Origin of the sequence: Citricoccus sp. (assembly GCF_035445025.1) — a bacterium.
In the GTDB taxonomy this organism is placed as follows: domain Bacteria; phylum Actinomycetota; class Actinomycetes; order Actinomycetales; family Micrococcaceae; genus Citricoccus.
Genome location: NZ_DAOMPX010000015.1, coordinates 1 through 57177, shown reverse-complemented (window position 1 = coordinate 57177; position 57177 = coordinate 1). Strand labels below are relative to the sequence as shown.

The window sequence follows — 57177 nt, the reverse complement described above, 5'->3', positions numbered from 1 at the left end:
GTGTCCACGTCCCCGGCCCCCGGCCGGTCCGCGCCCCGCAGGTCGGCGACCGTCCAGGCCAGGCGCATGACCCGCGCGTGACCTCGTGCGGTGAGCTCGGCCCGGTCCACGGCGGCATCCGCGGCGGCGCGCGCTCGCGGGTCCACGGCCAGCGGGCCGTCCCTCAGCAGGGTGGCGGGAGCGTGCGCGTTGCGGGTCAGCCCCAGCGGGGCCAGCCTCTCGTGCTGCCGCCGCACGGCCGCCAGCACGCGCCCGCGCACGGTGGCCGAGTCCTCCCCGGCCGGACCCGAGGTCAGTGCCGAGGCATCCACGGCGGGCACGGTCACCTGGATGTCCACGCGGTCCAGCAACGGACCGGACAAGCGGCCGGAATACCGCCGGCGCTGGAGAGAGGTGCACCGGCACCGGCTCCCGCGGCCGGCTCCCCACCCGCACGGGCAGGGGTTGGCCGCCAGCACGAGCTGGAACCGGGCCGGGTAGCGCACCGTCCCGCCGGAACGGTGCAGGGTGACCGTCCCGGACTCCAGCGGCTGGCGCAGGGCGTCGAGGACACGCCGGTCGAACTCGGGGGCCTCGTCCAGGAACAGCACCCCGCCGTGGGCGAGGGATGCCGCCCCGGGCCGCGCCACCCCGGAGCCGCCCCCGACCAGCGAGGCCATGGAGGCCGAGTGGTGGGGAGACTGGAACGGCGGGTTGCGGACCAGGCCCGTCGCCTCCCGGGCTCCCCCGCCCAGGGACCGCACCGCGGTGGCCTCCAGTGCCGTGCGGTCGTCCAGGGGCGGCAGGATCCCGGGGAGCCGTTCGGCCAGCATCGTCTTGCCGGCACCCGGACTGCCCTCCAGGAACAGGTGGTGGGCCCCGGCCGCCGCCACCTCCAGGGCGAACCGTGCCTCGTACTGCCCCGAGACGTCGGCCAGGTCCGCGGCCGCACCGGCCCAGGTCCCAGCCCCGTCCGCGGCGTCCGCACCCGTGCCCGGTCGGTCCTCGACCGGGGCCGCCGGCCCCGGGGGCATCACGGCGGTGAGCGGGGGCGCCTCCGGGACGCCACCGAAGGCACGGATGACGTCATGGAGCGTCCTGTACCCCCGCACCCGTGCCCCGGGGACCAGGCTGGCCTCGTCCACGGACTCCTCGGCCACGACGACCTCCGGGTAACCGGCGTCCACGGCGGCCATCACGCTGGGCAGGATGCCCGGCGCGTGGCGGAGCCGGCCGTCCAGGCCCAGCTCGGCCAGGAACACGGCGCCGTCGACGTGGCGCACCTGGCCGTCCGCGGCATACGAGGCCATGACGATGGCCAGGTCGAAGCCCGGCCCGCGCTTGTGCAGCGCCGCGGGCACCAGGTTCACGGTGAGGTGCCGCCGGGTGAGGGGCAGTCCGGAGTTCCGGGAGGCGGCCTTGATGCGGTCCCGGCTCTCCTGCAGGGACTGGTCCGGCAGGCCCAGCAGGACGAACCCCGGCAGCGTCTGGCCGATGTCCGCCTCCACCTCCACCAGGTGGCCGTGCATGCCGGTCAGGGCCACGGCGAGGGTCCGGCCCATGACCGGTGTCCTGCTCATGGCCGGACGTCCCGGAGCACCTCGACGCTCAGTCCCCCGCCGGAGGGCAGCAGCACCGAGACGGCGTCCACCCGCCAGCCCGCCAGCCTCCCCGCCTCCGGATGGGCCGCACCCCACTGGTGCGCCAGCCGGTACAGGCGTCTGAGCTTGCGGGGACTGATCGCCTCGAACGGGTGGCCGAACCCCGTGCCTCGCCGGGTCTTGACCTCCACGGCCACCCACCAGCCCTGGTGGATCGCCACGAGGTCCAGTTCACCGCCCGTGCCGCGCCAATTGCGGTCGACCAGCTGGTAGCCCTGGTCCTCGAGCCACCGGGCGGCCACGTCCTCGCCGAACCGGCCGAGCGCCGTGTGGGCCGCCGATGCCCCGGATCCGGTGCGCGACATTGCAGAGTGTTCCATTGCTCCACCTCCACCACCCAGCCTGACGCGGGCGGGGGCGGTGTGGGCCCCGGGAGGGCCCGACTGGGGATGGAGACCCGCAGGGGGCGGGATGTGGAGGAGCGGGCGGAGCGGATCAGCCCAGTGCCGGACCGTCCTGCGGCAACTGGAGGTCGTCGCGCTGCGGCAGTTCCTCGACGTTGACGTCCTTGAAGCTGAGGACCCGCACGCGCTTGACGAACCGGGCGGTCCGGTAGATGTCCCAGACCCAGGCGTCCTCCAGGAGCACCTCGAAGAAGACCTCCCCGCCCTCGGACCGCGCCGTGAGCTCCACGGCATTGGCCAGGTAGAACCGACGCTCGGTCTCCACCACGTAGCGGAACAGGCTGACCACGTCCCGGTACTCCCGGTAGAGCTGGAGCTCCATCTCGGCTTCGTAGTTCTCGAGTTCGTCGCCGCTCATGCCGTCCATTCTCCCCCGGTCCCCTCACCGGGGACGTCCCATGACAGGACGGGCTGCTCGGCGGCCACCGGCTCCGGCACCAGCCGCCAGCTCAGCCGGTGGTGCGGGCTCGGACCGCGCTCGATGAGGGCCTGGCGGTGGCCGGCCGCGGCGTAGCCCTTGTTGCCCTCCCAGCCGTAGACGGGATGTTCCCGGGCCAGCCGGATCATCAGTCCGTCCCGCTCGACCTTGGCCAGGATGGAGGCGGCGGCCACGGTCGCACACGTCGCATCGGCCTTGACCTGCAGGTGCACCCGGCCCGGCCCGGCCGACAGGGCGCGGCACGCATCGAGCGGCGCCCTGGGCAGGAAGTCGTCCCGGCCGTCCAGCAGCACCACGTCCGGCGGTGCCCCCAGGTCCTGGACCACGCGGTGCCAGGCCCGGCGTCCGGCCAGGGCCAGGGCCGCGGTGATCCCGTACCGGTCGATCTCTGCCGGCTCGGCGTGCCCGACGGCGGCCGCGGCCGCCCAGGCGAGCACCTGCGGGACCAGCGCCTCACGGCGCGCGGGGCTCAGGACCTTGGAGTCGCGCACCCCGGGGACGGGGCCGGCGTCGGGAAGGCGCACGACCACCACGCCGACGCTCACCGGTCCGGCCAGGGCTCCCCGGCCGACCTCGTCCATGCCGGCGACCAGGGCCCCGGGGACGGTGTCCCCTGCCAGCCGGGTGGCGACGAGCGAGGACTCCACGTCCAGGCCGGGCATCGTCACGGTCCGGCGGCGTGCGGGCCGACGGGCGGTGCGGGTGGTTGGGGTCGTGCTCATTCCGTCCCGCCGCCGGCTCCGGTCAGCGCCGGGTCTGGCTCGGGGACGGAGTCGAAGGCGTCCCGGTCGCCACCGGCGTCCCCCCAGCGGCTGAGGGGCCAGGCGATCACCTCGGCGCGGCCGGTGACATCGTCCAGGCTGATGAAGCCGTTGCCGGGTCCCTGCTGGTGCAGGCGGGAATCGGCGGAGGCGTCCCGGTGGTCGCCCATGACCCAGACGTGCCCCTCCGGGACAGTGACGTCGAAGGGCATGTCCGAGGGCGCTGACCCCGGGTGCAGGTACGGCTCCTCGACGGGCTCTCCGTTCACCGTCAGCTGGCCGGTGTCCGAGCAGCATTCCACGCGGTCCCCCGGCATGCCGATGATGCGCTTGACCAGGTGCTGCTCCGAGGAGTCCGGCATCAGGCCGATGAATTCCAGGCCCTCGCGCACCGGGTTGGCGGGCTGCGGGACCGGCTCACCGAGCCAGCCCTTGGTGTCCTGGAAGACGATGACGTCCCCCCGGTCGACCTCGAAGGGACCGGGCACCAGGAGGTTGACGAAGATCCGGTCGTTGACCTGGAGGGTCTGTTCCATCGAACCGGAGGGGATGTAGTAGGCGCGGAACAGGAAGGTCTTGACCAGGAACGAGGCCAGGATGGTGATCAGGACGATCAGGACGATCTCGCGCACGGCCAGCCAGAGCCGACGACCGGAGGACGGCTGAGTGGCCGTTCCGTCGCTGCTGTCCTGGGCCATCTCGCTGTCCTCTCCGCTGGTCCGGCTGTCCACTCTACCGCCCGTCCCCCGCCGGAATGTCCTCCCGGCGGCCGGGGGGCGAGACGACGGCATCGACCCTGCCGAGGACCATCGACTCCCGGATCATCCCGCCGCCGGGGGCGCCGAGCAGGGACCGCGAGTCCTCGGAGGCGTGGCGGTTGTCCCCCAGCAGGAACAGCCGGCCCTCGGGGACCTCGGCGGTGAACTCGATCCGGGAGGCCGGGGGCGGTCCGGCCAGGTAGTACTCGGGGACCGGGCGGCCGTCGACCTCGAGCAGTCCGGCCGCCGTGCAGCAGCTCACCGTGTCCCCCCCGACGCCGGCCACCCGCTTGACGTAGGCGGTGGTGTCCGGGGCCAGCCCCAGCCACTGCAGGGCGTCGCCGCCCCATCGCACCGGGGCCGGACGGGAGTCGTAGGGGGCGAAGCTGCCCTCTCCGTCCACCACGACCACGTCGCCGCGCTCCACCGGCGCCGAGGCATAGGCCTCCCGGTCCACGCTGATGCGGTCCCCCTCGCGCAGCAGGGGCTCCATGGAACCGGAGGGAATCAGGTACAGCTCCGCGACGGTGCTGCGCAGCAGGGCCGAGGCCAGCACCGCCGCAAGGACCACCGCGGCCACGGGCAGGGCCCAGCGTGGGGCCCGACGACGGTCGGCGCTGGCCGGGGTACGCGAAGGGCGCCGGCCCCCCGACGGGGACCGGCGCCCGGTGCGCGGCGACTCAGGCACGTGGGGCCGATCAGGCCTTCTTGTTGCCCTTGGAGGTCGCGAAGTCGCGCTTCTCCTTGATCTTGGCGGCCTTGCCGTGGCGGTCGCGCATGTAGTACAGCTTGGCGCGGCGCACGTCACCGCGAGTGACGAGTTCGATCTTGTCGATGACCGGGGAGTTCACCGGGAAGGTGCGCTCCACGCCGACGCCGAAGGAGACCTTGCGGACGCGGAAGGTCTCGCGGACGCCGTGGCCCTGGCGGCCCATCACGAAGCCCTGGAACACCTGGACGCGGGCGGTCTTGCCCTCGACGATGTTCACGTGCACCTTGACGGTGTCACCGGGACGGAAGTCGGGGACGTCGTTGCGCAGCGAGGCGGCATCGAGGGAGTCGAGGATATGCATGCTGATACTCCTGGTGGACGCCACAGGTCATCCACGTGATCGGTGGCGCGCCGGCCGTGACCCCGGTGCGGGGTGACGGGATGGGCGTGCCCAGGCTGTCGACCGGTCTGCCCCTGCTGGGCGCCGGCTGGCCATACTGTCGGCATCCGCCCCCTGTGGCAGGTCGGATGTCCAGTTGACACAGCGGCCCATTATGCCAGATCCGCGGGCCGGCATCCAGCCGGCGTCAGCCGGCGGCCGGCGTCAGCCGGCGTCGGCCTCCGCGGCGGGCAAGAGGTCGGGGCGGCGGGCCCGGGTACGTTCGAGCTGCTGGGCGTGGCGCCACGCGGCCACCCGTCCGTGGTCTCCCGAGAGCAGCACCTCGGGCACCTCGTGTCCGCGCCAGGAGGCGGGCTTGGTGTAGACCGGGTACTCCAGCAGGCCGTCGCTGTGCGATTCCTCCACGAGGGACTCGGGGTTGCCGACCACTCCGGGCACCAGGCGACCGATGGCCTCGATCATGGCCAGCGCGGCGACCTCCCCGCCGTTGAGGACGTAGTCACCCAGGGACACCAGGCGCACGTCGAACAGCTCACGCGCCCAGTGGAAGACCCGCTCGTCGATCCCCTCGTACCGCCCGCAGGCCACCACCAGATGGCTCGCGCCGGACAGCTCCTGGGCCAGGGACTGACGGAACGGCCGGCCCGAGGGGGTCGGGACCAGCAGGACGGGACGGTCCAGGGAGGCCGCGCGGCCGGCCTCGGCGATGGACTCGAGCGCCAGCGCCCACGGTTCGGGCTTCATCACCATGCCGGCGCCTCCGCCGTACGGGGTGTCGTCCACGGTGCGGTGGCGGTCGACGGTGTGCTCGCGCAGGTCGTGGACGTGGATGTCCAGCAGTCCGTCGCGGCGGGCCTTGCCGATCAGCGAGACGTCCAGGGCCGAGAGGTATTCCGGGAAGATGGTGACGACGTCGATCCTCACGGCTGTCCGGGCTCCTGCTCGTTGAGGGTCAGCAGCCCGGGCGGCGGGTCCAGGGTGACGGTGCCGGCATCGAGGTCGACCTCCGGCACGATCTCCTCCACGAAGGGCACCAGGGCCTCGGCCCCGGAGTCCAGCGTCACCTGCAGCAGGTCCTGCACCTCCCCGGTGACCAGGCCGCTCACGGCACCGACGCGCGCACCGTCGACGACGACGGAGAGGCCGATCAGGTCCTCCTCGTACCAGCCCTCGTCCTCCCCCGGCTCGTCCGGGGCGGCGAACAGCTCGGTGCCGCGCAGCTCCTCGGCACCGTTGCGGTCGGTGACCTCGTCGAAGGCCAGCAGCAGGATGTCCTTGTTCCAGCGCGCCCGGACGACGGTCAGGTTCCCGTCCCGGCCGCCGGAGCCCCTCCGCCCCTCGAGCACGGCCCCGGGCACGAAGCGCGATTCCGGGTCGTCCGTGTAGAGCTGGACGGTGACGTCACCGCGGATGCCGTGCGGCCTCCCGATCCGTGCCACCCGGACGCTGTCCTGTGGGCTGGTGGTGCTCTCGGGCATGGCGCGGGTTCCTCTCACTGGTGGTGCGGGGGCGGCCGGACGGTCCGGCCCGGGGACGGCAATGGCCCGCGCCCGGACGGATCCGGACACGGGCCATCATGTCATGCAACCGGCAGGGGCCGGGGCGGGACCGACCGGTGGCTACCGGCGGCGGTCCGTGTCCACCACGTCCACGCGGACCGGGTGGCCGGCCAGGCCGTCCAGGACGGTGCGCAGTGCGGTGGCGGTACGGCCCTGGCGGCCGATGACGCGGCCGAGGTCCGCGGGGTCCACGCGGACCTCGAGGACCTCGCCGCGCCGGTTGGTGCGCAGGTCCACCTGGACGTCATCGGGCGAATCCACGATTCCCCGGACCAGGTGTTCCAGCGCCTCCTGCAGCATGGTCACTCAGACTTCTCTTCGGCCGGGGCCTCGGTGGTCTCCTCGGCCGGAGCCTCGGCGGACTCCTCGGCCGGGGCCTCAGCGGCGTCCTTCTTGGGCGTGATGGCCTCGGGGATGATGACCGAGCCCTTCTGCGGGGCCACGAAGGGCTCCTTGGCCTTGGGGGATTTCAGGGTGCCCTCGGCGCCCGGCAGACCCTTGAACTTCTGCCAGTCACCGGTGATCTTCAGCAGCGCCATGACCTGCTCGGTGGGCTGGGCGCCCACGGAGAGCCAGTACTGGGCGCGCTCGGAGTTGACCTCGATGAACGAGGGCTCCTCGGTGGGGTGGTACTTGCCGATCTCCTCGATCGCCCGGCCGTCCCGGCGGGTGCGGGAGTCGGCGACGACGATACGGTAGAACGGTGCGCGCATCTTGCCGAAGCGCTTCAAACGGATCTTAACGGCCACGGGTGTGGTAGCTCCTGGTTCTTAGTCTGGGCGCAGCGCGGAAGCCGGCCGTGGGGTTGGCACGGGTCCCTGCCCTGCTGACAGAACGACCGTCCGGTGGATAGAGGGTCGCCCGGACGGCGGTTCAGTACCCGTACATTCTGCCAGATTCGCGGCGGATTCTCCTATTCGGACGAGGGCGCGTCCGCGGAGCCGGACTCGGAGAGCACCAGCAGGGTGTTCCACGGGTCGCGAACCTCCAGGCCCCGGTCGGTGCGCCGCGTGGCGCGCCCGGCGGTCCTCAGCCGGTCCTCGGCGGCCTCCAGGCCGTCACCCCGCGGCAGGGTCAGCTCCACGCTGCCCAGGCCCAGGGTGTTGCGGCGCGGCCCGACGCCGGTGGAATTCCAGGTGTTCATGGCCATGTGGTGGTGGTACCCGCCGGCGGAGACGAACAGCGCCATCGAACCCAGCGTCGTCGTCCTCTCGAAGCCCAGCTCGTCGACGTAGAAGTCCTCGGCCTGGTGCACGTCGCCGACCTGCAGGTGGACGTGACCGACCGAGGCCGGCGTGGTGCGCAGGCCCGCCACGGCGTCCTCCGTGAGGTGGGTGTCGAGGAAGCCGTCCCACGGCAGGTAGACGGTCGCCATCTCCACCTGGCCGTCGGCGCGCCAGGTCCAGGACTCGCGCGGGCGGTCGATGTAGAGCTCGATGCCGTTGTTGTCCGGGTCCTGGAAGTAGAAGGCCTCGGAGACGTAGTGGTCCGAGCTGCCCACGAACCTCGTCGGGTCGTGGCGCAGGGCGGAGTACACGGTCGCGGCCAGGTCGGCGGCCTGCTCGAAGAGGATGGCCACGTGGTACAGCCCGGCCTCACCCTCGGCCGGAAGCTTCAGGCCCCGCGCCTCCTCGATGCCGACCAGGGGGACGCCGGCCCGGCCCAGGACCACGTTGGGGCCGTCCTCGGCCACCGGCACCAGGCCCAGGGCCTGCTCGTAGTAGGAACGCAGCCGCGGGACGTCGTCCGTCCTCAGGGTGACCATGCCCATGGCCAGGCCGGACGGCAGCAACTCGTCCACGGGCCGGCCGCTGATGGGCCGGTGGTTCCGTGAGGCGGTCGCGGGGTCAACGGTGAGGGACATGCTGGGCTCCTGGATCTGCTCGGCTGCGGGGGTCCGGCGCCGGCCCTCTCGGGAACCGCGCCATCCCCCCTCACAACGCAGTTGATGCTTCAACTATTCCGTCGTGACCCGGGTGTGACGACCCTCTCCCCGCGATCCCACCGTTGCCGCATTGTTGCTGGCCAACTCCGCGTTCTCGGGCTTCAATGGTGGCGAGACCGGTCCGCCGGATCCCGCCATCTGCGATGCAGGCCTCATCACCGAGGCACTGACACCCCTATCCCCAGGAGGACCATCGTGAGCGGCCTACCGCCTATCCCCATCCACGCCACCGTCATCGACCTGCGGTCCATCGCCGCGGCCCATGAGGTGCCCATCGTGTACGTGCTCGACGAGTACATGCGGCAGCACCCCCACCAGGAACCGGCAACCCGCGCCCAGGGCGTGCGCTGACCGTCCGTCCGCACCGGAACCGGCCCATCGGCCCGGCCCGCCCGGACCGGGCCACCGGGTCACTGCCCGGGGCCACCGCCGAGGTACTTCTCGAACCCCTTGGGCAGGTTCAGCGACGACGGGTCGAATCCCGCGCCGTCGGCACCCTGGCCGAAGGCCGACCCCGGCACCTGCGGGGCCGAGCGCTTCCGGCGCTCCTCCAGCTCGCGCATCTCCTGGGCGGCCTTGGCCGGGTTGCCCGAACGGGGCTTGGCTTTCTTGCCCTTGCCCTTCCCCTTGCGCGCGCCACCGGCACCACCGGGCATTCCCGGCATCCCGGGCATGCCCCCGCCGGCGGCCATCTTCTTCATCATCTTCTGGGCCTGGCCGAAACGCTCCAGCAGGCCGTTGACCTCTGAGACCTGGACCCCGGATCCCCGGGCGATGCGGGCCCGGCGTGAACCGTTGATGATCTTGGGGGCCACCCGCTCGTGCGGGGTCATCGAGCGGATGATGGCCTCGATCCGGTCGACCTGGCGGTCGTCGAACTGCTCCAGCTGCTGACGCATGCCCTGGGCCCCGGGCATCATCATCAGGAGCTTCTTCATCGAGCCCATCTTCTTGATCTGCTGCATCTGGTCCAGGAAGTCGTCGAGGGTGAAGTCCTCCTGGTCGACGAACTTCCGGGCCATCTTCTCGGCCTCGGCCTTGTCCCAGCTGCGCTCGGCCTGCTCGATCAGGCTCATCACGTCGCCCATGTCCAGGATGCGCGAGGCCATCCGGTCCGGGTGGAACACCTCGAAGTCGTCCAGGTTCTCACCCGTGGACGCGAACATGACCGGCTTGCCCGTCACCGAGCGCACCGAGAGCGCGGCACCGCCGCGCGCGTCGCCGTCGAGCTTGGACAGCACCACGCCCGTGAAGCCGACGCCCTCGTTGAAGGCCTGTGCGGTGGCCACCGCGTCCTGGCCGATCATGGCGTCGAGGACGAACAGGACCTCGTCCGGCTGGACGGCGGCACGGATGTCCGCGGCCTGGCGCATCAGTTCCTGGTCCACGCCGAGTCGGCCGGCCGTGTCGATGATCACGATGTCGTTGTAGCGGGCCCGGGCCTCGGCCACGCCGTCGCGGGCCACCTGCACCGGATCGCCCGTGGCGTCCTCGAACTCACTGGAGACGCCGGGGTGCGGGGCGAAGACGGGGACACCGGCGCGCTCACCGTTGATCTGCAGCTGGCGCACGGCGTTGGGCCGCTGCAGGTCGGCGGCGACCAGCATCGGGGTGTGCCCCTGCCCCTTGAGGTGCCGGGAGAGCTTGCCGGCCAGCGTGGTCTTGCCCGCGCCCTGCAGGCCCACCAGCATGATGACGGTCGGCGGGTTCTTGGCCAGGTGCAGCCGGCGGGTCTCGCCGCCGAGGATGTTCACCAGCTCGTCGTTGACGATCTTGACGACCTGCTGGCCCGGGTTCAGGGCCTGGCTGACCTCCTCGCCGAGGGAGCGCTCCTTGATGTGGCCGATGAATTCCCGCACCACCGGGACGGCGACGTCTGCGTCCAGCAGGGCCCGCCGGATCTCGCGGGCCGTGGCGTCGATGTCCGCCTCGGACAGTCGCCCCTTGCCCTTCAGGTTCTTGAAGGTGGCGGCCAGGCGGTCGGACAGGGAGTTGAACACGGCGGGGCACTTTCCTTCGGTGTGCGGTGCGGGCCCGGGAGGACCCGCGCTGGGAATCATGCTGCGGGCGGCGGCTCCCGGCGACGACGGCGGGGCGGGCCGCGACGTGCGGCCCGCCCCGTGAGCGGGTGCCTCAGCGCGGCCGTGACCGCCGTGGGCGGAAACTACCGGTTTCCAAGGGTATCAACCCTTTCCCGTGCCGCGGGCGGCACGGCGCCCGGCGCCGGGGCGGTGACCGGCTCGGCGGCCTCGGCCGGGGAGTTCGCCGCGTAGGCGGTACCCATGCCGCCACCGCCGAACTCGTAGGCGATCTCGGCGTGCTGGGCCTGGTCGATCCCCATCTCCTCGTCCTCCGGGGTGACGCGCCAGCCCATGACGGCCTTGAGCAGGGCGCCGATGACGAGGGTCACCACGCCGGCGTAGACGACGGCGACCAGCACGGCCACGACCTGTGCCAGCAGCAGCGAGGCATCGCCGCCGTAGAACAGCCCGGCCCGGCCGTCCTCCATGGGCAGGCCCAGCAACCCGATCAACACGGTGCCGAGGATGCCGGCCACCAGGTGCAGGCCGACGACGTCGAGGGAGTCGTCGAAGCCGAGCTTGTACTTCAGGCCCACGGCCAGGGCACAGGCCACGCCGGCGAGCAGCCCGATGATCACCGCGCCGACCGGGTCGACGTAGGCGCAGGCCGGGGTGATGGCCACCAGGCCGGCCACGATGCCCGAGGCGGTGCCGATCGAGGTCGCCCGGTGGCCGCGGAGGGTCTCGGTGACGGTCCAGCCGAGCATGGCCGCCGCGGGGGCCGCCAGGGTGTTGACCCAGATGAGGCCCGCCTGGGCGGCGTCGGAGGCGGCACCGCCGTTGAAGCCGAACCAGCCGAACCACAGCACGGCGGCGCCCAGCATCACGAAGGGGATGTTGTGGGGGCGGTGGCCGGGGTCGGTGCCGAAGCCCTGGCGCTTGCCCAGCAGCAGCGCCAGGACCAGGGCGGCCACGCCGGCGGAGATGTGCACCACGAGGCCGCCGGCGAAGTCGACGGCCTCGCCGATCGCACCGCCGATGGCACCCTCAGCCCCCAGCAGCCCGCCGCCCCACACCATGAAGGCCAGGGGGCAGTACACGAGGGTGACCCAGACGGGAACGAAGACGACCCAGGTGCTGAACTTGGCCCGGTCGGCGATCGCCCCGGAGATCAGGGCCACCGTGATGATGGCGAAGGTCGCGCCGAAGCCGATGCCGATCAGGTCCTCGGTGCCGACGGCACCGTAGAGCCCGACGTCGGTGAGGGGGTTGCCGAACATCTGGGCGATGCCCTCGCCCCCGCTCATGTTGTAGCCCCACAGCACCCAGACCACGGCGACGAGCCCGATCGAGATGAAGGACATCATCATCATGTTCAGCGAGGCCTTGGCGCGCGTCAGGCCGCCGTAGAAGAAGGCCAGTCCCGGAGTCATCAGCAGGACCAGTCCGGCGCACACCATCGTCCAGACATGGCCGGCTGTCAGTTCTATCGCTTCCACGGCACGTTCCTCTCTCACCTGTTCCGGGGCCGGGGGTGGCATCACCGGGCTTGGGTTAAAGAGTGCGGGCACCGTGTTTCACGGTGCCCGCAGCGGTGTTTCGGGTGTGTGACGAACCGGGGGATCGCGTTACCGGCTCGTTTCGGCTCAGTCCTCGAGGAGTGCGTCCACGAAGCCCTCGGCCTGGAACGGGGCGAGGTCGTCCGGGCCCTCGCCGAGGCCGATGAGCTTCACCGGCACGCCGAGCTGGCGCTGGATGGCCACCACGATGCCGCCCTTGGCGGTGCCGTCCAGCTTGGTCAGCACGATGCCGGTGACGTCGACGACCTCGGCGAACACCTTGGCCTGGCTCAGCCCGTTCTGGCCGGTGGTCGCGTCCAGCACGAGCAGGACCTCGTCCACGGTCGCCTGCTTCTCGATGACGCGCTTGATCTTGCCCAGCTCGTCCATCAGGTTGGCCTTGTTCTGCAACCGTCCCGCGGTGTCGACGATGACCACGTCGGCCTCCTGGTCGATGCCGGTCCTCACGGCGTCGAAGGCCACCGAGGCGGGATCCGCCCCGTCCTCCTCGGACCGGACGGTGTCCACGCCGACGCGGGCGCCCCAGGTGGCCAGCTGTTCGGCTGCCGCGGCGCGGAAGGTGTCGGCGGCGCCGAGCACCACCTGCCGGTCCTCGGCCACCAGCACGCGGGCGATCTTGCCGACGGTGGTGGTCTTGCCGACGCCGTTGACGCCGACGACCATCATCACGGCCGGGCGGCCGTCCTTGCGGGAGGCGTCGAGGCGGCGGTCCATGGTCGGGTCGACCATCCGCACCAGTTCCTCCCGCAGCATGCCCTTGACGTGCTGCGGGTCCCGGGAGCCCTCGACGGTGACGCGCTCGCGCAGCCTGTCCACCAGCTCCATGGTGGGCTCGGTGCCGAGGTCGGCCAGCAGCAGCGTCTCCTCGACCTCGTCCCAGACGTCGTCCGTGATGTTGTCCGTGGACAGCAGGGCGAGCAGCCCCTTGCCGAAGATGTTGTTGGACTTGGCCAGCCGGGCTCGGAGCCGCGCCAGGCGGCCGGCCGCGGGCGCGGGCCGCTCGAGTTCCGGCGCGGCGGGGGCCTCGGGCTCGGCGACGGCCGTGCCGGCGTCGACGCGGTCCTCGTCGATCAGCCCGGAGTCGGCCGCGGCCACGTCCCCGACGACGGTCTGGTCGGCCTCGGGCCGGTCCAGGACGGCCGTCGAGCCGCCCCCGGCCGGGTCATTGGGGTCACGGGTGGTGGGATAGGTGCCCGCCGGCAGCCTCGGCCGCCGGTCCAGGAACAGCAGCAGGCTGATGCCCACGATGAGGATGACAGCAACGGAGATCAGAATGATGGGGTCCACCGCTCCAGTCTGTCACAGCGAGGTGTCCCGGGTGCTCGTGGGAGGATGGTGGATATGGCACGCGCGAAGGGGGAACAGCTCCCCATCCCCCGGGAGATCAAGGTCCTCATCGCCGCGGCCTTCATCATCGCCATCGGATTCGGCATCATCGCCCCGGTGCTGCCCCAGTACGCCCAGTCCTTCAACGCCTCCGCGACCGCGGTGTCCGCGGTGGTGTCCGCCTTCGGGCTGACCCGGCTGCTGTTCGCCCCGTTCTCCGGCCGTGCCACCAACCGGTTCGGCGAGACCCCGATGTACATGACCGGGGTGCTCATCGTGGCGGCCTCGATGTTCCTCATCGCCTTCTCCCAGGAGTACTGGCAGCTGCTGGTGTTCCGGGCCCTCGGGGGGATCGGCTCGACCCTGTTCACGGTGTCCGCGATGGCCTTCCTGGCCCGCAAGTCACCGCCCACCATCCGCGGACGGGTGTCCGGGGCGTATGCCTCGGCCTTCCTCATCGGCAACATCGCCGGGCCGGTGGTCGGCTCACTGCTGGCCGTCTTCGGCTACCGGGTGCCGTTCCTGATCTACGGCACCTCCCTGGTGATCGCCGCCGGGCTGGTGTTCGTGCTGTTGCGGGACTCCCGCCTCGCGGACCGCGGCAAGCCGGACACCCGGCCGACGATGCAGGTCGCCCAGGCCTGGGAGAACCACTCCTACCGGGCCGCATTGACGTCCTTCTTCGCCAACGGCTGGGCCACCTTCGGCATCCGCAACTCCCTGACCCCCCTGCTGGCGGCCACCGCGTTCACGGGAGCCGGATTCTGGCTGGACGGCCCGCAGATCGCCGGCGCCGCACTGTCACTGTTCGCCGCCGGCAACATCGTGGCGGTGACCTTCTCCTCACGGCTCTCAGACGTGCACGGGCGCAAGCCCCTGATCATCATCGGACTGCTCGTGGCCGCCGTCGGCACCGCCTTCATCGGCTGGATGCAGGATCCGTGGCTGTTCCTGGCACTGTGCGTCGTCGCCGGGGCGGGCACCGGCCTGCTCAACGCACCCCAGCAGGCCTCCATCGCCGACCTCGTCGGACAGGACCGCAAGGCCGGCCCGGTGATGTCCACGGCCCAGATGGCGGCCGACCTCGGGGCGATCTCGGGCCCGCTGATCGCCGGGCTGGTCGTGGACGCGGCCGGTTTCGGCTGGGCGTTCGCCCTGACCGGCGGCATCCTGGCGGTGGGCGCGATCGCGTGGGCCTTCGCCCCGGAGACCAACCTGCCCATCGCCCCGGGCGGACCGCGCACCGGCGCGCTGCCGAAGGTCAGTCCCCCGGAGACGTCCGGGCAGCGTCCAGACGCTGGCTGATCACGGTGCTCACGCCGTCGCCCCGCATCGAGACGCCGTAGAGGGCGTCGGCGACCTCCATGGTCCGCTTCTGGTGGGTGATGATGATCAGCTGGCTGTCCTGCTGCAGCTCGCGGAAGATCTCCAGCAGTCGTCCGAGGTTGGTGTCGTCCAGGGCGGCCTCCACCTCGTCCATGACGTAGAACGGGCTGGGGCGGGCCTTGAAGATGGCCACCAGCATCGCCACCGCGGCCAGGGACCGCTCCCCGCCCGAGAGCAGGGAGAGCCGCTTGACCTTCTTGCCGGCCGGCCGGGCCTCGACCTCGACGCCGGACTCCAGCAGGTTCTCCGGGTCCGTGAGGAAGAGCCGTCCCTCGCCACCCGGGAACAGGGTGCCGAAGACGTGCTGGAACTGGGCGGCCGTGTCCTCGAAGGCCGAACGGAAGACGCGCAGCACCGTGTCGTCCACGTCCTGGATGATCTTCAGCAGGTCCCGGCGGCTGGCGTCGAGGTCCTGCAGCTGACCGGTCAGGAACCGGTGGCGTTCCTCCACGGCCGCGAATTCCTCCAGGGCCAGCGGGTTGACCCGGCCGAGGGCCGCCAGTTCCCGCTCGGCCCGGCGCAATCGCCTCTGCTGCTCCGCCCGGTCGTACGGGACGGTTCCCACCATCGCGGTCGTCTCCCCCGCCTCTCCCCCACCGGGGGCCTGCTCCGTCCGGGCCACGGAGGCCGGGTCCTGCCCGTCCTCGGTGGCCTCCGTCCCGGGATCGGCCCCGCGCGCACCGGCTGCGGTGGCGGGCGGCGCCAGCGGGACCGGCACGTGCGGCCCGTAGTGCTCGATGAGGAACTCCGGCGTCATCCCCAGGTCCTCCCGGGCGCGCTCGATGAGCTGGTCCAGGCGCAGCTGGTGCTCCTGGCGGTCCATCCGCGCCGCGTGCAGGCGGTCCTTGGCCCGGGCCACGGCGGAGCGGTGCTGTTCCGCGGCCCGCTGGAGGCGCTGGCGCTCGGCGGCGAGGTCCTCGCCCTGCCGGTCGAGGTCGGTCCGGTCCCGGTCGGCACGGGCGACGGCCGCCTCCAGCCGCTCCAGGCCCTGGGACAGCGCCGAGGACACCGCCGCGATGCGGGTCAGCCAGGCCAGCCGGGTCCGTTCGGCCCGTTCGCGTTCGCGGTGGGCCAGGGTGGAGGCCGAGACCTGCCGCCGGGCCTGCTCGGCCCGGGACGATGCCTGTGCGTGGAGCGTCTCGGCGGCACGCAGGGCCAGCCGGGCCTCCGTCTCACGGTGCCGGGACTGTCCGGCGCGGTGTTCCGCGGCGTCCCGGGCGGCCGGGTCGGGCTCGGCGGACGTCCGCTCGCGCGCCCCGGTCACCTCCACGCCGGGCAGGGACGGATCCGCTGACCCGTCGGCGCGGGTGTCGGTCCCGGTGTCCTCGGCCACGTCCCCGTCAACGCCCCCGGCCTGGGCCGCGACCGTCACCCGGGCCCGGTCCTCGGCCGCGGCGACGGCGGCCGTCGCCTCCGCCAGCCGGTCCTGCAGCCCGGCGAGCTCGGCACGCTGGCGGCGGGCGCCCTCGTGGGCACCGGCCAGCTGCTCGTTGAGCCGCGCCAGCTGTTCGGTGACGGCCGTGAAGCGGGCGTCCGAGGCGTTCAAGGCATCCAGCGCGGACCGCTCGGCGGCCTCGGCCTCCCGGACCTCCCGGTCCAGGCCCGCCCGGCGGAACCGCAGGCGCTCCACCTCGTGACCCGCCTCCGCGGCGGCCCGGGTGGCTTCGTCCGCGGCGGCCTGGCGCTCCAGGCGGCTGCCGGCACCGGAACCGCGCGCGTCGGTCCAGCCGGGTCCCACCACGTGCCCGTCCCGCGTGGCCAGGCGCAGCGGGGCACCGTGCAGCCGGCCGGGTAGGAGCCCGGAGTCCAGCCAGGCCACGGCGGCGTCCAGGTCCTCCACCAGCGCCGTGCCGGCGAGCAGGGTGCGCACGGTGCCGGCCAGTCCCGTCCCGGCACCCGGAGCGTCCATGGTCACCACGGCCAGGGCGTCCACGAGCCCCTCGGGCAGGGCCTGTGCTGTGCTCCCGGGGTCCTGGTGACCGCGGGGCTCACCCGAGTACAGCAACCTCGCGTCACCGGCCCCCTCCTCGCCCAGCCGGCCCGCGGCCTCGACGGCGTCGGCGGCCGAACCGTGACCGGGCAGGACCAGCTGGTCCGCCGGTCCGCCCAGGGCCGCCGCGACGGCCGCCTCCCACCCTCCGTCCACGTGCAGGACCTCGGCGAGCGCGACCGGTGCGAGGTCGGCGAGCGCCGTCACGGCTGCGCCCGCCTCGGGCTCGAGCGCCTCCACCAGGGCGTCCCGGCGGGCGATCGCCGCCCCCTGGGCGGACTCCGCCGCGGCCAGGGTCTCCTCGAGGCGGCGCAGGCGGTCGCGGAGCTCGTCGGCCGTGCCGGAGGCCTGCTCGTAGGCGGCGTCCAGTTCCTCCTCGGACTCGAGCGAGCCGGCCAGCCGGTCCTGCTGGTCGGTGAGTTCGGCACGCAGGGAGGCCGCCGCCGCCTCGGTCTCGGCCAGCCGCGTCCGGACCCGCTCGGCCTGTGCCCGCAGGGCCCGTTCGGTGGCCTGAGCGGCCTCGACGCGGCCGGCGGCGACGGCGGCCTCCCGGCGCCGGTCGGCGGCCTCCTGCACCAGCCGCGTGTAGGCGTCGGAGGCGCGACGGGCCTCCTGCTCGGCCTGGTCGCGGTCCCGGCTGGCCTCCTCCAGCTCCCGGCGCGCCTGGCCCACCCCGGCGGCGGCGGTCTTGGCCTCGACGGCGGCGCGGCGGGCCAGGTCCTCGGCCGTGTCCGGGTCAGGGCCCGCGGGGGCCGGCGCCGGGGTGCGGCGGGACCGTTCGCGCTCGGCGGCCACTGCGGCCAGGGAACGGTAGCGCTCGGCCAGGGTGGAGAGCTGGTACCAGTGCTCGCGGGCGGCCGTCGAGGCATGGGCCGCCGTGGCCTGGCGGGCGGCGACGGCTGCGGCGGCCTCCTCGGCGAGGGTCACCTCGGCCTCGGCCTGGGACACCGCCTCCTCGAGGTCCCGGTCGCCGGCGCCCAGTCGTTCCAGTTCGGCCTGCTGGCGGTGCACGTCGTCGGCCAGCAGCCGCGAGCGGGCGTCCCGGACGTCGAACTGGATGCGCTGGGCCTTCCGGGCGGTCGTGGCCTGCTTCGACAGCGGTCCGAGCTGGCGGCGGACCTCCTCGGACAGGTCCCGGACGCGGTCGAGGTTGCCGCGCATCGACTCGAGCTTGCGGACACTGCGTTCCTTGCGCCGCCGGTGCTTGAGGACACCGGAGGCCTCCTCGATGAAGCCGCGCCGCTCCTCCGGGCTGGCCTGCAGGATCCGGTCGAGCTGGCCCTGACCGACGATCACGTGCATCTCGCGGCCCAGGCCGGAGTCGGAGAGCAGTTCCTGGATGTCCAGCAGGCGGCAGGACGAGCCGTTGATGGCGTACTCGGAGCCCCCGTTGCGGAACAGGGTGCGCGAGATGGTGACCTCGGAGTACTCGATCGGCAGGGCGCCGTCGGAGTTGTCGATGGTCAGGGAGACCTGGGCGCGGCCCAGCGGGGACCGCCCCGAGGTGCCGGCGAAGATGACGTCCTCCATCTTCCCGCCGCGCAGGTTCTTCGCGCCCTGCTCCCCCATCACCCAGGCCAGGGCGTCCACCACGTTCGACTTGCCCGAGCCGTTGGGGCCCACCACGGCGGTCACGCCCGGTTCGAAGTGGAAGGTGGTGGCCGAGGCGAAGGACTTGAAGCCGCGGACGGTCAGGGTCTTGAGGTACATGGGTCCGGTTCGGGTCGTGGACGGGGCCGGTCGGCATCACCGGCCAGGTCAGCGGAAACGTGCGGGTCTCGTCTCAGACCCGGACGACCTCCACGGGTCGGTAGTCCCTGCGCAGGCCCATGATGAACTCCTCGGCCTCCTCGAGGCGCTGCTTGGCCAGCAGCCAGTTGTACTTGCGGTAGTGGTACATCGTCTCCTCGGTCTCGCCGTCCGCGATGACCCGGCCGGCGTCCAGCCAGAGGACCCGGGTGCAGGAACTCGTGATCTGCTTGGCGTTGTGGCTGACCAGGACCACGGCCCCGGCTTGCTCGCGCAGCTTCTCCATCCGCGCCTTGGAGCGGTCTCGGAACTGGGCGTCACCGGTGTTCAGCGCCTCGTCCAGGACCAGGATGTCCGGGTTCTTGCTGGTGGCGATCGCGAACCGCAACCGCCCCCCCATCCCGGACGAGTAGGTCTCCATCGGCAGGTGGATGGCATCGCCGAGACCGGCGGACTCCTCGATCTCGGGCAACCGGGCCATCACCTCGGACCGCGGCATGCCCATGGCCAGGCACCCCAGGATGATGTTCTGCCGCCCCGAGATGCTGGGCACCAGGGCAGGGGACACCCCGAGCATCTGCGGGGTGCTCCGGGCCCACACCTGTCCGGTGGTCGGGGTCAGCTTGCCGGCGATGATCCGGCTCAGGGTGGTCTTGCCCGAGCCGTTGCGGCCCACCACCCCGAGGGACTCCCCGGTGCCCACCACGAGCGAGAACTGCTCCAGGGCGTAGACCGAGACCCGCGGTTCCCGGCGCACGGCCCCGTACACGATCCGCTTGTGCCACGGCAGCCTGCCCTGCAGTTCCTTCTTGGTCGACGAGACCTTGAAGGTCATCGAGATGCCGTCCAGGACCAGGGCCGGATTCTCGCCGCGGTCGACGGCCGGAGGCACGGCGCGCTCGGCGGCCGCCGCGGTGTCCTGGTCGCCGGACGGGTCGAGCAGGTCGTCCTCGTCGTCGTCATCGTCGGCCTCGGGCATCTCGAGGCGCTTCTTCGGGGCCGAGGTCATCGGGTCTCCTCCTTGCCGTACTTCTCGTCGGCTCGCCAGAACACGAGGGTGCCGACGACCGCCAGTCCCAGCGCCCATCCTCCGAGGATCAGCCAGTTGTCCCACCCCGGCGTGGTGGAGTACAGCAACGACTCGCGCGTCATCGTCAGGACCTGGTGCATGGGGTTGAGCTCGAGGATCGCCAGGATGTCCGGGTCGCTCACGAACCGCTCCACCGAGTAGAACACTCCGGAGCCGTAGAGCCAGAGCCGGATCGCGAAGGTGATGAGCTGCGCCACGTCCCGCACCCGGGACACCCAGCGGGCCAGGATCAGGCCGATGCCCAGGCCCATCAGGACCTGCAGGAAGAGGATCGGCACCAGCAGCAGCCACCGCCAGGTGACCTCCTCCTGTTCCGGGAGGACCAGGATGAGCAGGAACATCATCACCAGCGCCGGCAGGAAGGCGAACAGTTCCTTGACCACCGCCGAGATGGGCATGGCGGCACGCGGGAAGTCGAACGCCTTGACCACGGCCCGGTTGGCCACCAGGCTGTTGGCGCCCTGGGTCACGCACCGCGAGGTGAACTGGAACATGAACACGCCGATGACGAGGAAGCCCAGGTAGTTCTCCACACCCCGGCTGGTCTGCAGGAGCACGCCGAAGACCAGGAAGTAGGTCAGCCCGTTGAGCAGGGGGGTGAGGACCAGCCAGACGTTGCCGAGCAGGTTGTTCCGGTTGCGGGTGCCCACGGAGGCGCGCGCCTCGAAGACGATGAAGTCCCGGTACCGCCACAACCGGGCGAGGTAGTGGTGCAGGGGCAACCGGGCCCCCACTCGCTCCAGGCCTGACATGCGCACCTGCACGTGTTCGGGTCCTGCCGCGACGGCCACCTTCGCATCGGCCCGTTCGGCGCTCTTCGGCACGTGCTCTCCGTTCATCTGAAGCAGGACGCCGCCGCCGGGGGCTGGGGACGGTCATCACTGCCGAACAGTATAGGGCGGTCACGGCCGTGGACCCGGGTCACCGCGGACCTGGCCGGACACCGCCGGCGGGGACCAGGGCGGGCCGATGGGAACTGCCGGCCCGGCGCCGTCCGGACGGCGTGCCGCCGTCCAACCCCGCGGTACACGGTTGCGGCGGTAGCATCGGACCGGACCGTATCCATCCTGAGCACCACCCAGCGAGGAAGCATTCGATGACGCGCAAGAAGATCATGCCGATCTACGGCACCCGCCCCGAGGCCATCAAGATGGCCCCCATCGTCCGGGCGCTGAACGCCGACGAGCGCTTCGACTGCTTCACCACCGTGACCGGCCAGCACCGCGAGATGCTCGACCAGGTCAACGACCTGTTCGGCATCACCCCCGATGCCGACCTGAACATCATGCTCCCGAACCAGACCCTCAACGGGATCATGGGTCGCACCCTGTCCGGTCTCGACAGCCTCATCCAGGAACAGCGGCCGGACGCCGTGGTGGTCCAGGGTGACACCACCACCTCGACCGCCGGTGCGATCGCCGCGTTCTACCTGGGGGTCCCCGTGGTGCACGCCGAGGCCGGGCTGCGCAGCGGCAACCTGTTCTCCCCGTTCCCGGAGGAGGCCAACCGCAAGATCACCTCCCAGATCGCCTCCCTGCACCTGGCCCCGACCTCCACGTCGAAGGCCAACCTGCTGCGGGAGGCCGTGACCGAGGAGGACGTCGTGGTGACGGGGAACACCGTCATCGACGCCCTGCTGACCACCGTCGAGAAGAAGGTCCCGTTCACCGACCCCGAGCTGGGCGCTCTCGCGGAGCGGGTGGCCTCCGGCACGGGACGCGTGCTGCTGGTCACGACGCACCGGCGCGAGAACCAGGGCGATGCGATGCGCGGGGTGGGCCGCGCCCTGGCCCGGCTGGCGGCCCGGTTCCAGGACGTGACCATCGTGCTGCCGGCCCACCGCAACCCCGTGGTGCGCGAGGCCGTCCTCCCCGCGCTCGAGGGCCTGGACAACGTCCTGGTGACCGAGCCCCTGGCCTACGGCGAGTTCACCCACCTCATGGACGTGTCCGAGGTCGTGCTGACCGACTCGGGCGGAGTCCAGGAGGAGGCCCCGTCCCTGGGCAAGCCGGTGCTGGTCATGCGCGAGAACACCGAGCGCCCCGAGGCGGTCACGGCCGGAACGGTCAAGCTCATCGGCACCGACGAGGAGCGGATCGTCTCGGAGGTCTCCGAGCTGCTGACCGACCGCGCGGCGTACGACACCATGGCCCAGGCCGTGAACCCCTACGGCGACGGACGGGCCGCCGAGCGGACCGCGGCCGCCATCGCCCAGCTGCTCGGGGTCGGAGAGCGCATCGACGAGTTCGGCGTCTGAGCGTACGGACCCGCCAGCGGCGGGGACAGGGGCCCGTCGGCCGGGTGGTGTGCAGCCGCGCCGCGGCAGCACACCACCCGTCGGCTCCCGTCCGGCGCCGCTAGCGCCTCCGGGCGCGCTCGTTCTCCCGGTCGATCCACGCCAGGCGCATGCGGCGGCGTGCCAGGCCGGTCGCGGCGGGCACCACCTCGTCCAGCGCGGGGAGCACCTCCGACCATGAGCGCGGCCACCAGGACCCCGGGTTCAGCTGGAGCCGCATCTGGCGCACCAGCGCGTCCAGTGCCGCCGTGCCATCCCGCTCCAGGCCCCGGATCACCCTCGTGTCCAGGGGTGCCTCCAGGCCCCCCAGCCGGGGGGCCAGGTCCAGTCCGGCGTCCAGGTCCCCGATCAGGTCCGGGCGGCCGATGGAGTTCAGCAGGGCGGAATTCTTCGTGTTCGGTGACAGGGCCAGCGAGGGGATGCCGTAGCGCAGGGCCACCAGCAGGCCGTGGAACTTCATGGTCGCGAAGGCCGTCAGGGCGCCGATCGCCGCGGAGATCTCGTCCGGGGTCCGCCCCGAGACCACCGAGTCCGGGGTGAACGGCAGTTGGGCCATGGCCGGGGCGTCCCGGTGCCGCTGCCTGCCGTTGCCCAGTTCCAGGACACTGATGGCGTAACCGTGGTCCCGGGCCGCCTCGACGAGCCGTGCGAGCCCGGAATAGTCATTGTCCTGGTCGAACTTGCCCTGCCGTACGCTGATGCCCAGCGTCGGCCGGCCCCCCGTGCCCAGCAGGCCGGCGTCCGGCTCGGGCAGCGGCAGGCCGAACACCAGGTCCGGGTGGACCTCGACCGGCACGCGCGGCCGCAGCTGGGCACGGATCCACGCGGCCGATTCCTCGTCCCGGGCGCTGATGTACTGCACGTTGGGATGGCCGAAGAACTCCGCCATCTCGTCGATGACGGGCTGGCGCCGGAGCCGGTCGTGCAGGGTCACGCCGACGCCGCACACGTACACCGGCCTCCGCAGCCATTCCCGGCGCCAGTACAGCTCGGAGACGCGATCGGTCAGCACCAGGTCACCGCCCCCGATGACGATCGCCTCGTAGGCGTCCACGACGGTGCCCGGGTCCCGGCTCAGGTAGGGCGGGACCAGGACGTCGTGCGCCACCGATACGTCGAAGTGGGGCGAGAGCACACGTCGCCAGAGCTGCAGGAACAGCTCATCGCCGTAGTTGCCCCAGCCGAAGAAGCCGACCAGCCCGACCGCCGGCCGGTTCCGGTAGGCGGCCACGAGGTCCCCGCGACGCCTCATCCCGCGATGCCGGGGCCGGCACCCCGCGCGGCCCCGGTGGCGGTGGTTCCGGCCTCGGGCGGTGCGGCGTCCAGGCCCAGACCCTCCCGGATGGCGAGGGCCAGCTGCGGGGAGACCACGCGCCAGTGGTGCCGTTCGGCGAAGGCCCGGGCCGCGGTCCGGGCAGCGGTGGTCGTCAGCCGCTCGGCCCGTTCCAGGGCGTCGGCGACGTCCCGGGCGGAGCCGCCGTCGAAGAACTCGGTGAACTCGCCGGAGAGCAGCGACGGCAGCACGCCGACCCGGGCGGCCACCAGTGGCAGGTCGAAGCTCGGCCCGAGCAGGGCGCCCCCGGAGTTCAGGGCCCGCTCGTGCGGCAGGACCATGACGTCGGCGGCGCGCAGCAACCGCTGCACGTGGTCTCCCGGGACGCGGCGGTCCTGGACCAGGACGTAGGGATGCATCCGCAGCTGGCTCACGAGTGCACGGGTCTGCCGGTCGGATCCCGCGCCGCCGGCGATGATGAGCCGGCGGGGCCGCGCGGACCGCTCCAGGAGCAGGTTGAAGGCCTCCACCAGCCGTTCGATCCCCTTGTAGGCCTTGATCGCCCCGACCACGGCGTAGACCATCTCGTCCGGCTCGATGCCGAGCATGATCCGGGCGTGGTCCCGCGGCAGGTAGTCCTCGTAGGAGCCCAGGTAGGAGGGGTGCGGCACGCAGACGATCCGGTCCGCGGGCAGGGACAGGACCTCCTGGACCAGTTGCGGGGTGTCCTCGCTCATGACGTGGATGAGGTCCGCGACGTCGGCGACGGCCTGCTGCAGGCGCAGTTCCTCCTCGAGGAAGGCCGCGTCGTGGTTGACGACGTTGTGCACGGTCCACACGAGCCGGCCGCCGGCCTCACGGAAGCGGTGCACCTCGGCCAGGAACCGGTCGATCCTCACGGCGGCGTCCTTCGCGCTGGTGGCGCCCTGGGTGACGAACGCGAGCCAGTGCAGGTGGTAGATGACGCCACGGCTCTGGCCCTGCAGCCGGGCGAGCGTGCCGAAGGACCAGGGATCGGTCACCGGGGTGACCGCCAGCCCGTGGTCGCCGAACGAGGCGTAGGACAGGGCCTGGTAGGGATTCATCCGGGCCACGGGTCCGTACCCGAACAACCAGGGTTCGGCGTTGTCCCGGATGGTGTAGTAGCGCGCGGCCGAGACGGCCTCGTGCACCGGCGAGCCCTCCTCGGGCACCATGCCCTTGAACTGCAGCTCCACGTCCTATGCTCCTTCGGTCGTTGCGGTGGCGCGACGTCGCGCCCGCGTGATGACGGACTCGAACACGGTGCGGTACCGCGGCCCGTTGTGCTTCCACTGCCGTTCGGCCTCGACCCAGTCCCGGCCCGCGCGGCCGAGCCGGGCGCGCTCGGCCGGGTCGGCCAGCAGTCCCTGCACGACGTCGGCCAGGGAGACGTGGTCCTCCGGCTCGAACAGCAGCCCGCGGTGCGGGGCGTCCACGATCTCGGCCAGGGCCGGCAGGTCCGAGACGACCACGGGCCGTTCCAGGACCATGGCCTCGAAGGGCTTGAGGGGCGTCACGTAGGTGGCCGCCCGCTCCCGGACCCGCGGGACGACGAAGACGTCGATGAGCCGGTAGTAGTCCGGAACCCTCTCGTGCGGGACGGGGCCGGTGAAGACCACCCGGTCGCTCACCTTCAGCGCGGCGGCCAGCCCCTTGAGCTCGGTGACGCGATCTCCCCCGCCCACCAGGACGCACTGGGCCCGGACGCCCCGTTCCTGCAGCAGGGCCGCTGCGCGGACCAGCAGCTCCTGGCCCTCCCGGTAGTGGTCCATGTTGGACACGTAACCGAAGGTCGGCATCGTGATCCCGTGCCGTGACGCCAGGTCCTCGTCCCTCTCGCCCGGGGAGAAGTTCTCGAGGTTCACCCCGTTGGGCACCAGGCTGATCCTCTCCGGCGGCACGCCGCGGGAGACCAGTTCGTCCCGCATGGCCGTGCCGAGGGTCAGCACGTGGTCGGCCTCGCGCATGCACACGTTCTCCACGGCCACGCGGCGCCGGAAGATCTCCGAGTCGTCCTCGACCTCCGTCTCCGAGGTCCAGTTGGACTCGAAGAAGGACCGCACCTCGTAGACCACGGGGATCCCGGTCTTGGCCTTGAGTGCCAGGGCCACCAGCGCCGTCTCGAAACCGCGGCGTCCGGAGGAGACGTGGATGACGGCCGGGCGGATCTCCCGGACCTTGCGATAGGCCAGCCAGGCGAAGTCCTCGAGCCAGCGGTCGCTGGGCACCGTGCCGTAGCCGATGCCGGTGTCCAGCCGGTGATGGACGATGCCCTCGAAGTCCTCGACCGGGGCGAAGGCGTCCCCCACCACGCTGCGGGGGAAGCCGGGTTCGGTCAGCACGACCGGTTCGAGGCCGGCGGCCTTCTCGGCCTTGAAGTTCTCGTGGCTGCGGGAGGTGAAGCCGTTGGAGAAGAACGGCCGGGATTCCTTGACCAGGTGCAGCACGATGTTGTCCGCGGCCGGCGTCACGGGGTCGACCGGGCCGGGGATCCTCGGGAACCAGCCGGACAGTTCGCGGGCCCGGCCGTTGACCTGGGCGAGGTTCTGCCGGAAGGCCGGGTCGGTGCCCGCCAACCGCGCGGTGGCATCGAGCTGTTCGGTGATCGCGCCCGCGCGGATCGCCAGTCTGCGCGAGGCGAGCTCGAAGGCGCGGTCCCCGCCGAGGTCCTCGCCGAGCACGTCCCGCCACAGCAGGCCCACCCCATAGCCCTCGGGCCCCTGGGGCGCCAGGGCCTGGTTGCCGGCCACCGACGGCCCGGCCGCGGCCAGGCGCCGGACCTGCCGGAGGTCACGGGCCCACTCGACGGGTTCGCGCAGGGTGTTGTAGTAACCGATCCGGGCGAGTGTCCGGCCGGCGGCGGGCAGCGAGAGCTCCCCAGCGCGCACGCTGCCGCGGAACCGGACCAGGTGTTCCCTCAGCTTCCGGGCCCGGCGCCGCAGCTCCCTCTTCGGGCGCAGGCTCTCCACCCCGAGCGGGTGCTTCCACAGGGCGGTCAGGGCGTTGCGCTCGGCGGTCACCTCGGTCAGCTCCGCGTGGGCCCGGCGCAGTTGTTCCCGCAGGAGCCGATTCTGCCGGGACTCCGACGGGCCGTGCTCGTCGGTGATGATGTGGTGCTCGATGGTGGTCTCCCGAGGTGGATGGTCTGGCTCGACGCGATTCTAGCGAGCGGGGTTCCCGGCGCCGAAAACCCCGGTCCCGGCGCCCAACCGGTCGCGGACCTGCCGCGCCAGGTCGGCGCTGACGCGTTCCGCGTGGTGCCGCGCGGCGAAGGCGCGGGCGGCCGCCCGCGCCTCGGGGACCAGCAGGCGGTCTGCGCGCTGCAGGCTGGCGGCCACGTCATCCGGCGCGGAACCGGTGAGGAACTCGGTGAAGGATCCATCGAGGGTGCCGGGCAGCACGCCCACCCGGTTGGCCACGAGGGGCAGGTCGAAGCTCGGTCCGAGCATGGCGGCACCGGAGTTGAGGGCCACCTGGTGCGGCAGCACCATGAGGTCGGCGGCTCGCAGCAGGTACTGGACCTGGTCGTTGGGCACCTTGACGTCGTGCAGCAGCACGTGCGGGTGCATGCGCAGCCGCCGCAGCAGCCGGCGCGTCCTGGCGTCCCGGTCAGGTCCGCCGGCGATCACCAGGCGGCGCGGGACGTCCGAGCCGGCCACCAGCCGGTCGAAGCCGGCCACCAGGGTCTCGATGCCCTTGTAGGCCTTGATGGCCCCGAAGACCACGTAGACGACCTCGTCCTCGTGCAGGCCGAGCATGGTCCGGGCCTGGTCGCGCGGGACGACGTCCGGGTAGGCGCCCAGGTAGCTGGGGTGGGCAGACACCACGGTCCGGGCCGGGTCGAGCACCAGGAAGTCGGCCACCAGCTCGGCGGTGTCCTCACTCATGACGTGGACGATGTCCGCCAGGTCGGCCACGGACTGCTGCAGGGCCCGCTCGACGTTGAGGTAGACGGCATCATGCGGGGCCAGGTTGTGGACGGTCCAGACGAGGCGACCGCCGGCGTCCCGGAACCGGCGCAGGCGCTCGAGGTACGTTCCCATCAGCGCCTCTGCCTGCTGCTCGGACTTCGCGCCGCGCAGCACCGTGTTCAGCCAGTGCAGGTGCAGCACGATGCCCCGGGTCTGGTCCATCAGGGGGATCAGTGCCTCGAAGGACTCGGGGTCCAGTACCGGGGACACGGCCAGTCCCTCGTCGCCGAAGTGGCGGTAGGTCAGGGCCTGGTAGGGGTTCATCCGGGCGACCGGGGTGTAGGCCACCAGCCACGGCCGTTCCCCGCCGGCCGCAACGGTGGCGTTGCGCACCGCGGCCAGTGCCTCGTGGACGGGGGACCCTGGCTCGGTGCGGAATCCCTGTAGCTGCAATTGCACGGCCGTGCTCCTTAGTCGGTTCCCTGGTGGTCGGCCGGCTGGTCGGCGGGGACGCGGTCCACGCTGGGCCCGGCGACCCGCTCGAAGACCTCCGCGTAGCGGGGGCCGTTGTGCTTCCACTGGCGCTCGGACTCGATCCAGGCCCGTCCGGCCCGGCCCAGCCGTTCGCGCTCGGCGGGGTCGTCCAGCAGCTCGGCCACGGCCCGGGCCAGCGACGGCACGTCCTCGGCGACGAACGTGCGCCCGCGCTCCGGGGCCGCCACGATCTCCGTGAGGGCCGGGAGGTCGGAGACCAGGACGGGCCGTTGCATGGCCATGGCCTCGAAGGGCTTGAGCGGGGTGACGTAGACGGCGGCGCGTTCCCGGATGCGCGGGACCACGAAGACGTCGATGAGACCGTAGAGGTCCGCGATCTCGGTGTGGTCCACCGGGCCGGTGAAGATCACCCGGTCCTCGATCCCGTGCCGGGCGGCGAGCCCCTTCAGGGTCTGGACCCGTCCACCGCCGCCCACCAGCACGCACTGGGCGTCGATCCCCTGCTCCTTCAGCAGCACCGCGGCCTCGATGAGCAGCTCCTGGCCCTCCCGGCGGTGGTCCATGTTGGAGACGTAGCCGAAGGTCGGCATGGTGATCCCGTAGCGCTCGGCGAGGCCGGCATCGCGCGGTCCCGGGCGGAAGTTCTCCAGGTTCACGGCGTTGGGCACCAGGGACACCTTGGCGGCGTCGACGCCGCGGGAGATGATCTCGTCCCGCATCGCGGTCCCGAGCGTCAGCACGTGGTCCGCGGCCTGCATGCAGCGGGTCTCGACCTCCATGCGGCGCCGGAAGATCTCCCCCGACTCCTCCATTTCCAGGTTGGGCGTCCAGTTCGCCTCGAAGAAGGACCGCACCTCGTAGACCACGGGGATCCCGGTCTTCTCCTTCAGGGCCAGGGCCACCAGGGCGGTCTCGAAGCCGCGGCGGCCGGAGGAGACGTGGATGACGTCGGGGCGGATCCTGCGGACCTGCTGCCAGGCCAGCCAGGCGAAGTCCTCCTGCCAGCGGTCGGCGGGGACCTTGGCGTAGTCCACGCCGGTGTCCAGCCGCCGGTGCTCGATCCCGTCGTAGACCTCCACGGCGTCGAAGTCCCCTCCCACCACCGACCGGGGGAACCCGGGCTCGGTCAGGACCACGGGCGTCCAGCCCGCCTGCTGTTCGGCCTTGAAGTTCTGGTGGCTGCGCGAGGTGAAGCCGTTGGAGAAGTAGGGCCGGGACTCCTTGACCAGGTGCAGCACGACCCGCCGGCCGGCCGGTTCCACGGGCTCGAACCCGCCGGGGATCCGGGGCAGCCAGCCGGAGAGCTCGGCGGCCCGCCCGTTGACCTCGGCCAGTGCGCCGGCCATCCGGGGCGCCCGGTGCGTGGACTGCGCCAGGGTGTCCAGGGACGTGGAGATGCTGCCGGCCCGGTTGGCCAGCCGGCGCAGTTCGTCCAGGTAGGCACCGTATGCCGTCGAGTCCGGGTCCTGGCCGTACCGGTCGGCCAGCAGGTCCAGCCACAGCCGGGCGCGGGGGCCCTCGAGCTCGGCCGGGTCCAGGGCCATCAGGGGGCCGGCCCCCGCGTGCCGGTGGGCCCGCGCCCGGCGGCGCAACCGGACCAGTTCCGCCAGGGCCTCGGCCGGCACGCTGCCGAGCTGGTCGTAACCGATCCTCAGGGCCTCGCGCACGGCGGCCGCCGGGGCCAGCCGGCCGGAGGCGGCGTCCCGGACCACGCCCACACCCCGGCGGCGCAGCTCCCGGGCCCGCCCGCGCAGCGCCCCGGCCAGTCCCCCGGGCACGTCCAGGGTCAGGGCGCTGAGCCGGCCGCGCAGGGCCAGGCGTTCGGACGTGCGTTCGGTCAGTTCGTCGTGCAGGGTGTAGAGCTCCTGCCTCAACAGCTCGACCTGGGTCTGCAGGTCCGGCTCGGCCGGCATCTCGTCGATCGGCTGCTGCGGCACGGTGGCTCCTTCGGTCGGCGGGTGGGGTCGGCGGGTCCCGGGTGTCGGGCGCCGGGAGGACGCGGTCCGGGTCAGGGCCGCTCGCCCGGTTCCACGCCCAGGGCGGCGTAGACGGCGGTGTAGGCCTCGGCGTTCTGCTGCCAGGTCCGGGTCCGCAGGGCCCATGCACGTCCGGCCTCCCCCAGTCGCTGACGTCGTCCGGGGTCGGCCAGCAGCCCGGACAGGGCGTCGGCCAGGGCCGCATCGTCCCCGGGCGGCACGAGCAGGCCGGTGAGCCCGTCCTGGACGAGTTCCGCCAGGGCGGGCAGGTCGGAGGCCACCACGGGCCGGGCGGAGGCCGAGGCCTCCACCGTCTTCATGGGCGTGACGACCCGGGTGACCGGCAGGTCCCGGCGCGGCACCACGAAGACGTCGAGGGCGGCGTGGTTCCAGCGGGCCTCGGAGCGCGGCACCCGGCCGGTGAACTGGCAGCGGCCCTCCACGCCCAGGTCACGGGCCAGCACCCGCAGCGCCGGCAGGGACACCCCGTCGCCGACGACCCGCAGCCGCAGCCGCGGGTGCTGCGGGGCGAGCCGGGCCACGGCCCGCACGAGCACGTCCAGTCCCTCATAGTCGACCACCGAGCTCACGGTCCCGACCAGGACGTCGTCCGGGTCCAGGCCCAGGTGCGCACGTGCCTCGGCCCGCCCGGGCGGTTCGGGGACGAAGGCCTCGTCGACGGCGTTGGGACACAGCCGGATGGATCCCGCGGGCACGCCCGCACCGAGCAGCCGGGCCCGCATCTGCTCGCCCAGGGTCACGACGGCGTCGGCGGCCCGGGCCGCCTCGTCCTCGCGAGCACGGAACTCACGGTAGTACTCGGAGTCCAGGGCCCCGGCCGGACGCGTGGCGGCCCAGCTGTCCGCCCGCTGGCCGCGGACCTCGTAGACCCAGGGCAGACCGTGGGCGCGGGCGACGGCGTCGACGACGAGGGCGTTCGTGAAGTGCGTGGTGGTGTGGAGCAGTGCCGGGCGCAACCGTTCGACCTCCGCCGAGAGCAACCGGGCGTGCTGGTCCAGGCGGGCGACGGCGTCCCGGGCCAGCGCGCCCGGCAGCAGCCGGCGGTAGTGCACCCCGTCCACCTCGTCCTCGCGCCGCGCCCACGGGATGCCGACCTCCACCGGGTACCCGGGGCGGGTGACGGCGTGGACGTCGAAGCCGGCACCGGCCAGTGACCTCAGGACACCGTGGCTGCGCTGGGCGTAGCCGCTGGTGGTGTGCGGCAGGGAACTCGTCAGCACGTGCAGGACCCGGCCGGGCACCGCGGGGGCGCCCCGGACGGGCCCGGGGTCGGGGCGGTGTCCGGCCAGCACGCGCCGTTCCGCCTCCAGCCGGGCGGCCAGGGCGCGGTTGCGCCCGTGGCGCCGGGCCAGGTCGACGGCACCCGTCACGTCACCGTGGTACAGGGCCACCCGGGCCGCCGCCGCGTGCCAGGGGGCCGTCCGGACGGCCTCGGGGACGGACGCCAGCAGGGCCCCGGCGGTCGCGGCGTCCCCGGAGCCCAGGGCCGCGGTCGCCATGACCGCGGCCCCCCGGGCCCCGGGTGCGCCGGCACCGTCCAGGGCGCGGCGCGCGGCGTCGTCGTGCCCGAGCACCTGGTGCCCGACGGCGGCCACGGCCCCGCCGGCGAACGTGCCGGTCCTCGTCAGCAGCCCGGCCACCGGCCGGGTGACGGAGTCCGGCAGGCGTCGGGACAGCTGCAGGGCGAACTGCACCGGGTCCTGGGACACCTCACCGCGGACGGTGCGCAGGGTGGCCCGGGCGTTGGCCAGCCAGGGGGTACCGGCTCCTCGCGTCACCGCTTGCGCCACTGCCCCCGGGTGTCCACGACCCGCTTGTCGGCCACGCGGTCGCCGAGCCCGGCGAAGGCCGTGTGGTCCACGAGCAGCACGATGATGTCGGCGGCCTGAACGGCCTCCTGCGTCTGGGCCAGGCGCAGGTTCTCGTACCCGGCCAGGGCGGCCGGCAGCTCGTCCACGTGCGGTTCCACCGCCAGGATCGTGGACCCGGTGAACTCCTGGGCCATCCTGGCGGTGATGCTCAGTGCCGGGGACTCGCGCAGGTCATCGATGTTGGGCTTGAACGCCAGCCCCAGCGCGGCGATCACCGGGGCCCGGCCGGTGGCGTTCTGCACGTCGAAGGCCTCGGCCTTGACCTGGCGCACCACCCACTCGGGCTTGGCGTCGTTGATCTCCCGGGCGCTGCGGATCAACCGGGCCTGGTCCGGGGCGGCATCGACGATGAACCACGGGTCCACCGCGATGCAGTGCCCGCCCACGCCCGGACCCGGCTGCAGGATGTTCACCCGCGGATGGCGGTTGGCCAGCTCGATGAGCTCCCACACGTCGATGTCCAGCTCGGCGCAGATCATCGACAGCTCGTTGGCGAAGGCGATGTTCACGTCCCGGAACGAGTTCTCCACGAGCTTGGCCAGCTCGGCGGTGCGGGTGTCCGTCAGCAGGATCTCACCCTGGCAGAACGTCTCGTACAGCGCCTTGGTGCGCTCGGCCGCCTCCGGGGTGGACCCGCCCACGATCCGGTCGTTGCTCACCAGCTCGGTCATCACCTTGCCCGGCAGCACCCGCTCCGGGCAGTGGGCGAACTGCAGCGAGCGCTGCCCGGCCAGGTCCGGGCGCTCGGCGTAGACCACCTGGGCCAGCTGCTCGGTGGCCCCGGGCGGGGAGGTGGACTCCAGGATGACCAGTTCCCCGCCGCGCAGCTGCGGGGCCAGCCCCCGGCCGGCGGCCTCGATGTAGGACAGGTCCGCGCTCTTGTCCGCGTGGAACGGGGTCGGCACGGCCACGATGTAGGCATCGGCCGCCGGGGTCTGCGTGCTGGCCGAGAGCAGGCCCTCGGAGACCGCCTTGCGCACGTAACCGTCCAGGTCCGGCTCCACGAACGGGACACTGCCGGCGTTGACCGCGTCGACCGTGCGCTGGGACACGTCCACGCCGTACACGCGGATCCCATTGCCGGCCAGCACGGCCGCCGTCGGCAACCCGATGTAACCCAGGCCGATCACGGCGACGCTGGAGATGTCTGTCATGTGAGAAGTCCTTCAGTCGGTGGAGCCGGGCGGCAGGCCACCCCGTGGGGCGCACCGTGGGACACGGTGTCCGCTGTTCGTGGGGGCCGGGGACCGCTGGCGAATCCGGTCAGAGGCGATTATAGGGTCTGGCCCCGGCGGTCCCGCGCATCACGGCCTGCCGGGCCAGCCCCACGAACCGCCGGCCCAGCTCGGGCAGGTCGGCGTTCCGGCGCACCCAGTCCCGGCCACGGTCGTCGACGGCGGTGCTCACCGGATCGGCGGCGAGCCGGCGCCAGCAGGCGGCCAGGACCTCCGCGTCCGCGGGCACGAGAGTGGCGGCACCGGAGGACTCGAGCACCCGTGCGGCCTCGCCGGTGACCATCCCGGTGATGTGCCGGCCGACGGCGAGCAGTTCATAGGTCTTGGATGGGATCGTCCACTCGAAGCTGGGCCAGTCCGGGCGCAACGCGACCAGGCACGTGTCGGCCCACTCGTACTGTTCGCGCAGCCGGGCCCCGTGCACCGGCTCCAGCATCTGCGCGGGTCCGCCCAGCGAGTCGTTGAGGGCCGCGAGCGCCTCGCGCCGCGTCCCCGATCCGACCAGGCGCACGGTGATCCGCTCCGCACCGTCCCGCACCAGTGCGGCCGCGCGGATGACGGTCTCCAGCCCCTGGCTCTCTCCGTGGTTGCCCAGGTAGAGCACGTTGAGCTCCCCCGCCGCCCGCGCGCGCGCCGGCACGGACCGGAGCTGCCGCAGGGGCACGCCGTTGCCGACCACCTCCACCGGGGAGATGCCCCGCTCCACCAGGCGCTCGGCGAAGCCCTCGGTCACGGTCACCACGAGGTCGGCCGCCCGCTGGGTGCCGGTGACGAGGGACTCCATGATCCGGCTCAGGGCCCCCGCGGAGACCCCGGACTCCCGGGCCAGGTCCGGCCACGCGTCCCGCATCTCCACGATCAGCGGCACCCGGCGCAACCGGGAGAGGGTCCACCCCGCGACGACGGTCGGCAGGGCGGGCACGGTGATCACCAGCACGTCCGGCCGGTCGGCGCGCAGGGCCACCGGAACGGCGGCCAGGGCGTGGACGATGTGGCCCAGGAACCGGCCGTCGCGGCTGCCGGCCAGGGCGGGAAGCCGCAGGGTCCGCAGGATCCGTTCGCCGTGCGGTCCCCGGCGCCGACGGGCGTCGACGGCGGTGGTCCCGCCCGGCACCTGCGCGGGGTCGGCCGGCGGGGCCACCACGTCGACGTCCCAGCCCTCCTGGCGGAAGGCCTCGACGAAGGCGGTCCATCGCCGCTCGGGCGGGGTGCGTTCGGGCAGGTAGGAGTGCGTGATGAGCTGGACGCGCACGGGTCAGGACCCCACGCAGGGGTTGACCGGGACGACCGGCTCGGCAGAGGTCCCGCCCGGGGTCCCCGTGCCGCCGTCCCCGGGGGTCGGCGCGTCCGAGGTGCCCGGACCGCCGGTGGCGCCGGGTTCGTCCGTCCCGGTCGTCGCGGGAGCGGAGGACGGTTCGGCGGACGGCGCCGGGGAGGTGGCCTTGCCGGACGGCGTCGCGCCGCCGTCCGGGCCGTCCTGGCCCTCCTCGGTTCCGCCGGACAGGTACTCGTCCAGCTGGTCGTCCCGCAGGGCACGGCGCAACTCGGCCATGGCCTCCTCGTCCTGTTCCACGATCGAGGCACCGCCCGGGCCCTCGGTCGGGGACCCGTGCGGCACGGTGAACGTGTGGATGTCCCCGGAGCGGATCCCGTTGAGCTGGAGTCCGTAGCCGGCGATCGTGGCGGCGTCGAGGCCCTCGTCCACGGTGATGAACGGCACGATGGCGTTGATCACGTCCGTGAGTTTCTGGGGGTTGGCCAGCGTGTCCACGGTGAGGACCTGGTCCACCATGGCCGAGACGAACCGCTGCTGGTTGGCCACGCGCTCGAAGTCACCGCCCATGAAGGCCTTGCGCTCGCGCACGTAGCGCAACGCGTCCGCCCCCTGCAGCAGGATCTCCCCCTGCGGGAAGTACGAGGGATTGATCTGCCCGGAGGAGAAGGTGTTGGGGTTGCAGACCTGGACGCCTCCCACGGCCTCGGTCAGCCCGTTGAAGCCCTCGAAGTCGATCACGGCCAGGTGGTCGACGTTCACGCCCACGAGGTTCTCCACGGTCGCGGTCACCAGCGGGTAGCCGCCCAGGCCCAGCGCCGCGTTGATCTTGCGCTCTCCCTCGCCGGGGATCTCGACCCAGAGGTCGCGCACGAGGGACATGACGTAGACGTCCTGGCGGTCCTCCGGGACGTGGACGAGCATCATGGTGTCCGAGCGCTCCCCGTCCTCCCCCTTGTTCTCCGCCGTGTCCATGCCCTCGCCGCGGGAGTCAGACCCGAGCAGCAGCACGTTGAGGGCGCCGTCGTCGACCGCGGCCTGGGTGGCGATGCCCGCATCCACGGTCTGGCGCTTGTCGTTGAAGGCCGTGGCGATCGAGGCGACGTAGATGCCCACGACGACGAGCACGACCAGCACGAGGGCAGCGGCCACCAGGAGCGCGTTGCGGACGGTGTGGCGCCGCCGGGTGGGCTTGCGCACCTCGCGTCGGGGCGCGTACTGACCGGGGTCGGGTGAGGACACAGGGGTTTCCTAACGACTACAAGAGGATCCGTCCCATGCTAGCGCCCGCGCGGGACGACGGCGTGACTACCAGCGGGCCCGTCGCGGCACCGGTTGGCAGCGGGGACAGTATGCGGAGGACCGGTTCATGAACCGGTCCCGGACGATGATCGACTCGCGTCCCTGCCGGGCACAGCGGCGGCAGGGCTGCCCGGCCCGCCCGTAGACGTCGAGGGAGCGGTCGAAGTAGCCGGAGTCCCCGTTGACGTTGACGTAGAGCGAGTCGAAACTGGTCCCGCCCTGGGACAGTGCCTCCGCCATGACCTCGCGCACGGCCTCGAACAACCGCGACGACTCGGTGCGGTTCAGGGTCTCGGTGGGGCGGGCGTAGTGCAACCGGGCCCGCCACAGCGCCTCGTCCGCGTAGATGTTGCCGATGCCCGAGACGAGTGTCTGGTCCAGCATGGCGCGCTTGAGCCCGGTCCTGCGCAGCCGCAGCCGGCGATGCACCGCCTCCGGGTCGAAGACCGGGTCCATCGGGTCGCGGCCGATGTGGGCCACGGAGGCCGGCAGCAGCTGTCCGGGGCGGTCGGCCGCCTCGACGAGGGGGTCCAGGAACAGTCCGCCGAAGATCCGCTGGTCCACGAAGCGCAGCTCACGGGAGCGGTCCTCACCGTCTCCCGCGTCCTCGGCGGGCTCGAGCAGGAGCCTGATGCGCAGGTGCCGCGGTTCGGGGTCGCCGGGCTCGCTGACCAGCAGCTGTCCGCTCATGCCCAGGTGGGCGACCAGGGAATGCGCGTCCGGTCCGCGGTCCGCCAGGGGGATCCAGAGGTACTTGCCGCGCCGCTCGGGCACCGCCAGCCGCGCCCCGGTGAGCCGCTCGGCGAAGTCGGCCGGGCCGGCGTCGTGGCGGCGGGTGGACCGGGCGTCGAGCACCTCCACGGCCGAGACCGGCCGGCCGGCGGCCCAGCGTTCCAGTCCCCGGCGGACGACCTCGACCTCGGGCAGTTCAGGCACCGGCACCCGCCGGTGGTGCGCTGCGGGCCTGTGCCGCGGCGGACACCCGCTCCCAGGAGTTGGCGGCGGCCAGTCGTTCGGCCTCCTTCTTGGATCCGCCGGAGGCCGAGGCGTAGTCGACGCCGCCGATCACGAGGGTGGCGGTGAAGACCTTGTCATGGTCCGGACCGGTGGACTCCATGCGGTACTCGATAGCCCCCAGGTTCCCGCCGGCGGCGGCCTCCTGGATGAAGGTCTTCCAGTCCGTCCCGGCACCCATGGCCGAGGCGTCGTCGAGCAGCGGCAGCACGAAGCGGTGCACCAGCCCGTGCGCGGCCTCCAGGCCGAGGTCCACGTAGGCGGCGCCGATCAGCGCCTCCAGGGTGTCGGCGAGGATGGAGTCCTTGTCCCGGCCGCGGGTGCGCTTCTCCCCCTCGCCGAGCAGGATGGACGGGCCGACGCCGATGGACCGGGCCACGGACGCCAGGGCCCGGGTGGACACGACGGCGGCCCGCATCTTGGCCAGGTCGCCCTCGGCCAGGTCGGGGTGGGTGCGGTACAGGTGGTCCGTGACGACGAAGCCGAGCACGGAGTCGCCCAGGAACTCGAGGCGCTCGTTGGTGGGCAGCCCGCCGTGCTCGTAGGCGTAGGACCGGTGTGTCAGGGCAAGAGCGAGCGTCCCGGGGTCGATATCGACCCCGAGACGCTCGAGAAGGTCTTCAGTTGTCGCCCGGCCGGTCACGGCCGGCCGGTGCTCACCGGACGAACTGGGTGCCATGGGCACTCAGGCGTCGGCGACCTTGCGGCCCTTGTATTCCAGGAACAACGGCGTACCTGCGGAGTCGGTCACGACCTGGGCCTGGTGCGGCAGGCGGTAGGTGACGCGACCGTTCTCCACGGACTTCACCAGCGGGGGCACGGTGGCCTTCCACTGGGAGCGGCGGGCACGGGTGTTGGAACGGGACATCTTCCGCTTCGGAACTGCCACGGCTATCTCTCTTCTGTCTCGTCGGATGAGGTCTTCTGGTCCGGACCGGCGGTGCCGGCCTCGGCTGGGTTGGTCAGTGCAGCCAGCGCCGCCCAGCGCGGATCCAGCTGTTCGTGGGCGTGGTCCGCGGGCGCGTCATCCAGTCGGATGCCGCAGTCGGGGCACAGGCCCTGGCACTCGTCCCGGCACACCGGCTGGAACGGCAGGGCCGTCACCACGGCGTCCCGGAGGACGGGTTCCAGGTCCACGGTCTCGTGGACCACCAGGCGCTCTTCGTCGCTGTCACCCTCGGGGGCGGCAGTGAGGAACAGCTCCTGCAGGTCAACGGTGATCCCGTCCCGGATCGGGTCGAGGCAACGACTGCACTCGCCCACCAGCTCGGCATGCGCCTCGCCGGTGACCAGAATGCCTTCGTGGACCGATTCCAGACGCAGCTCGACGTCCACGGGAGCATGCTCCGGGATGCCGATGAGCGGAGTGGACAATGCCCCGGGGGCCGGCCACTGCTCCTCCAGGGTCCTCATGGACCCCGGGCTGCGTACCAGGTCCTTGACGGATACCACCCACGCGCCGCTGGCAGCCGGGGACGATGACGCGGACATCAGCATTCCTTCCGGATGGACAGTAGACGACGGTTCGGATCCCCCCCAACGAGGAATCCGGGCAGGGAAGAACCCGCAGGACCGGCTCACCAGTCTAGCGGTTCGGCCCCATCGGTCCAAATGGCGTACCGGTCCCCGCCCGCGAGGACGCGGGCGGGGACCGGGCGTCCGCGGCGCGGGGACGGCTGAGGTGCCCGGGAGCGGGTCAGATGGACGCGGCGAAGTCCTTGAGCCAGGGGCGCAGTTCGGGTCCCAGGTCCTCGCGGGCGCTGGCCAGCTCGATGACGGCCTTGAGGTAGCTGAGCTTGTCCCCGGTGTCGTAGCGCTTGCCGCGGAACACCACGGCGTGGACCCCGAAGCCCTCCCCGGTGCCCTCGGCGAGCACCTGGAGGGCGTCGGTGAGCTGGATCTCGTTGCCCCGGCCGGGGCCGGTGCGCCGCAGGATCTGGAACACCACCGGGTCCAGGACGTAGCGGCCGATGACGGCCAGGTTGGACGGGGCGTCCTCCGCGGAGGGCTTCTCCACCAGCCCGGTCACCTTCACCACGTCCTCCGGTCCGCCCTCCACGGCGGTGACCTCGGCGACCCCGTAGGCCGAGATGTTCTCGCGCGGGACCTCCATCAGGGCGATGACGGAACCGCCCTTGGCCTGCTGGACGTCGATCATCCGCTGGAGCAGGTTGTCGTTCTCGTCGATGAGGTCGTCGCCGAGCAGCACCGCGAACGGCTCCTCGCCCACGTGCTGGGCGGCGCACAGCACGGCGTGGCCCAGGCCCTTGGGATCGACCTGGCGGATGAAGTGGATGTCCCCGAGGTTGGTGGCCTCCTGGATCTTGTCCAGCTTGGAGAAGTCCCCCTTGAGCTCCAGGGTGCGCTCCAGGGCGGGTACCCGGTCGAAGTGGTCCTCCAGCGCCCGCTTGGACCGGCCCGTGACCATCAGCACGTCGTCCAGGCCCGCCGCCCGCGCCTCGGAGATCACGTACTGGATGGCGGGCTTGTCCACCACCGGGAGCATCTCCTTGGGCATCGCCTTGGTGGCCGGCAGGAAACGGGTGCCCAGGCCGGCGGCCGGGATGACGGCCTTGTGGGTGCGGGGATTCTTGGAACGGGAAGTCATGGGGGCAGGATAACCCGGCCAGGTGACCGGCACGGTGACGGATGGCGCCGGATGACCGCCGGGGGCGTCCGGCCGCCGGGGCCGTCAGGGCCGCCGGCGCCTCAGGGCTCGGCCAGCCGGCGCATCACGGCCCGGGGGACGAACTCGGAGATGTCACCGCCGAGCTGGCCGACCTCCTTGATGAGGGAGGAGGACAGGTGGGCGTAGCGCCCGTCCGAGGGCAGGAACACGGTCTCCACACCGGTCAGGTGGCGGTTCATCGCGGCCATCGGCATCTCGTAGTTCAGGTCCGTGGTGTTGCGCAGGCCCTTGATGATGGCATTGGCCCCGGCCTTGCGGCAGAACTCCGCCAGCAGCCCCTCCCCCATCGGCACCACGGAGATCCCCTGCAGGGACGAGACGGTCTCCCGGATCATCTCGATGCGGGTCTCCGGGTCGAAGCGGTGGCTCTTGGCGTAGTTGGTGGACACCGCCACGATGACCTCGTCGAAGAGGTTGCTGGCGCGCGCGATCACCTCCACGTGCCCGTTGTGCAGGGGGTCGAAGGATCCTGGGCAGACGGCGCGACGCATGCACCGAACATACTATGGAGCACCATGGGAACCACAGCGCCCGCCCGAGGCCCGCAACCTGACGACACGGGGCCCACGCGGCACCCGTCCACGACCCGGGACGGACGCCCCGAGCCCTGGCGGCGCACCGCCGCGGCGGCGGGGCTGCTGGCCGGAGGCGTCCCCACGCCCACCGTCTTCGAGGCCATGACCGCACTGGCCACCCGGCACGGGGCCGTGAACCTCGGCCAGGGCTCCCCGGACGAGGACGGGCCGGCATGGATCCGCGACCGTGCCGCCGAGGCGATCCGCACCGGCGCGGACCGGGCCAACCAGTACGCCCCGGGGTTGGGCCTGCCCGTCCTGCGGCAGGCGGTCAGCGCCCACCAGCGGCGCCACTACGGCCTGGAACTGGACCCGGACCGGCAGGTCCTGGTGACCACGGGAGCCACCGAGGGCATCGCGGCCGCCCTGCTGGCCCTCGTCGGCCCGGGCGACGGGGTGGTGGCCTTCGAGCCGTACTACGACTCCTACGCGGCCATGACGGCGCTGGCCGGTGCCCGGTTCACGGCCGTCCCGCTGCGGCCCCCGCACTTCCTGCCGGAGCCGGAGGCCCTGGAACGCGCCCTCGGCCCGGACACCCGTGTGGTGGTCCTCAACACCCCCCACAATCCCACGGGTGTGGTCCCGGACCCGGTGCTGCTCGGCCGGCTCGTCGAGGTCTGTGCCCGGCACGGGGTCCTGATCCTGTCCGATGAGGTCTACGAGCACCTGGTGTACGACGGCCGGCACCACCCCGTCTCGGCCGTCCCCGGGGCGTGGGAGCGGACCCTGACCGTGTCCTCGGCCGGCAAGAGCTTCTCGCTGACCGGGTGGAAGGTGGGCTGGGTGACCGGGCCGGCCGAACTGGTGGCGGCCGTGCGGGCGGTCAAGCAGTTCCTCACCTACTCCACGGGCCCGGCCTACCAGTCGGCCATCGCCGGGGCCCTGGCCGACGGCGACGTCTTCCTCGCCGGCCAGCGGGACCGCTTGCGTGCCTCCCGCGACCGGCTGCTCGCCGGGCTGGGGGCGGCAGGCCTCGATCCGGTCGTGCCCGCCGCGGGCTACTTCACGGTGACCGACCTGTCCGCCGTGGGCCTGGACGATGCCGCGGCGGCCACCGAGGCGCTCGCCGCCCGGGCCGGCGTCGTGGGCATCCCGGTGAGTGCGCTGTGCACACCCGGCCCCGGGACCGGTGGCCCGGAGGGCACCGCCGGTGGTCCCGACGACGGCGACGGAGACGGTGCGCGCCGCTTGCGGTCCTGGATGCGCTGGGCGTTCTGCAAGCCGATGGACACCATCGAGGACGCGGTGCGCCGGCTCGCGGCACTGCCGGCGGTCTCAGCCGGCTGAGTGCCCCGCGCCGTCCCCGGCGCCAGCGTCGGGGTCGCCGGACGCCGTATCGTCCGGGCCGAGACAGTAGTACAGCACCGTCTCCCCGTAGGTCCGTGCCTCGAGCACCTCGATCCCCGCGGGCCACTCGGGCTCGACGGACCGGACGGATCGCTCGAGCACCAGCAGGCCCCCGGGGGCCATCACCGCCGCGATCCGCTCCAGGGTCGCGGTCAGCGCCGGCCCCTCCAGCGGGTACGGCGGATCGGCCAGCACCAGGTCCCAGGGCCCGGCACCGGCAGGCCCGGACAGGACCTGGTCGACGGCCCCGACGGCCACCTGGACCACGTCACGGCCCAGCCGGTGGTTCACGGCCGCGGCGTTCTTCCGGCACACCCCGGCGGCCCGGCGGTCCCGCTCCACCAGCAGGACCCGTGCGGCCCCGCGGGAGGCGGCCTCGCCACCGAGCGCCCCCGAGCCGGCGAACAGGTCCACCACGGCCGTCTCCTCCAGCCAGCCGCGCGCCGCGAGCCACGAGAACAGCGCCTCCCGCGTGCGGTCGGTGGTCGGCCGGGTCCCGTCCCCCGGCACCGATGACAACTGCAGTCCACCGGCCTGGCCGGCGATGATCCTGGGCATATGCGTCCCTCAGCCCTTCTCCAGGTAGTCGCCGCTTCCGACGTGCCCGGCCTCCCAGGCGGCAACGGCCGCGGCCAGCGCCGGGTGGCCCTCCAGCGTCCCGTCGGGGCCCTGGTGGTCCTCGATCCAGCCTGCGGCGAGGTCGATCAGGTCGGCGTGACGCAGCACCTTGAGCACCTTCAGCCGGCTCCCCCCGTGCTGGGCCGCACCGAGGATGTCGCCCTCCCCCCGCTGCATCACGTCGGCCCGGGCGATCTCCAGCCCGTCCTGGGTGCCGGCGACCACCTCGAGGCGTTCCACCGCCGGGTGACCGTCCGGCAGGCGGGTCGCCAGCAGGCAGATGGACGGGGCGGTGCCCCGCCCCACCCGGCCACGCAACTGGTGGAGGGTGGACAGGCCGAACGCGTCGGCGTCCAGGATGGCCATCACGGTGGCGTTGGGCACGTCCACGCCCACCTCGATCACGGTGGTGGCCACGAGCACGTCGACCTCACCCGCCACGAACCGGCCCATGGCCTCTGCCTGCGCCTGCTGGTCCTGCCGCCCGTGGAGACCGGCGATCCGTGCACCCCGCAGCGCGGGCAGCTCCCGCAGCCGGGGCACCATGTCCTCCACCGCGGCGTCGTGACGACGGTCGCGGGACGCGGCCGCGCCGCCGTCCCCGTCTGCCTCGTCGGCCGCGCCGGCGTCGGTCGGGTCGATCTTGGGACAGACCACGAAGGCCTGGTGGCCGGCGGCCACCTGCTCGGCGATCACCTCCCACACCCGGGCGATGATCCGCGGGCCGTGGGCCATGCGGGCGACGTGGGTGGCCACCGGCTGCCGTCCCGAGGGCAGCCCCGGGAGCACGGTCAGGTCGAGGTCACCGAACACCGTCATGGCCACGGACCGCGGGATCGGGGTGGCGCTCATGACCAGCAGGTGGGTTCCGGGGTTCGCCCGGCGCAACGCCTCGCGCTGGTCCACGCCGAAGCGGTGCTGCTCGTCCACCACGGCCAGCCCCAGGTCGGCGAACTGGACGGTGCCGGAGAACAGCGCGTGGGTGCCCACCACCAGCCCCGCCTGGCCGGAGGCGATCTTCAGCAGGGCCTCGCGGCGGGCGGCGGCGGGCATGGAGCCGGTCAGCAGCACCACCTCGGTGGCGGGTCCGTCCGGTGCGTCGAGCCGGCCGGCCCGCCCCAGGGGGCCGAGGACGGACACCAGCGAGCGGTGGTGCTGGACGGCCAGCACCTCGGTCGGGGCCACCAGCGCGGCCTGGCCGCCGGCGTCGACCACCTGGAGCATGGCACGCAGCGCCACGAGCGTCTTGCCGGAGCCGACCTCGCCCTGCAGCAGCCGGCTCATGGGATGGTCGCGGGACAGGTCCGCGGACAGCACCTGGCCGGCGGAGACCTGGCCGGCGGTCAGGGTGAACGGCAGGCGTCGGTCCAGCGCGGACCGCAGGCCCTCCTCGACCGCGGGCCGGGCCACCGCCCGGTGGGCGGCGCTGGCGTGCCGGCGCACGGCCAGTGCACCCTGCAGCACGAGCGCCTCGTGCAGGGCGAACCGGCGGCGCGCCCGGTGGGCGTCGCGCACCTCCACGGGCCGGTGGATGTCCCGGTACGCCTGGGCCAGGGACGGCAGGGGGACGCCGTCGTCCGCGGCGTCCTCAAGCAGGGCGGCCGGCACGGGATCCTCGACGCCGGCCCAGTCCAGGGCGTCCAGCACGGTGGACACGGAACTGCGCAGCACCCAGCTGGGGACCTTCGCGGTGGCCGGGTACAGGGGAACCGGGGCGAGGTCCTCCCGGTCCGGTTGCTCGGAGTCGTCCAGCACCGAGAAGTCCGGGTTGTTCAGGGTCAGCTCACCGCGGTAGAGGGCCGTCTTGCCGTGGAACATCGCGCGCAGCCCGGGCTTGAGGCGGCGCTGGGCGTCGTAGCCGTTGAAGAAGGCCATGTCGAGGCTGGCCGGACGTGAGGTGTCGTCGTCCGTCACGGTGACGTCCACGATGAAGCCGCGCCGGGAGTGCATCGGACGCCTGCTGGCGGACACCACCCGGGCGACCACCGTGACCTGCTCGCCCACGGGCAGGGAGGCGATGGCGGTCATCTCCCCGCGCTCGATCCAGCGGCGCGGGAAGTGCTCCAGGAGATCCCGGGCCGTCCGCAGGCCCAGCTCCCGCTCCAGGCGCTGAGCGGTCTTGCCGCCCAGGAGCCGTTCCAGCGGCTGGTCGAGCGGGTCGGGGCTCACCCGGACTGCCCCGGATCCTGCAGCGGGGTGACGACCAGGTTCTCCGGGGTGCCGGCCTTGCGGACCAGCGCCTCGGCGGAGGCGTGGTCGTCCACGTGCACGTGCAGTCGCCAGCGGACGGGCCCCTCGCCGTCGGCCGGGGCGTCCACCGGGCTCATGATCACGGAGTCACCCACCTCGTTGAGCTCGAAGCGCAGCGTCGCGGCGGTCAGCGGGTCCAGGGAGATGCTGCACATCAGTTCGTAGCCGACCGGCGACTCCCTGCCCTGGTGGATGTGCGGGTCCCCCGCGGAGAATCCGTGCAGGCCATCCAGCAGTCCGGGGTCGATGCCGGTGCCCAGGACGGTGGCCCGCAGTGAGTCCAGCACCAGCAGCAGCCCCAGGCCGCCGGCGTCCACCACATGGGCCTCGGCCAGTGCGGGCAACTGGCCCTCGGTGTTCACCACGGCCTGCCACGCGGCGTCCACCACCGCGTCCAGGGCGTTGCCGAGTTCCTTGCGGCCCCGGAGCTGGTCGTCGGGCAGGTCGGCGTGCCGGGAGACGTACTCGGAGGCCGCCCGGGAGGCCGTGGCGAGCACCGTCAGCATGGTGCCCTCCTGGGGGTCGGACAGGGCGGCCCAGGCGCTGGCCCGGGCGCGGTCCAGCGCCACGGCGAGGGAGGGCGCGGTCATCCGCTCATGACCGGTCAGCGGTTCGGACATGCCGATGAGCATGACGGCCAGCAGGGTGCCCGAGTTGCCCCGGGCCTGGTCCAGGGCCGCGCGTCCGGCGATGGACAGCGCCTCCCCGACGTCGTCCGCGGACCGGTCCTCGAGGGCTGCCCGCGCGGCACGGACCGTCCCGTAGAGGTTGGTGCCGGTGTCCCCGTCCGGGACCGGGAAGATGTTGATGGCGTCCATCCGGTCCGAGGCGTTGCCCAGGGCGGTCTCCGACAGGGCGAGCCACCGGTGCACCCGGGAGGTGGCCCGGGGGGACTGTGCCTCCTCCGTCATGCCGGGTACCTCAACGCAACCGCATGTCCGTCAGCGCCTTCTGGCCGTTCCGGTCACTGGACTCGGCGGATCCGCGGCCACCCTGGGCGCGCCGGCTCGAGGTCGGCTCCACGACGTCGGACTGATAGGCGTACTGGTAGGCGTAGTAGGTGCCGCGCTGGTTCGGCACGCGGGTCAGGACCAGGCCCAGCAGGCGCGCGTCCACGGACTCCAGGCTGTCCAGCCCGCCCTGCAGCTGTTCGCGGTGCACGTAACCGTCCACGCGCGTGACGAGCATGACGCCGGAGGCCATCGCGGCCAGGACCGTGGGATCGGTGACCGGCTGCAGCGGAGGTGCGTCGAGCAGGACCATGTCGTACCGGCCCTCGAGCTGGTGCATGAGCCGCCGCATGGCGTCCGAACCGAGCAGTTCCGAGGGGTTCGGCGGGATCTCACCCGAGGTGAGCACGTCCAGCTCGCCGTCCGGCCCCCACGGCTGGATGGCGTCCTCGAGGTCGATCTGGCCCGACAGGACGGTGGACAGCCCGACGGCCCCCTCCAGGCCCAGCGTCTTGGCCACTCGCGGACGGCGCAGGTCGGCATCGATGACCAGCACGCGGCTTCCGGACTCGGCGAGCATGATGCCCAGGTTGCAGGCGGTGGTGGTCTTGCCCTCGCCCGGGATCGGGGAGGTCACGACCACGGACTGGGTGCCGCCGTCGACGTTCGTGAACTTCAGGTGGGTGCGCAACTGGCGGTAGTTCTCGGCCCGCGGGTCGAACTGGTCGTCCAGGGAGATGATGGCCTCGTCCTCGGCGTCCTTGTGGTCGGCGAAGGCACCGAGCACCGGGGCGTCCGTGACCCGCTCGACGTCCTCGCGGCTGCGGATACGGGAGTCCAGCAGGCTGCGCAGCAGGGCGAAGGCGACGCCGAGCGCGGCACCGACCACGAGGCCGAGCACCAGGTTGAGCGCCACGCGGGGGCTGGACGGGGACACCGGCACGTCCGCGCTCTCCACGACGGACAGGTCCACCAACGGGTCGCCACCCCCCTCGGGATCCTCGACCGCGTAGACGGTGGCGATGAGGGACTCGGCCACCGCGTTGGCGATCTCGGCCGACCGGGCCGGATCCTCTTGGCTCGCGGACAGGTTGATCAGCACCGTCTGCGGCGGGGCGGTGGCCTCCACGGTCGCGGCGAGCGCCGTGGGGCTGGCGTCCAGGCCCAGCTCGTCGATGACCGGCTGCAGCACGCGCGGGCTCTTGGCCAGGGTGACGTAGGACGTGACGCGCTTCTCCGAGAAACTGGAGCCCTGCAGGATGTCAGTGGCGGTCTCCCCCGAGTTCACCGCGACGAAGATCTGGGTCCGCGCCGTGTAGGTGGGCTTCGTCAGCGCCGTGGCGCCGGCCGCGACGGCGACGCCCAGGAGGGTGATCAACAGAATCGACAGCCAATTGTTCCGCAGGATCCGGATGTAGTCGCGCAGGTCCAAGTCGCGATCCTTTCTGGTTGGTCCCGGTCACCGACCGGTTCGATACGACGCCATCTCGCCCTGGCCCAACGCTGGGCCGGTGGTCGCGATTGCCTGTACGTCCGGCCAGGCGGCCGATTGTCCCCGCACCCGGCCGACGCCAGGGGTCGGCAGCGTGAACATGTCGGCGTCGCCGGACCGGAGGTCTGTCATGGTCCTCCCCCGGCCGGCCAACGTGCCGACGGTGGGGGAATCGTCCATGGTCAGGTAGGGGGATAGCTCCGTGACCACATCGGTGATCCTACCCGGAGTTCCCGTCACCACCGGCGTCAGGAACGCGGGGTCGATCGCTCGCGGGGGGCAGGGCCGATCCGTCACCCGGACCTCACCGCATCCGGCGGTCGAGGCCACGTCGGGGAGATGTCCCACCGTCTCGGCGTCACGGCGCACAGGGTGGGACAAGGGGGTCCTCCGCGATCGGGCTGGGTCGGCATGTCGGTGGAGAGCGCACACCTGGGGACCCGGCCCGGGACGACCCCCCTCTTCCGCGGCGCTGGGAACCATGCTACGTCACGGTCACGGCCAGCCGTCGTAGGCTGGGTGGATGCTTTCGCGCGGTGTTGACTCCGAGGTTCGCGTCCGATCCGCCGGTTCCGGCGGTCCGGCCCAGGCCGGTCTCCCCTGCCGTCCCGCGGGGCGGCCGCGCGCCGCCGGGCGCCGGAACGCCGCGCTCGGCGTGGGGATGGTGGCCGCCGGCCTCCTGGTGACCGGTTGTGCCGCGCCGGTGGCCGACGTCGAGCCCGCCCCGGAGGCCACTGACCCGGTGTGCGCCGAGGCCATGGTGGCCCTGCCGGACGCCGTCGCCGGCCTGGACCGGCGCGAGACGGACAGCCAGGCCACGGCGGCCTGGGGCGAGCCCTCGGCCGTGATCCTGCGCTGCGGGGTCCCGACCCCCGGGCCGACCACCGAACACTGCGTGACCGCCAACGGGGTGGACTGGGTGACCCGGGACGACGGCGAGTTCTGGACGCTGACGACCTACGGGCGCACGCCGGCGGTCGAGGTGCTGTTCGACGACACCCGTGCCGCCTCGAGCTCGGTCATGGTGGACCTGGCCCCGGCCGTCTCGAGGATCCCGGCGACCGGGGGCTGCACGTCGGCGCCCACGGAGACCATTCCGGCGACGCCCGGGCCGACCGGGTAGCGCGGGCCGACGGGGTGGTGCGGGCCGGCGTGGACGCTAGTGCAGGCCGGTCCCGCGCTCCACGGCCAGGGTGATCAGTTCGTCGATGAGCTCCCGGTAGCCCAGGCCTGAGCGCTCCCACATGGCCGGGTACATGCTGATCGGCGTGAACCCCGGCATCGTGTTGATCTCGTTGATCACGAACCGCCCGTCCGGGGTGTAGAAGAAGTCCACGCGGGACAGGCCCTCCGCGTCCACGGCCTCGAAGGCCCGCACGGCCAGCTCCTGGACCTCGGCGATGGCGGCCTCCGGCAGGTCCGCGGGGCAGGACAGGTCCGCTGCCGTGTCGTCCTGGTACTTGGCCTGGAAGTCGTAGAACTCGTGCTGCTGGGCTCCGGCGTGCACCACGATCTCACCCGGCAGGGAGGCCCGGGGACGGTCCGTGCCGTGGCCGTCCAGCACGGCGCACTCGATCTCCCGGCCGGCGATCCCCGCCTCCACGACGACCTTGGGGTCCAGCTCCCGGGCGACCCCGACGGCGGTGCGCAGGCCCTCGCGGTCGGTCACCCGGCTGATCCCCATCGACGACCCGGCGCGGGCGGGCTTGACGAACAGCGGGTAGCCCAGGGCCTCGGCCCGGTCCAGGGCCCGTTCCGGGGCGGTCAGCCACTGCCGGTCGGTGATGGTCTCCCAGGGTCCCACCGCGAGCCCGGCGGCCTGGAAGGCGATCTTCATGAAGTGCTTGTCCATCCCGACGGCGGAGGCGAGCACGCCGGGGCCCACGTAGGGCACGTTGGCCATCTCCAGCATGCCCTGCAGGGTCCCGTCCTCCCCGAAGGGGCCGTGGAGCAGGGGGAACACCACGTCGATGGGCCCGTGGGACTCGGCATCGGTGGCGGACGTCAGTTCGTGTCCGCCGTCCGGGGTGGCCCCCAGCACGAGGGGCTGGTCCGGTTCCGGGACGGAGGGCAGCTCGGTGCCGGTCAGGTTCCACTGGGCGGTGTCCGCGGCGACCGCCGACCAGCGGCCCTGCGTGGTGATGCCCACGGGCACCACCTCGTACTTCTCCGGGTCCATGGCGTTCAGGACACCGGCGGCCGTGATGCAGCTGATGGGGTGCTCGGAGGAGCGGCCGCCGAACAGCACAAGCACGCGCAACCGGCCGTCCCGGCCCGAACCCGGGCAGTGCTTGTCTCCGACGCTGCCGGGACGGAGGGCTGGGTCCTGGGTCAATGTCGTCCTTCCGGTTTGAGGTCGCGGGCCAACAGGAGCCCCGCGAGGGTGTCGACGTCGAGTCTGCCAGCGATGACGGCGTTGATCGCCTCGCTGATGGGCATCTCCACGCCGTGTCGGCGCGCGAGGTCCACCACGGCCGAGACCGACTTCATGCCCTCGGCGGTCTGGCGCAGCCGGGCCGTGGTGGCCGCGACGTCGAGCCCCTGTCCGAGGAGCCGGCCGGCGCTGCGGTTGCGGGACAGGGGCGAGGCGCAGGTGGCCACCAGGTCCCCCAGGCCGGCCAGTCCGGACAGGGTCTCCGCCCGGCCGCCGAGCCGCACGGCCAGGCGTGAGGTCTCGGCCAGTCCGCGCGTGATGATCGACGCCTTGGAGTTGTCGCCGAGGCCCTGTCCGTCGCAGATGCCGACGGCCAGGGCGATCACGTTTTTGACGACCCCGCAGATCTCCACGCCGACCACGTCCGTGTTCGTGTAGGGCCGGAAGTAGGGGCCGTAGACCCGTTCGGCGACCCAGGCGGCGGTCCCGGGCGAGGCCGAGGCGACGACGGTCGCCGTCGGTTCCTCGCGCGCGATCTCGAGGGCCAGGTTGGGTCCCGAGACCACGGCGAAGCGGTCCGCGGCCAGGCCGAGCCCCTCGGCGCACAGCTCGCTCATCCGCGCGTCGGAGCCGCGCTCCAGCCCCTTCACGAGGGAGACCACGACGGCGTCCGGGGCCAGGTGCGCACGGATCTCGGGCAGGTGCCCGCGGACCTCCTGGGCGGGGATGGCCAGCACGACCATGCCGGCGCCCGCCACGGCCGCGGCGAGGTCCGTGGTCGCGGTCAGCGCCTCCGGCAGGTCGATGTCCGGCAGGTAGTCCGGGTTGCGGTGCGCGGCGTTGATGCCGGCGGCCACGTCCGGGCGGCGCGCCCAGAGCACGATCTCCGGATCGGCGAGGCCGCGCTCGGCGGCGCTGTCTGCCAGCACCTTGGCGAAGGTCGTCCCCCAGCTGCCGGCACCGACGACGGCGATCCGTTCGCTGCGGGGGGTCTCGGGTGCCGGGCCTGCCGGGGCGCGGTCCGCCGCGACCGGGGGCCCGCCCGGCGTGCGGGAACCCGTCATGCCTGGACCGTCTCCCGCTGGCCGGTCCGCGGGTTCCAGCGCCCCTCGGGTGCCTTGTCCCCGCGCAGGACCTCCAGCTCGGAGGAGATGGCGGACATGATGCGTTCGCTCGCGGTCTCCAGCACGGCCCGGGTCAGCGGCGCCTCCCGCAGGTCGTCCAGGGACACCGGCGTGCCGACACGGATCCTGCCGGTGTGGCGGGGCCGCACGGAGGGCACCGTGGCGGTCTGCGGCAGGACCTCCTGGATGCCCCACTGGGCCACCGGGATCACCGGGACCCCGGTCTTCAGGGCGAGCCGGGCCGCCCCGGTCTTGGCCTTCATCGGCCACAGGTCGGGGTCGGAGGTCAGCGTGCCCTCCGGGTAGATGATGATGGCCCCGCCCTGGGCGAGGACGGCGTCCGCGGCCAGCAGGGAGTCGTTCCCGCCGCGGGAGCGGTCGACCGGGATCTGCCGCATGGCGGTGAGCAGCCCGCCGATCACCGGCAGCTGGAACAGTTCGGACTTCGCCAGGAAGTGCGGGAGGTGGCCCTGCTTGTACACGAAGTGGCCCATGGCCAGCGGGTCCAGGTTGGACACGTGGTTGGCGCAGACGATGAAGCCCGAGTCCGGGATGTTCTCGGTGCCCTGCCACTCCTTGGCCATGATGGCGTTGAGTCCGGGACGGACCAGGAGGGACGCGGCGAAGTACCCGGCGCGGAGCCCGGCTGGTGCGGTCAAGACAGTCTCCTAGCGGCTGATGCGGCTGAGCTCGACGTCGGCGCCGAGGCCGGTCAGCTTGTCCATGAACTTCTCGTAGCCCCGGTTGATGATCTCGATGCCGGTGGCCTGCGAGGTGCCCTTGGCGGCCAGGGCCGCGATGAGGTGCGAGAACCCGCCGCGCAGGTCCGGGATGTCGAAGTCCGCCCCGTGCAGCTCGGTGGGTCCGGAGATCACGGCCGAGTGCAGGAAGTTGCGCTGCCCGAAGCGGCACGGCACCGAGCCCAGGCACTCCCGGTGCAATTGGATCGAGGCGCCCATGCGTACCAGGGCGTCCGTGAAGCCGAATCGGTTCTCGTACACGGTCTCGTGGACGATCGACACCCCTTCCGCCTGCGTCAGGGCGACCACCAGGGGCTGCTGCCAGTCGGTCATGAATCCCGGGTGGACGTTGGTCTCGAGCACCAGCGGCTTGAGCGCGCCGCCGCCGTGCCAGAAGCGGATGCCCTCGTCGTCGACGTCGAACTCCCCGCCGATCTTCCGGTAGGTGTTCAGGAACGCCGTCAGGTCACGCTGCATCGCGCCCTCGACGTAGATGTCGCCCTGGGTGACCAGCGCGGCGGAGGCCCAGGAGGCGGACTCGTTGCGGTCCGGGATGGCGCGGTGGTTGAAACCGGAGAGCTTGCTGACGCCCTCGATCCGGATGGTCCGGTCGGTCTGGACGGTGATGATCGCGCCCATCTTCTGCAGGACGGCGATCAGGTCGTGCACCTCGGGCTCGACGGCCGCGCCCTTGAGCTCCGTGATGCCCTCGGCCTTGACGGCGGTCAGCAGCACCTGCTCGGTGGCCCCCACGGAGGGGTAGGGCAGCTCCAGCTTGGCGCCGGTCAGTCCCTTGGGCGCGGAGATGTGGATGCCGCCGGGACGCTTCTCCACGACGGCCCCGAAGCTGCGCAGCACCGTGAGGTGGAAGTCGATCGGCCGGTCGCCGATCCGGCAGCCGCCGAGGTCCGGGATGAACGCCTCCCCGATCGAGTGCATCAGCGGCCCGCAGAAGAGGATGGGGATGCGGGAGTCCCCCGCGTGGGCGTCGATCTCCGAACTCGTGGCGGACTTGGTCTGCGCCGGGTCCATGGTCAGGTCACCCGAGACCGGGTCCTTGCTGACCTTCACGCCGTGCACGGAGAGCAGTCCGGTGACGATGTCCACGTCCCGGATCTCGGGGACGTTGCGCAGCACGGACGGCTTGTCGCCCAGCAGTGAGGCCACCATGGCCTTCGGCACCAGGTTCTTGGCGCCCCGGACGCTGACGCGCCCCTCGAGCGGCTTGCCGCCGTTGATCGTCAGCAGATTTCCCATAGACAGTGGACATCCTCCGTGGCCCGCCGGGTCGGGCCGTAGCTTCGTGATGGATCCACTGGGGTGGTTCGCCCGGGGGCGCGGATCCGCATCCCAGCATACGGCCCGAAGAGGGGTCAGGCCGTGCGTGCGGGCAGCGTGGCGGGCTTGAACGGGGGCCTGGCGGCCTCGAAGGCGGAGATCTCGGCCTCTGTGCGCAGGGTGAGGCCGATGTCGTCCAGCCCCTCCATGAGCCGCCACCGGGTGTAGTCGTCCAGCTGGAACCCGGCCGTCACGGCGCCGCAGCTGACGGTGCGGCCCTGCAGGTCCACGGTGACCTCGGTGCCCGGGTGGTTCTCGAGCTCCTTCCAGATCAGCTCGATGTCCTGCTGGTCCACCTCGGCGGCCACGAGGCCCTGCTTGCCGGCGTTGCCGCGGAAGATGTCCGCGAAGCGCGCCGAGAGCACGGCCTTGAAGCCGTAGTCCTTCAGCGCCCACACGGCGTGCTCGCGCGAGGATCCGGTGCCGAAGTCCGGGCCGGCCACCAGCACGGACCCGGAGTTATACGGCTCACGGTTCAGGACGAATTCCGGGTCCTTGCGCCAGCCGGCGAAGAGGGCGTCCTCGAAACCGGTCCGGGTGATGCGCTTGAGGTAGACGGCCGGGATGATCTGGTCCGTGTCCACGTTGGACTGCTTGAGCGGGACACCGATTCCGGTGTGACGGGCGAACGGTTCCATGATCAGGCCTCCTGGAACTGGGACTGACCGGCGGTCAGGTCGGACGGGGATGAGAGCGTGCCGCGGATGGCGGTGGCGGCCGCGACCACCGGGGAGACGAGGTGCGTCCTGCCCCCCTTGCCCTGGCGGCCCTCGAAGTTGCGGTTGGAGGTGGACGCGCAGCGCTCCCCCGGTGCCAGCTGGTCCGGGTTCATGCCCAGGCACATGGAGCAGCCGGCGAAGCGCCACTCGGCGCCGAAGTCCTTGAAGACCCGGTCCAGGCCCTCGGCCTCGGCCTGCAGGCGCACCCGCGCCGAGCCCGGGACGACGATCATCCGCACGTCCTCGTCCTTGGCCTGCCCCTTGATGATGGAGGCGGCGGTGCGCAGGTCCTCGATGCGGGAGTTGGTGCAGGACCCGAGGAAGACCGTGTCCACCCGGATGTCCTTCATGGGTGTCCCGGGCCTCAGGTCCATGTACTCCAGCGCCCGTTGCGCGGCGGCCTGGGCGTTGGGATCCTCGAACTGCTCCGGGGAGGGCACGGTGTCACTGAGGGACACGCCCTGGCCCGGGTTCGTGCCCCACGTGACGAAGGGCTCGAGCGTGTCGGCGTCGAGGAACACCTCGGCGTCGAAGCTGGCACCCTCGTCGGTGGGCAGACTGCTCCAGTACTGCACGGCCGCGTCCCAGTCCTGTCCCTGCGGCGCGTGCGGGCGATCCTTGATGTACTCGAACGTGGTCTCGTCCGGGGCGATCATCCCGGCGCGGGCGCCCGCCTCGATCGACATGTTGCAGATGGTCATGCGGGCGTCCATGGACAGGGACCGGATGGCCGAGCCGCGGTACTCCAGCACGTAGCCCTGGCCGCCGCCGGTGCCGATCTTGGCGATGACGGCCAGGATGATGTCCTTGGCGGTGACGCCGTCGCGCAGCGTGCCCTCGACGTTGATCGCCATCGTCTTGAACGGCTTCAGGGGCAGGGTCTGGGTGGCCAGCACGTGCTCGACCTCCGAGGTGCCGATGCCGAACGCCAGCGCGCCGAAGGCCCCGTGCGTGGAGGTGTGCGAGTCGCCGCAGACCACGGTCATGCCCGGCTGGGTCAGGCCCAGCTGGGGTCCGACGACGTGCACGATGCCCTGCTCGGCGTCGCCCAGGGAATGCAGCCGGATGCCGAACTCGCGGGCGTTGTCCCGCAGGGTCTGGATCTGCTTGGCCGAGACCGGGTCGGCGATCGGCTTGTCGATCTCCAGCGTGGGCGTGTTGTGGTCCTCGGTGGCGATCGTCAGGTCGGGCCGGCGGACGGGGCGTCCGGCGAGCCGCAGGCCCTCGAAGGCCTGGGGGCTGGTGACCTCGTGTACCAGGTGCAGGTCGATGTAGAGCAGGTCCGGGGTCTGCGCCTCTCCGGCACCCTCACCGGGAACGACCACGTGGTCCTGCCACACCTTCTCGGCCAGCGTGCGCGGGGCCGCCGGATTGACTGCGTTCTCGGGGATCTCTGCCATCTCAAGTCCTTCCACCTGTGACCGTTCCACTGTGGCACCGCCTGCGGGGAGCGGCCAGCGCCTCAGACACAATCTCATATATTGAGACGCTAGTATCAGAGTATGGACATCCCTCCCACCTCGCCCCAGCTCCAGGCGTTGCACCGGCCCAGCGGTGTCGGCGTCGTCGACAAGGCCGCTGCGATCCTGGACGCCCTCGAGGCCGGCCCCACCTCCCTGGCCCAGCTGGTCGCCGCCACGGGCATCGCCCGCCCGACGCTCCACCGGCTGGCGGCCGCCCTGGTCCACCACCGGCTGGTGGGACGTGACCTGCAGGGCCGGTACATCCTCGGCAGCCGCCTGGGAGAACTGGCCTCCGCCGCCGGCGAGGACCGCCTGACCTCCGCGGCGGGGCCGGTGCTGACGCGGCTGCGGGACGCCACCGGCGAGAGTTCCCAGCTGTTCCGGCGGCAGGCGGACAGCCGCGTCTGCGTCGCCAGCGCCGAGCGCCCCGTGGGCCTGCGGGACACCATCCCGGTGGGCACCCGGCTGTCCATGAAGGCCGGTTCAGCCGCTCAGGTGCTCCTGGCCTGGGAGGATCACGAACGGCTCGTCGAGGGGCTCTCCGGTGCCGTGTTCACCCCCACGGTGCTGGCCGCGGTCCGGCGTCGCGGCTGGGCCCAGTCCCTGGGTGAGCGCGAGCCGGGCGTCGCCTCGGTGTCCGCCCCGGTGCGCAGCCCGAGCGGCCGGGTCATCGCGGCGGTGTCCATCTCCGGCCCCATCGAACGGCTCACCCGCCAGCCGGGACGGGTCCATGCCGAGACCGTCATGCGTGCCGCGCTCAACCTGACCGAGCTGGTGCGCTCGGCCGAGACCACCTCGTCCTGACCCGTGTGTCCGTCCGGCGGCCGCTCAGGAGGACGCCAGGACGGCCCGTTGCGGCTCGTCACTGGTCCAGCAGGCCGAGCAGGTCCTCTTCGAGGAAGGGCGTCAGGGACCGGGCGTAGGTCGAGGAGATGTGTCCGCTGGCGTCCCGGTAGACCACGGTGTTGCCGATCACCGCCGGACAGAGGTCCTCGGTGCAGAAGTACTCGGTCAGGTCGACCACGGCGGCGCCCTCCACGCGGGAGGCCGCCCGCGGCAGGGGATCCACCCTGGCCAGGGCCTCCTCGCGGGGCACCCCGCAGTCGTTGTCCGTGACGGAGAACCCGATCCGGGTCAGGCACTGGATGGACTCCTCCGTGGCGGCGGGCACGTCGGTGACCGCGATGATCCGGGTCCCCCGGGCCGCCACGGGCTCCCAGGCCCGGACGTACAGGTCGGTCCGCTCCTGGAGCGGCCGGGAATCGTCGTAGCGCGAGGAGGTGACCAGCACCGCGTCATAGGGCTCGCCGGTCAGGAGGGCCTCCTCGGCGTCCTGCAGGGGGCCGTAGCAGTTGTCCCCCGCCTCGTGGGCGTACCAGTGGCAGGCGAAGCCGGTGAACACGTCCAGCTCCCAGCCGTGGCGTTCCGCCACCGCCTCGACGGCCGGAAGGAACGAGGCCGCGTGGCTGTCCCCGATGAGTGCCACCCGGAGCGTCCCGCCCGGGTCACCCAGGTCGCAGTCCGGGAAGGCGGGCCCGTCCTTGGACCGCCAGCACTGGTACTGGCCGCCGGTGTCCTCGGCGAAGGTCTCCAGGGACGGCAGCAACCGGTCCCCCAGCAGGCCGGCGCAGTCCTCCCCGGCCGCCATCGCCGCAGCCCCCAGGCACCCGCCCTTCACGGTGGGGGCCGGTGCCGCGTCGATGGCCTCGGCCGAGCCGGCCAGGACGGACTCCTGACCGGAGGGTCCGCCCTCCGCTGTCGCGGCGTGGTCCCAGCGGACCGCGAACGCCGCCAGGACGACGCCGGCGCCCGCCACGCACACCACCGCGACGGCCGCGACCGTCCGCAGCGCACCGGGTCGGCGCCCCAGCCGGCCGTGCTCCCCCTCGCGGGTGAACCACGCCTCGCGGCGAAGCGGGTCCTCCACCAGGTGGTAGCTGCAGACGGAGAGGACGGGCACCAGGATGAGCGACCACAGGTAGTACCGGATCCCGTCACCGGGCGTCAGCGCGGTGACGAGGACCATGACCGGCCAGTGCCACAGGTACAGGGAGAAGGAGATGTCACCGACGTAACGACTCACCGGGTTCGTCAGTGGCCACGGGCCGGTGGACCGTGCTCCGATCCCCGCGGCGATGACCACGGCGACCGAGACCACCGGGAACAGCGCCAACGGCGCCGGGAAACCCACGTGGCCCGGCGCGAGCCAGAATATCGACACGACCATACCCGTCAAGCCGAGCCATGCCAGCGGGGAACGCAGTCGTTCGGGGAGCCGGGCGAAGACAGGGGCCAGGACGGCCAGGAGTGCACCGACCCCCAGTTCCCAGGCCCGGGACGCCGTCGAGAAGTAGGCGACCGTCGGGTTCAGGGCCGTTTCCGCCTGCGCCCAGGAGAACGAGGCGACGATCAGGGCCAGGACCGTGACGGCCAGTACTCCACGCCGGACGGCCAGGGTGCCCCGGGCCCGTGCCACGATGGCCAGAACCACCAGCAGGAGCCACGGCCAGACGAGGTAGAACTGTTCCTCCACGCCGAGAGACCAGTAGTGCTGCAGCGGCGAGGGCAGGGCGCCTTCCTGGAAGTAGTCCGAGCCGCTGATGGCGAACCGCCAGTTGCCCGCGAAGACGAGGGACCACAGGGCATCACCCATCGTGGTGGCCGTCCTCGTCGTGGGGAAGAGCAGGCTCGCCATCACGACGGTGACGAAGAGGACCAGCACCGATACCGGCATGATCCGCTTGAACCGGCGCACGTAGAACGAGCGGAACGAGATGCTCCCGGTGCGTTCATACTCCCGGAGCAGGAGGCCGGTGATGAGGAAACCGGAGATCACGAAGAAGATGTCCACCCCGACGAAACCACCCCTCGGCCAGCCTGCGAGGTGGTCCATCAGGACGGCCAGGACGGCCAGGGCCCGGAGTCCCTGGATGTCGCGACGAGGGGACGTGGGCAGGCCACCGGGAGGAGACTGCCGCTCCTCTGCGGCCAAGGCCTCGGTCATGGCTCCCCCGTATGTCAGCGACGCGATGGCCACAGCATAGGTTCAC

General features: G+C 72.3%; 50 protein-coding genes (1 of these 50 only partly in view). 6 read left to right on the top strand and 44 right to left on the bottom strand.

Going from position 1 to position 57177, the window contains the following annotated elements:
- From PLJ28_RS07015 to PLJ28_RS06960, 12 genes are all read right to left on the bottom strand, one after another.
- Positions 1-1559: the 5' portion of a YifB family Mg chelatase-like AAA ATPase gene (locus tag PLJ28_RS07015; RefSeq protein ID WP_298045596.1), read on the bottom strand. The gene continues 46 nt to the left of window position 1, outside the view; the window shows 1559 of its 1605 coding nt (coding positions 1-1559); its start codon is at positions 1557-1559; its stop codon lies beyond the left edge, outside the window.
- Positions 1556-1960: a YraN family protein gene (locus PLJ28_RS07010; RefSeq protein ID WP_141566095.1), complete on the bottom strand. Its 405-nt coding sequence runs from the start codon at positions 1958-1960 to the stop codon at positions 1556-1558. The genes PLJ28_RS07015 and PLJ28_RS07010 overlap by 4 nt, the downstream gene beginning before the upstream one ends.
- 115 nt (positions 1961-2075) lie before the next feature.
- Positions 2076-2402 (bottom strand): DUF2469 domain-containing protein, encoded by a 327-nt coding sequence (locus PLJ28_RS07005; protein ID WP_183524860.1) that lies wholly within the window; start codon positions 2400-2402, stop codon positions 2076-2078.
- The gene (rnhB, locus tag PLJ28_RS07000; protein ID WP_255459413.1) at positions 2399-3205 is read right to left on the bottom strand and encodes a ribonuclease HII; all 807 of its coding nucleotides are present in this window, start codon (positions 3203-3205) and stop codon (positions 2399-2401) included. Before rnhB ends, PLJ28_RS07005 begins: the two co-directional genes overlap by 4 nt.
- On the bottom strand, positions 3202-3942 hold the full coding sequence (gene lepB / locus PLJ28_RS06995) for a signal peptidase I (RefSeq protein ID WP_183524858.1): 741 nt from the start codon (positions 3940-3942) through the stop codon (positions 3202-3204). Before lepB (PLJ28_RS06995) ends, rnhB begins: the two co-directional genes overlap by 4 nt.
- 34 nt (positions 3943-3976) lie before the next feature.
- Positions 3977-4582, bottom strand: coding sequence for a signal peptidase I (lepB, locus tag PLJ28_RS06990; RefSeq protein ID WP_183524856.1), 606 nt, complete (start codon positions 4580-4582; stop codon positions 3977-3979).
- Positions 4583-4700: 118 nt separating this feature from the next.
- The gene (gene rplS, locus PLJ28_RS06985; protein ID WP_010145118.1) at positions 4701-5075 is read right to left on the bottom strand and encodes a 50S ribosomal protein L19; all 375 of its coding nucleotides are present in this window, start codon (positions 5073-5075) and stop codon (positions 4701-4703) included.
- Between the two features lie 243 nt (positions 5076-5318).
- Positions 5319-6038, bottom strand: coding sequence for a tRNA (guanosine(37)-N1)-methyltransferase TrmD (gene trmD / locus PLJ28_RS06980; RefSeq protein ID WP_183524854.1), 720 nt, complete (start codon positions 6036-6038; stop codon positions 5319-5321).
- The gene (rimM, locus tag PLJ28_RS06975) at positions 6035-6592 is read right to left on the bottom strand and encodes a ribosome maturation factor RimM (protein WP_183524852.1); all 558 of its coding nucleotides are present in this window, start codon (positions 6590-6592) and stop codon (positions 6035-6037) included. The genes trmD and rimM overlap by 4 nt, the downstream gene beginning before the upstream one ends.
- A 141-nt stretch (positions 6593-6733) precedes the next feature.
- Positions 6734-6973, bottom strand: a complete 240-nt coding sequence (locus PLJ28_RS06970) for an RNA-binding protein (RefSeq protein ID WP_029139284.1) — start codon at positions 6971-6973, stop codon at positions 6734-6736.
- A gap of 2 nt (positions 6974-6975) precedes the next feature.
- Entirely contained in the window at positions 6976-7422 is a 447-nt protein-coding gene (rpsP, locus tag PLJ28_RS06965; protein WP_183524849.1) for a 30S ribosomal protein S16, read from the bottom strand.
- Positions 7423-7586: 164 nt separating this feature from the next.
- Entirely contained in the window at positions 7587-8537 is a 951-nt protein-coding gene (locus PLJ28_RS06960; protein WP_183524846.1) for a VOC family protein, read from the bottom strand.
- Positions 8538-8813: 276 nt separating this feature from the next.
- Here PLJ28_RS06960 and PLJ28_RS06955 point away from each other — a divergent pair, with 276 nt between their 5' ends.
- Positions 8814-8969 carry a hypothetical protein gene (locus tag PLJ28_RS06955; RefSeq protein ID WP_183524843.1) on the top strand — a complete coding sequence of 52 codons (156 nt, stop codon included), beginning with the start codon at positions 8814-8816 and terminating at the stop codon, positions 8967-8969.
- 59 nt (positions 8970-9028) lie between these two features.
- On the opposite strand, the gene ffh is transcribed toward PLJ28_RS06955, so the two are convergent.
- The 3 genes from ffh to ftsY all read right to left on the bottom strand — a co-directional run bounded on the left by ffh (position 9029) and on the right by ftsY (position 13506).
- Positions 9029-10618, bottom strand: a complete 1590-nt coding sequence (ffh, locus tag PLJ28_RS06950; RefSeq protein ID WP_183524840.1) for a signal recognition particle protein — start codon at positions 10616-10618, stop codon at positions 9029-9031.
- 164 nt (positions 10619-10782) lie between these two features.
- Complete coding sequence (locus PLJ28_RS06945) at positions 10783-12129, bottom strand: ammonium transporter (RefSeq protein WP_298045688.1); 1347 nt, start codon at positions 12127-12129, stop codon at positions 10783-10785.
- A 156-nt stretch (positions 12130-12285) separates the two neighbouring features.
- The gene (gene ftsY, locus PLJ28_RS06940; RefSeq protein WP_183524836.1) at positions 12286-13506 is read right to left on the bottom strand and encodes a signal recognition particle-docking protein FtsY; all 1221 of its coding nucleotides are present in this window, start codon (positions 13504-13506) and stop codon (positions 12286-12288) included.
- A 54-nt stretch (positions 13507-13560) separates the two neighbouring features.
- Between ftsY and PLJ28_RS06935 the strand changes: the two genes are divergently transcribed.
- Positions 13561-14850 carry an MFS transporter gene (locus PLJ28_RS06935; protein WP_183524833.1) on the top strand — a complete coding sequence of 430 codons (1290 nt, stop codon included), beginning with the start codon at positions 13561-13563 and terminating at the stop codon, positions 14848-14850.
- Here the strand turns inward: PLJ28_RS06935 and PLJ28_RS06930 are convergent.
- The 3 genes from PLJ28_RS06930 to PLJ28_RS06920 form a co-directional block, all read right to left on the bottom strand.
- The gene (locus PLJ28_RS06930) at positions 14807-18631 is read right to left on the bottom strand and encodes an AAA family ATPase (protein ID WP_324590003.1); all 3825 of its coding nucleotides are present in this window, start codon (positions 18629-18631) and stop codon (positions 14807-14809) included. The genes PLJ28_RS06935 and PLJ28_RS06930 overlap by 44 nt on opposite strands.
- A 73-nt stretch (positions 18632-18704) precedes the next feature.
- Entirely contained in the window at positions 18705-19679 is a 975-nt protein-coding gene (locus tag PLJ28_RS06925; protein ID WP_183524828.1) for an ABC transporter ATP-binding protein, read from the bottom strand.
- Positions 19676-20584, bottom strand: a complete 909-nt coding sequence (locus PLJ28_RS06920) for an ABC transporter permease (protein WP_298045196.1) — start codon at positions 20582-20584, stop codon at positions 19676-19678. Before PLJ28_RS06920 ends, PLJ28_RS06925 begins: the two co-directional genes overlap by 4 nt.
- Before the next feature lie 272 nt (positions 20585-20856).
- On the opposite strand from PLJ28_RS06920, the gene wecB reads away from it, so the two are divergent.
- Positions 20857-22017 carry a non-hydrolyzing UDP-N-acetylglucosamine 2-epimerase gene (gene wecB / locus PLJ28_RS06915; protein ID WP_183524823.1) on the top strand — a complete coding sequence of 387 codons (1161 nt, stop codon included), beginning with the start codon at positions 20857-20859 and terminating at the stop codon, positions 22015-22017.
- 100 nt (positions 22018-22117) lie between these two features.
- Here the strand turns inward: wecB and PLJ28_RS06910 are convergent, their stop codons facing one another.
- From PLJ28_RS06910 to coaD, 15 genes are all read right to left on the bottom strand, one after another.
- Entirely contained in the window at positions 22118-23308 is a 1191-nt protein-coding gene (locus PLJ28_RS06910; protein ID WP_183524822.1) for a polysaccharide pyruvyl transferase family protein, read from the bottom strand.
- A complete protein-coding gene (locus PLJ28_RS06905; protein WP_183524821.1) occupies positions 23305-24546 on the bottom strand; it encodes a glycosyltransferase in 1242 nt (413 codons plus the stop codon). Before PLJ28_RS06905 ends, PLJ28_RS06910 begins: the two co-directional genes overlap by 4 nt.
- Positions 24547-24549: 3 nt before the next feature.
- The gene (locus PLJ28_RS06900) at positions 24550-26370 is read right to left on the bottom strand and encodes a glycosyltransferase family 4 protein (RefSeq protein WP_298045198.1); all 1821 of its coding nucleotides are present in this window, start codon (positions 26368-26370) and stop codon (positions 24550-24552) included.
- A 141-nt stretch (positions 26371-26511) separates the two neighbouring features.
- Complete coding sequence (locus PLJ28_RS06895; RefSeq protein WP_183524817.1) at positions 26512-27720, bottom strand: glycosyltransferase; 1209 nt, start codon at positions 27718-27720, stop codon at positions 26512-26514.
- A gap of 11 nt (positions 27721-27731) precedes the next feature.
- On the bottom strand, positions 27732-29693 hold the full coding sequence (locus PLJ28_RS06890) for a glycosyltransferase family 4 protein (RefSeq protein ID WP_298045200.1): 1962 nt from the start codon (positions 29691-29693) through the stop codon (positions 27732-27734).
- Positions 29694-29764: 71 nt separating this feature from the next.
- Positions 29765-31531: a glycosyltransferase family 4 protein gene (locus tag PLJ28_RS06885; protein ID WP_298045202.1), complete on the bottom strand. Its 1767-nt coding sequence runs from the start codon at positions 31529-31531 to the stop codon at positions 29765-29767.
- Complete coding sequence (gene wecC, locus PLJ28_RS06880; protein ID WP_183524811.1) at positions 31528-32778, bottom strand: UDP-N-acetyl-D-mannosamine dehydrogenase; 1251 nt, start codon at positions 32776-32778, stop codon at positions 31528-31530. Before wecC ends, PLJ28_RS06885 begins: the two co-directional genes overlap by 4 nt.
- Before the next feature lie 109 nt (positions 32779-32887).
- A complete protein-coding gene (locus tag PLJ28_RS06875) occupies positions 32888-34111 on the bottom strand; it encodes a glycosyltransferase family 4 protein (RefSeq protein WP_183524808.1) in 1224 nt (407 codons plus the stop codon).
- Positions 34112-34114: 3 nt separating this feature from the next.
- Entirely contained in the window at positions 34115-35374 is a 1260-nt protein-coding gene (locus PLJ28_RS06870; RefSeq protein ID WP_298045207.1) for an LCP family protein, read from the bottom strand.
- A gap of 66 nt (positions 35375-35440) precedes the next feature.
- Positions 35441-36370, bottom strand: a complete 930-nt coding sequence (mutM, locus tag PLJ28_RS06865) for a bifunctional DNA-formamidopyrimidine glycosylase/DNA-(apurinic or apyrimidinic site) lyase (protein ID WP_298045209.1) — start codon at positions 36368-36370, stop codon at positions 35441-35443.
- Entirely contained in the window at positions 36363-37127 is a 765-nt protein-coding gene (rnc, locus tag PLJ28_RS06860; protein WP_324590002.1) for a ribonuclease III, read from the bottom strand. Before rnc ends, mutM begins: the two co-directional genes overlap by 8 nt.
- 6 nt (positions 37128-37133) lie before the next feature.
- Positions 37134-37337 carry a 50S ribosomal protein L32 gene (gene rpmF / locus PLJ28_RS06855; RefSeq protein WP_029139287.1) on the bottom strand — a complete coding sequence of 68 codons (204 nt, stop codon included), beginning with the start codon at positions 37335-37337 and terminating at the stop codon, positions 37134-37136.
- A gap of 2 nt (positions 37338-37339) precedes the next feature.
- Positions 37340-37939 carry a YceD family protein gene (locus PLJ28_RS06850; RefSeq protein ID WP_183524796.1) on the bottom strand — a complete coding sequence of 200 codons (600 nt, stop codon included), beginning with the start codon at positions 37937-37939 and terminating at the stop codon, positions 37340-37342.
- A 205-nt stretch (positions 37940-38144) separates the two neighbouring features.
- Positions 38145-39056 (bottom strand): UTP--glucose-1-phosphate uridylyltransferase GalU, encoded by a 912-nt coding sequence (gene galU / locus PLJ28_RS06845; protein ID WP_183524793.1) that lies wholly within the window; start codon positions 39054-39056, stop codon positions 38145-38147.
- A 101-nt stretch (positions 39057-39157) separates the two neighbouring features.
- Positions 39158-39628, bottom strand: coding sequence for a pantetheine-phosphate adenylyltransferase (gene coaD, locus PLJ28_RS06840; RefSeq protein ID WP_183524790.1), 471 nt, complete (start codon positions 39626-39628; stop codon positions 39158-39160).
- Positions 39629-39652: 24 nt separating this feature from the next.
- Between coaD and PLJ28_RS06835 the strand changes: the two genes are divergently transcribed.
- Entirely contained in the window at positions 39653-40999 is a 1347-nt protein-coding gene (locus PLJ28_RS06835; protein ID WP_183524787.1) for an aminotransferase class I/II-fold pyridoxal phosphate-dependent enzyme, read from the top strand.
- Here the strand turns inward: PLJ28_RS06835 and rsmD are convergent.
- The 4 genes from rsmD to PLJ28_RS06815 are packed head-to-tail and all read right to left on the bottom strand — an operon-like array spanning position 40988 to position 46309.
- Positions 40988-41617, bottom strand: coding sequence for a 16S rRNA (guanine(966)-N(2))-methyltransferase RsmD (gene rsmD / locus PLJ28_RS06830; protein WP_183524784.1), 630 nt, complete (start codon positions 41615-41617; stop codon positions 40988-40990). The genes PLJ28_RS06835 and rsmD overlap by 12 nt on opposite strands.
- A 9-nt stretch (positions 41618-41626) precedes the next feature.
- On the bottom strand, positions 41627-43846 hold the full coding sequence (locus tag PLJ28_RS06825; protein ID WP_183524782.1) for an ATP-dependent DNA helicase RecG: 2220 nt from the start codon (positions 43844-43846) through the stop codon (positions 41627-41629).
- Entirely contained in the window at positions 43843-44838 is a 996-nt protein-coding gene (locus PLJ28_RS06820; protein WP_183524780.1) for a DAK2 domain-containing protein, read from the bottom strand. Before PLJ28_RS06820 ends, PLJ28_RS06825 begins: the two co-directional genes overlap by 4 nt.
- A gap of 10 nt (positions 44839-44848) precedes the next feature.
- The gene (locus PLJ28_RS06815) at positions 44849-46309 is read right to left on the bottom strand and encodes a tyrosine-protein kinase domain-containing protein (RefSeq protein ID WP_298045215.1); all 1461 of its coding nucleotides are present in this window, start codon (positions 46307-46309) and stop codon (positions 44849-44851) included.
- Positions 46310-46892: 583 nt separating this feature from the next.
- On the opposite strand from PLJ28_RS06815, the gene PLJ28_RS06810 reads away from it, so the two are divergent.
- Entirely contained in the window at positions 46893-47492 is a 600-nt protein-coding gene (locus PLJ28_RS06810; protein WP_255459410.1) for a DUF3515 domain-containing protein, read from the top strand.
- Between the two features lie 36 nt (positions 47493-47528).
- Here the strand turns inward: PLJ28_RS06810 and PLJ28_RS06805 are convergent, their stop codons facing one another.
- The 6 genes from PLJ28_RS06805 to leuC all read right to left on the bottom strand — a co-directional run bounded on the left by PLJ28_RS06805 (position 47529) and on the right by leuC (position 54064).
- Entirely contained in the window at positions 47529-48629 is a 1101-nt protein-coding gene (locus PLJ28_RS06805) for a D-alanine--D-alanine ligase family protein (protein WP_183528257.1), read from the bottom strand.
- Positions 48630-48700: 71 nt separating this feature from the next.
- Complete coding sequence (locus PLJ28_RS06800; protein ID WP_221243340.1) at positions 48701-49807, bottom strand: NAD(P)H-dependent glycerol-3-phosphate dehydrogenase; 1107 nt, start codon at positions 49805-49807, stop codon at positions 48701-48703.
- On the bottom strand, positions 49804-50526 hold the full coding sequence (locus PLJ28_RS06795; RefSeq protein ID WP_183524773.1) for a lysophospholipid acyltransferase family protein: 723 nt from the start codon (positions 50524-50526) through the stop codon (positions 49804-49806). Before PLJ28_RS06795 ends, PLJ28_RS06800 begins: the two co-directional genes overlap by 4 nt.
- Before the next feature lie 9 nt (positions 50527-50535).
- Positions 50536-51864 carry a UDP-N-acetylglucosamine 1-carboxyvinyltransferase gene (gene murA / locus PLJ28_RS06790; protein ID WP_183524769.1) on the bottom strand — a complete coding sequence of 443 codons (1329 nt, stop codon included), beginning with the start codon at positions 51862-51864 and terminating at the stop codon, positions 50536-50538.
- A gap of 116 nt (positions 51865-51980) precedes the next feature.
- A complete protein-coding gene (leuD, locus tag PLJ28_RS06785; protein WP_183524766.1) occupies positions 51981-52583 on the bottom strand; it encodes a 3-isopropylmalate dehydratase small subunit in 603 nt (200 codons plus the stop codon).
- A gap of 2 nt (positions 52584-52585) precedes the next feature.
- Positions 52586-54064: a 3-isopropylmalate dehydratase large subunit gene (gene leuC / locus PLJ28_RS06780; RefSeq protein ID WP_298045219.1), complete on the bottom strand. Its 1479-nt coding sequence runs from the start codon at positions 54062-54064 to the stop codon at positions 52586-52588.
- 102 nt (positions 54065-54166) lie between these two features.
- On the opposite strand from leuC, the gene PLJ28_RS06775 reads away from it, so the two are divergent.
- On the top strand, positions 54167-54931 hold the full coding sequence (locus PLJ28_RS06775) for an IclR family transcriptional regulator (protein ID WP_370577096.1): 765 nt from the start codon (positions 54167-54169) through the stop codon (positions 54929-54931).
- 58 nt (positions 54932-54989) lie between these two features.
- On the opposite strand, the gene PLJ28_RS06770 is transcribed toward PLJ28_RS06775, so the two are convergent.
- Positions 54990-57131: an acyltransferase family protein gene (locus tag PLJ28_RS06770; protein ID WP_298045222.1), complete on the bottom strand. Its 2142-nt coding sequence runs from the start codon at positions 57129-57131 to the stop codon at positions 54990-54992.
- Between the last annotated feature and the right edge of the window lie 46 nt (positions 57132-57177).

Bases quoted from the DNA above. Each gene is read 5' to 3' on its own strand.
- PLJ28_RS07010 (WP_141566095.1), bottom strand. From the start codon at position 1,960: ATGGAACACTCTGCAATGTCGCGCACCGGATCCGGGGCATCGGCGGCC.
- PLJ28_RS07005 (WP_183524860.1), bottom strand. From the start codon at position 2,402: ATGAGCGGCGACGAACTCGAGAACTACGAAGCCGAGATGGAGCTCCAG.
- rnhB (WP_255459413.1), bottom strand. From the start codon at position 3,205: ATGAGCACGACCCCAACCACCCGCACCGCCCGTCGGCCCGCACGCCGC.
- lepB (WP_183524858.1), bottom strand. From the start codon at position 3,942: ATGGCCCAGGACAGCAGCGACGGAACGGCCACTCAGCCGTCCTCCGGT.
- rplS (WP_010145118.1), bottom strand. From the start codon at position 5,075: ATGCATATCCTCGACTCCCTCGATGCCGCCTCGCTGCGCAACGACGTC.
- rimM (WP_183524852.1), bottom strand. From the start codon at position 6,592: ATGCCCGAGAGCACCACCAGCCCACAGGACAGCGTCCGGGTGGCACGG.
- PLJ28_RS06970 (WP_029139284.1), bottom strand. From the start codon at position 6,973: ATGCTGCAGGAGGCGCTGGAACACCTGGTCCGGGGAATCGTGGATTCG.
- PLJ28_RS06960 (WP_183524846.1), bottom strand. From the start codon at position 8,537: ATGTCCCTCACCGTTGACCCCGCGACCGCCTCACGGAACCACCGGCCC.
- PLJ28_RS06935 (WP_183524833.1), top strand. From the start codon at position 13,561: ATGGCACGCGCGAAGGGGGAACAGCTCCCCATCCCCCGGGAGATCAAG.
- PLJ28_RS06930 (WP_324590003.1), bottom strand. From the start codon at position 18,631: ATGTACCTCAAGACCCTGACCGTCCGCGGCTTCAAGTCCTTCGCCTCG.
- PLJ28_RS06925 (WP_183524828.1), bottom strand. From the start codon at position 19,679: ATGACCTCGGCCCCGAAGAAGCGCCTCGAGATGCCCGAGGCCGACGAT.
- wecB (WP_183524823.1), top strand. From the start codon at position 20,857: ATGACGCGCAAGAAGATCATGCCGATCTACGGCACCCGCCCCGAGGCC.
- PLJ28_RS06910 (WP_183524822.1), bottom strand. From the start codon at position 23,308: ATGAGGCGTCGCGGGGACCTCGTGGCCGCCTACCGGAACCGGCCGGCG.
- wecC (WP_183524811.1), bottom strand. From the start codon at position 32,778: ATGACAGACATCTCCAGCGTCGCCGTGATCGGCCTGGGTTACATCGGG.
- rnc (WP_324590002.1), bottom strand. From the start codon at position 37,127: ATGGCACCCAGTTCGTCCGGTGAGCACCGGCCGGCCGTGACCGGCCGG.
- PLJ28_RS06850 (WP_183524796.1), bottom strand. From the start codon at position 37,939: ATGTCCGCGTCATCGTCCCCGGCTGCCAGCGGCGCGTGGGTGGTATCC.
- galU (WP_183524793.1), bottom strand. From the start codon at position 39,056: ATGACTTCCCGTTCCAAGAATCCCCGCACCCACAAGGCCGTCATCCCG.
- coaD (WP_183524790.1), bottom strand. From the start codon at position 39,628: ATGCGTCGCGCCGTCTGCCCAGGATCCTTCGACCCCCTGCACAACGGG.
- PLJ28_RS06835 (WP_183524787.1), top strand. From the start codon at position 39,653: ATGGGAACCACAGCGCCCGCCCGAGGCCCGCAACCTGACGACACGGGG.
- rsmD (WP_183524784.1), bottom strand. From the start codon at position 41,617: ATGCCCAGGATCATCGCCGGCCAGGCCGGTGGACTGCAGTTGTCATCG.
- PLJ28_RS06820 (WP_183524780.1), bottom strand. From the start codon at position 44,838: ATGACGGAGGAGGCACAGTCCCCCCGGGCCACCTCCCGGGTGCACCGG.
- PLJ28_RS06810 (WP_255459410.1), top strand. From the start codon at position 46,893: ATGCTTTCGCGCGGTGTTGACTCCGAGGTTCGCGTCCGATCCGCCGGT.
- PLJ28_RS06800 (WP_221243340.1), bottom strand. From the start codon at position 49,807: ATGACGGGTTCCCGCACGCCGGGCGGGCCCCCGGTCGCGGCGGACCGC.
- murA (WP_183524769.1), bottom strand. From the start codon at position 51,864: ATGGGAAATCTGCTGACGATCAACGGCGGCAAGCCGCTCGAGGGGCGC.
- leuD (WP_183524766.1), bottom strand. From the start codon at position 52,583: ATGGAACCGTTCGCCCGTCACACCGGAATCGGTGTCCCGCTCAAGCAG.
- leuC (WP_298045219.1), bottom strand. From the start codon at position 54,064: ATGGCAGAGATCCCCGAGAACGCAGTCAATCCGGCGGCCCCGCGCACG.
- PLJ28_RS06775 (WP_370577096.1), top strand. From the start codon at position 54,167: ATGGACATCCCTCCCACCTCGCCCCAGCTCCAGGCGTTGCACCGGCCC.
- PLJ28_RS06770 (WP_298045222.1), bottom strand. From the start codon at position 57,131: ATGACCGAGGCCTTGGCCGCAGAGGAGCGGCAGTCTCCTCCCGGTGGC.